General features: G+C 39.3%; 40 protein-coding genes and 1 pseudogene (1 of these 41 cut by a window edge). 11 read left to right on the forward strand and 30 right to left on the reverse strand.

Going from position 1 to position 43,116, the window contains the following annotated elements; all coding sequences use genetic code 11:
- Both ORQ98_RS17630 and ORQ98_RS17635 read right to left on the reverse strand, forming a co-directional pair.
- Positions 1–228, reverse strand: partial view of a YaiI/YqxD family protein gene (locus tag ORQ98_RS17630; RefSeq protein WP_274690163.1) — the 5' portion only. Its footprint begins 219 nt before the window's first position; only the first 228 of its 447 coding nucleotides appear in the window; it begins with the start codon at positions 226–228; its stop codon lies off the left edge, out of view.
- Positions 229–613: 385 nt separating this feature from the next.
- Positions 614–2,020, reverse strand: a complete 1,407-nt coding sequence (locus ORQ98_RS17635) for a sodium-dependent transporter (RefSeq protein WP_274690120.1) — start codon at positions 2,018–2,020, stop codon at positions 614–616.
- A gap of 342 nt (positions 2,021–2,362) precedes the next feature.
- On the opposite strand from ORQ98_RS17635, the gene ORQ98_RS17640 reads away from it, so the two are divergent.
- A complete protein-coding gene (locus ORQ98_RS17640; RefSeq protein ID WP_274690121.1) occupies positions 2,363–3,220 on the forward strand; it encodes a hypothetical protein in 858 nt (285 codons plus the stop codon).
- A 61-nt stretch (positions 3,221–3,281) separates the two neighbouring features.
- On the opposite strand, the pseudogene ORQ98_RS17645 reads toward ORQ98_RS17640, so the two are convergent.
- From ORQ98_RS17645 to ORQ98_RS17655, 3 genes and pseudogenes are all read right to left on the reverse strand, one after another.
- A pseudogene (locus ORQ98_RS17645) lies at positions 3,282–3,510 on the reverse strand (molybdopterin-dependent oxidoreductase).
- Between the two features lie 50 nt (positions 3,511–3,560).
- Positions 3,561–3,698, reverse strand: a complete 138-nt coding sequence (locus ORQ98_RS17650) for a hypothetical protein (RefSeq protein WP_274690122.1) — start codon at positions 3,696–3,698, stop codon at positions 3,561–3,563.
- 46 nt (positions 3,699–3,744) lie between these two features.
- A complete protein-coding gene (locus ORQ98_RS17655) occupies positions 3,745–4,062 on the reverse strand; it encodes a tetratricopeptide repeat protein (RefSeq protein WP_274690123.1) in 318 nt (105 codons plus the stop codon).
- 249 nt (positions 4,063–4,311) lie between these two features.
- Here ORQ98_RS17655 and ORQ98_RS17660 point away from each other — a divergent pair, with 249 nt between their 5' ends.
- A complete protein-coding gene (locus ORQ98_RS17660) occupies positions 4,312–5,790 on the forward strand; it encodes a YopT-type cysteine protease domain-containing protein (protein WP_274690124.1) in 1,479 nt (492 codons plus the stop codon).
- A 64-nt stretch (positions 5,791–5,854) separates the two neighbouring features.
- Here the strand turns inward: ORQ98_RS17660 and ORQ98_RS17665 are convergent, their stop codons facing one another.
- The gene (locus ORQ98_RS17665) at positions 5,855–6,745 is read right to left on the reverse strand and encodes a LysR family transcriptional regulator (RefSeq protein WP_274690125.1); all 891 of its coding nucleotides are present in this window, start codon (positions 6,743–6,745) and stop codon (positions 5,855–5,857) included.
- A gap of 158 nt (positions 6,746–6,903) precedes the next feature.
- Between ORQ98_RS17665 and ORQ98_RS17670 the strand changes: the two genes are divergently transcribed.
- Positions 6,904–8,001, forward strand: coding sequence for an alkene reductase (locus tag ORQ98_RS17670; protein WP_274690126.1), 1,098 nt, complete (start codon positions 6,904–6,906; stop codon positions 7,999–8,001).
- Between the two features lie 100 nt (positions 8,002–8,101).
- Here ORQ98_RS17670 and ORQ98_RS17675 read toward each other — a convergent pair whose 3' ends face one another.
- From ORQ98_RS17675 to ORQ98_RS17690, 4 genes are read right to left on the reverse strand one after another with little or no spacing between them, the layout of a single operon-like run.
- Entirely contained in the window at positions 8,102–9,586 is a 1,485-nt protein-coding gene (locus ORQ98_RS17675) for a glucosamine inositolphosphorylceramide transferase family protein (RefSeq protein ID WP_274690127.1), read from the reverse strand.
- Positions 9,587–9,642: 56 nt separating this feature from the next.
- Complete coding sequence (locus ORQ98_RS17680; RefSeq protein ID WP_274690128.1) at positions 9,643–11,031, reverse strand: TRAP transporter large permease; 1,389 nt, start codon at positions 11,029–11,031, stop codon at positions 9,643–9,645.
- Positions 11,031–11,561: a TRAP transporter small permease subunit gene (locus tag ORQ98_RS17685; RefSeq protein ID WP_274690129.1), complete on the reverse strand. Its 531-nt coding sequence runs from the start codon at positions 11,559–11,561 to the stop codon at positions 11,031–11,033. Before ORQ98_RS17685 ends, ORQ98_RS17680 begins: the two co-directional genes overlap by 1 nt.
- A gap of 42 nt (positions 11,562–11,603) precedes the next feature.
- Positions 11,604–12,671, reverse strand: coding sequence for a TRAP transporter substrate-binding protein (locus tag ORQ98_RS17690; protein WP_274690130.1), 1,068 nt, complete (start codon positions 12,669–12,671; stop codon positions 11,604–11,606).
- 110 nt (positions 12,672–12,781) lie between these two features.
- Here ORQ98_RS17690 and ORQ98_RS17695 point away from each other — a divergent pair, with 110 nt between their 5' ends.
- On the forward strand, positions 12,782–14,404 hold the full coding sequence (locus tag ORQ98_RS17695; RefSeq protein WP_274690131.1) for a long-chain fatty acid--CoA ligase: 1,623 nt from the start codon (positions 12,782–12,784) through the stop codon (positions 14,402–14,404).
- A gap of 199 nt (positions 14,405–14,603) precedes the next feature.
- On the opposite strand, the gene ORQ98_RS17700 is transcribed toward ORQ98_RS17695, so the two are convergent.
- The 6 genes from ORQ98_RS17700 to ORQ98_RS17725 form a co-directional block, all read right to left on the reverse strand.
- On the reverse strand, positions 14,604–15,365 hold the full coding sequence (locus tag ORQ98_RS17700; protein WP_274690132.1) for a substrate-binding periplasmic protein: 762 nt from the start codon (positions 15,363–15,365) through the stop codon (positions 14,604–14,606).
- Positions 15,366–15,560: 195 nt separating this feature from the next.
- Positions 15,561–16,619 (reverse strand): lipin/Ned1/Smp2 family protein, encoded by a 1,059-nt coding sequence (locus ORQ98_RS17705; protein WP_274690133.1) that lies wholly within the window; start codon positions 16,617–16,619, stop codon positions 15,561–15,563.
- A gap of 204 nt (positions 16,620–16,823) precedes the next feature.
- Positions 16,824–17,690, reverse strand: a complete 867-nt coding sequence (locus ORQ98_RS17710; protein WP_274690134.1) for a type 2 periplasmic-binding domain-containing protein — start codon at positions 17,688–17,690, stop codon at positions 16,824–16,826.
- Positions 17,691–17,835: 145 nt separating this feature from the next.
- Positions 17,836–19,050 (reverse strand): acyltransferase family protein, encoded by a 1,215-nt coding sequence (locus tag ORQ98_RS17715; RefSeq protein ID WP_274690135.1) that lies wholly within the window; start codon positions 19,048–19,050, stop codon positions 17,836–17,838.
- 39 nt (positions 19,051–19,089) lie between these two features.
- Positions 19,090–20,169 carry a hypothetical protein gene (locus ORQ98_RS17720; RefSeq protein WP_274690136.1) on the reverse strand — a complete coding sequence of 360 codons (1,080 nt, stop codon included), beginning with the start codon at positions 20,167–20,169 and terminating at the stop codon, positions 19,090–19,092.
- A gap of 14 nt (positions 20,170–20,183) precedes the next feature.
- Positions 20,184–22,859 (reverse strand): DEAD/DEAH box helicase, encoded by a 2,676-nt coding sequence (locus tag ORQ98_RS17725; protein ID WP_274690137.1) that lies wholly within the window; start codon positions 22,857–22,859, stop codon positions 20,184–20,186.
- 98 nt (positions 22,860–22,957) lie between these two features.
- Between ORQ98_RS17725 and ORQ98_RS17730 the strand changes: the two genes are divergently transcribed.
- On the forward strand, positions 22,958–23,320 hold the full coding sequence (locus ORQ98_RS17730; RefSeq protein WP_274690138.1) for a diacylglycerol kinase: 363 nt from the start codon (positions 22,958–22,960) through the stop codon (positions 23,318–23,320).
- A gap of 161 nt (positions 23,321–23,481) precedes the next feature.
- On the opposite strand, the gene ORQ98_RS17735 is transcribed toward ORQ98_RS17730, so the two are convergent.
- The 9 genes from ORQ98_RS17735 to def all read right to left on the reverse strand — a co-directional run bounded on the left by ORQ98_RS17735 (position 23,482) and on the right by def (position 32,309).
- Entirely contained in the window at positions 23,482–23,940 is a 459-nt protein-coding gene (locus ORQ98_RS17735; protein WP_274690139.1) for a hypothetical protein, read from the reverse strand.
- Between the two features lie 2 nt (positions 23,941–23,942).
- Positions 23,943–25,232 carry a phage tail protein gene (locus tag ORQ98_RS17740; RefSeq protein ID WP_274690140.1) on the reverse strand — a complete coding sequence of 430 codons (1,290 nt, stop codon included), beginning with the start codon at positions 25,230–25,232 and terminating at the stop codon, positions 23,943–23,945.
- 42 nt (positions 25,233–25,274) lie between these two features.
- On the reverse strand, positions 25,275–25,664 hold the full coding sequence (locus ORQ98_RS17745) for a hypothetical protein (RefSeq protein ID WP_274690141.1): 390 nt from the start codon (positions 25,662–25,664) through the stop codon (positions 25,275–25,277).
- Positions 25,665–25,810: 146 nt separating this feature from the next.
- Positions 25,811–26,209, reverse strand: coding sequence for an N-acetylmuramoyl-L-alanine amidase (locus ORQ98_RS17750; RefSeq protein ID WP_274690142.1), 399 nt, complete (start codon positions 26,207–26,209; stop codon positions 25,811–25,813).
- Between the two features lie 297 nt (positions 26,210–26,506).
- Complete coding sequence (locus tag ORQ98_RS17755) at positions 26,507–27,955, reverse strand: TrkH family potassium uptake protein (protein ID WP_274690143.1); 1,449 nt, start codon at positions 27,953–27,955, stop codon at positions 26,507–26,509.
- A gap of 18 nt (positions 27,956–27,973) precedes the next feature.
- Positions 27,974–29,347: a Trk system potassium transporter TrkA gene (gene trkA / locus ORQ98_RS17760; protein WP_274690144.1), complete on the reverse strand. Its 1,374-nt coding sequence runs from the start codon at positions 29,345–29,347 to the stop codon at positions 27,974–27,976.
- Between the two features lie 48 nt (positions 29,348–29,395).
- Positions 29,396–30,703, reverse strand: a complete 1,308-nt coding sequence (gene rsmB, locus ORQ98_RS17765; RefSeq protein WP_274690145.1) for a 16S rRNA (cytosine(967)-C(5))-methyltransferase RsmB — start codon at positions 30,701–30,703, stop codon at positions 29,396–29,398.
- Positions 30,703–31,665, reverse strand: a complete 963-nt coding sequence (gene fmt / locus ORQ98_RS17770) for a methionyl-tRNA formyltransferase (RefSeq protein ID WP_274690146.1) — start codon at positions 31,663–31,665, stop codon at positions 30,703–30,705. Before fmt ends, rsmB begins: the two co-directional genes overlap by 1 nt.
- 134 nt (positions 31,666–31,799) lie before the next feature.
- A complete protein-coding gene (gene def / locus ORQ98_RS17775; protein ID WP_274690147.1) occupies positions 31,800–32,309 on the reverse strand; it encodes a peptide deformylase in 510 nt (169 codons plus the stop codon).
- Positions 32,310–32,936: 627 nt separating this feature from the next.
- Here def and ORQ98_RS17780 point away from each other — a divergent pair.
- The 6 genes from ORQ98_RS17780 (at position 32,937) to aroE (ending at position 38,412) form a co-directional block, all read left to right on the forward strand.
- On the forward strand, positions 32,937–33,965 hold the full coding sequence (locus ORQ98_RS17780; RefSeq protein WP_274690148.1) for a LysM peptidoglycan-binding domain-containing protein: 1,029 nt from the start codon (positions 32,937–32,939) through the stop codon (positions 33,963–33,965).
- Between the two features lie 84 nt (positions 33,966–34,049).
- Positions 34,050–35,228: a DNA-processing protein DprA gene (dprA, locus tag ORQ98_RS17785; protein ID WP_274690149.1), complete on the forward strand. Its 1,179-nt coding sequence runs from the start codon at positions 34,050–34,052 to the stop codon at positions 35,226–35,228.
- A 152-nt stretch (positions 35,229–35,380) separates the two neighbouring features.
- Complete coding sequence (gene purE, locus ORQ98_RS17790; protein ID WP_274690150.1) at positions 35,381–35,887, forward strand: 5-(carboxyamino)imidazole ribonucleotide mutase; 507 nt, start codon at positions 35,381–35,383, stop codon at positions 35,885–35,887.
- A 16-nt stretch (positions 35,888–35,903) separates the two neighbouring features.
- Positions 35,904–36,458: an L-threonylcarbamoyladenylate synthase type 1 TsaC gene (tsaC, locus tag ORQ98_RS17795; protein WP_274690151.1), complete on the forward strand. Its 555-nt coding sequence runs from the start codon at positions 35,904–35,906 to the stop codon at positions 36,456–36,458.
- A 200-nt stretch (positions 36,459–36,658) separates the two neighbouring features.
- Positions 36,659–37,567 carry an oxygen-dependent coproporphyrinogen oxidase gene (gene hemF / locus ORQ98_RS17800; protein ID WP_274690152.1) on the forward strand — a complete coding sequence of 303 codons (909 nt, stop codon included), beginning with the start codon at positions 36,659–36,661 and terminating at the stop codon, positions 37,565–37,567.
- 26 nt (positions 37,568–37,593) lie between these two features.
- The gene (gene aroE, locus ORQ98_RS17805) at positions 37,594–38,412 is read left to right on the forward strand and encodes a shikimate dehydrogenase (RefSeq protein ID WP_274690153.1); all 819 of its coding nucleotides are present in this window, start codon (positions 37,594–37,596) and stop codon (positions 38,410–38,412) included.
- Between the two features lie 36 nt (positions 38,413–38,448).
- Here the strand turns inward: aroE and ORQ98_RS17810 are convergent, their stop codons facing one another.
- The 5 genes from ORQ98_RS17810 to ORQ98_RS17830 form a co-directional block, all read right to left on the reverse strand.
- Complete coding sequence (locus ORQ98_RS17810; protein WP_274690154.1) at positions 38,449–40,125, reverse strand: response regulator; 1,677 nt, start codon at positions 40,123–40,125, stop codon at positions 38,449–38,451.
- A complete protein-coding gene (locus ORQ98_RS17815; protein ID WP_274690155.1) occupies positions 40,115–40,672 on the reverse strand; it encodes a heme NO-binding domain-containing protein in 558 nt (185 codons plus the stop codon). The genes ORQ98_RS17810 and ORQ98_RS17815 overlap by 11 nt, the downstream gene beginning before the upstream one ends.
- A gap of 276 nt (positions 40,673–40,948) precedes the next feature.
- Complete coding sequence (locus tag ORQ98_RS17820; RefSeq protein ID WP_274690156.1) at positions 40,949–41,380, reverse strand: tail fiber domain-containing protein; 432 nt, start codon at positions 41,378–41,380, stop codon at positions 40,949–40,951.
- A 606-nt stretch (positions 41,381–41,986) separates the two neighbouring features.
- A complete protein-coding gene (locus ORQ98_RS17825; protein WP_274690157.1) occupies positions 41,987–42,436 on the reverse strand; it encodes an SLATT domain-containing protein in 450 nt (149 codons plus the stop codon).
- Positions 42,414–43,028 (reverse strand): SMODS domain-containing nucleotidyltransferase, encoded by a 615-nt coding sequence (locus tag ORQ98_RS17830; protein WP_342455213.1) that lies wholly within the window; start codon positions 43,026–43,028, stop codon positions 42,414–42,416. The genes ORQ98_RS17825 and ORQ98_RS17830 overlap by 23 nt, the downstream gene beginning before the upstream one ends.
- Between the last annotated feature and the right edge of the window lie 88 nt (positions 43,029–43,116).

Here is a 43,116-nt window from a genome sequence, read left to right on the forward strand (position 1 = left end):
TATGTCAGAAGTTATTACTAGATCACCCGGCTCAACTCTTTTTACAATTTCATTATCAGCTACATCAAAACCACTTGAAACCTGCAAAAATGAAATAAACTTTGAAGGCGGTGTTTGCATATACTGGTTAGCCACTATGGTGACTAACACCTTCTTCCTCTCTGCTGCTCTATAGAGGATATCTTTTATTGCGACAGGACAAGCATCGCCATCTACCCATATTTTCATATACAACCCATTCCCTCTATTATTTACATTTAAAATTAATGGTTGATAAATACCATCTGACATATCTGCTACTATTGTAGACATAAAGTATTGCTGGTTGTACTAGTAAATTCTGGAAGCCCCCTATCATATAGCCTGAGTTTCATTGATAAAGTCGTTCCGAAACTAGGGCTAGTAAAAAGTTATTGTGTCGGAGTTTATTTATTATTTTAGGCTAAGCAGTAAAGACGATGTGCCCGTTTTTACTAATAGAAGCCTGCTATGGCTTTAAGAAGAAGTCTTAAAAGATGGTAAACCACAATAAAATCTACTATTTGTAATTAAAAAGTGTGAGTGGTACATACAGAAAACATGGATTTATGTTACGTATATACCACTCATACATTTAGATAATGTTTAAAGCATTAAGAAAGACGATCACAATACAAATTGGAGTGATAAAACGCATTGTAAATAGCCAGATGTTGTACATTACACCTTTGCCTAACCCTAGCTCTTCTTGAGAGACTTTCTTATTGATGATCCAGGCACTGAAAATAGCGATTGCCAATCCGCCAAGAGGCATCATTAGGTTTGCTGTTAGGTGATCAACCATATCAAAGAAGGTTTTGCCAAATAACTTTTCTTCTTTCCATAAATTGAAAGAGAGAGCAGAGCCTACACTTAGTAACCACAAACTAAAGCCAAGCAAAGTACAGGCTTTAAAGCGGGAGATTTTAAATCTTTCAACCAAACGAGCGACGCTGGGCTCTATCATTGAAATAGCAGAAGTTAATGCGGCAATTGATAACATGATAAAAAATAAAATACCTACTATTGTTCCAAACGGCATTTGGCCGAAAGCAATAGGCAGTGTAACAAAAATAAGGCCTGGTCCAGCTGAAGGTTCTAGGTTGTTAGCAAAAACGATAGGGAAGATAGCCAAACCAGCCAGTAAAGCAACTGCGGTATCCACTATACCGATATAAATAGTAGTTTTCGCAATAGACACGCTTTTAGGCAGGTAGGAACCATAGGTCATAATTGCACCACTAGCTAAGCTTAAAGTAAAAAAAGCGTGGCCTAATGCAATCAGCATGCTTTCACCAGATAGCTTACTGAAGTCTGGATTAAATAGAAAACTGACACCTTGCATAAAATGGCCTGTTGTCATGGCATAGCCCACCATAACGATAATAAGCACCAACAAGCATGGCATTAAAATATTGACGGCTTTTTCCAGGCCAGACTTAACACCTTTACCTACTATAAAGAGAGTGACAAGTATTACCAGGGTGCTCCAAGTTAGTAATCTGGTTGGGTCATTCAGCATACTCTCAAACATACTGCCTATTTCAGCTGGGCTTTTCCCTACGAAAGTAGTGTCAGCTGCTACCGAAATATAAGACACAGACCAGCCAGCAATAACTGTGTAAAAACTAAGAATAAGAAAACCGGCAATAACACCCGCCCAACCCACTATTTTCCAAAGAGAGTTGCTACCAGCTTCTTTAGCAAGTGATGCCATTGCATTTGGCGGACTTTGTTGGCCTCGGCGGCCAATCATTATCTCAGCCATCATTAGTGGTATACCGATTACTAGAATACAAGCAAGGTAAACGAGTACAAACGCTCCACCGCCATTTTCTCCTGTAATATAAGGGAACTTCCAAATGTTCCCTAGCCCTATAGCTGAACCGGTGGCAGCTAGGATAAAAGATAACCGGGTTGACCACTGTAAACGACCCGATGACGGAGTGGCAGTGGCATCTAAAGAGGCACCAGCTGTTAGGGTTGAATTACTTCCAGACATATAATTGTTCCAATGATAAGACACACCTAGGTTGACATTGTAAGAGATGCTAAGTGGCTGGAGGTGAGATTTCAATACAAGGTTAGCCTGGTTATTTAGCCAGATTTTGGCCGTTACAGTCATAATTGATTATAAAACAACCTATGAATGAGCTTATGTGGCAATTGACGAAGCAATATTATGCTTAGCGCTGCCTTGCGAAATTCACGGCTTTAGTGTTTTTGATACAATTGGACATATATCTTATTGCTGCACTATGATTTGTGGTTTCTGAATTTTGGCTTTCCAATACTAGCCTGTTGGTTGTACCAAGTAGTAGAGTAGTTAGGCAAGGGGGTAACTATGTTCAAATACATTTCAATGCTAACGTCGTGTTTTATCAGCATTGTTTACGCCGGAGCACTAAAAGCGAATATAGAAGTAATGTATCCAAATATAGATGGTATTGGGGGGGAATCTATTGGCTTTCATGTGCTAGAGCTGGCACTAGAAAAATCTGGTCAGGACTATTTATTGAAACTTCATGGTCCTTCAGTTAACCAGCGTAGTGCTAAAAAATTTGTGGAAAGAGGGATCTTGTCTGTATTTGATGCAGGATATCAAGCAGAATTGGAGCAGCGTTTTGAACCTATTTATTTACCCATCGACAGAGGTATACTTGGCTGGCGGCTATTAATTATTCATCAGCAGAATATTGATAAATTTGCAGCAGTTAAAAATTTGGCAGACTTAACCCAGTATATTGCTGGTCAAGGTGTTGGCTGGGGGGATATAGCGATTCTTGAAAACGCTGGGATTAAGGTAATCAAGGCTAATCGAGTATCACAGTTAATCAATAAAGTTGAGAAACAGCGGTTTGATATGTTTCCTTTAGGTGCCAATGAAGTATATGGTTTTTTAGATAAATATAGCAGCAACGATAATAGCTTGGTTGTAGATAAAAACTTAGTACTAGTATACCCCTTTGGTCGTTTTTTCTATGTGCGTAAAGGCAATACCACCCTAGCCAATACGATTAAGCTAGGTATGGAAACAGCATTAGTTGATGGTAGTTTACAAGCCCTACTTGAAAATCATCAACACTTTAAAGATGCCTTTAGTAAAGCTAATTTAAAACAAAGAAAGCACATTGATATCAAGACACCCAATTTGACTGAAAAGTTTAAAAATATCGATCCAAAGTGGTGGTATAGTTTATAAATCTTTAAATTGCCAATATCTGCTACCCAGTCCTTCATGCCCTCTAGTACGCTACTTTCCATTAAACTAACGGCATATCGCTTACTTCAAATCGGCGTAGCCATTTAATGTGAGTGTTACCTTCAAACCCTGGCAGCAGTAAACGTAATGAATAACCTTGTTCTGGTCTTATTGCTTCACCATTTTGTGCATAGGCTAAAATTGCATTTATCGATGGGTGCACTACGAGTCATTACTGCTGCATCACTACCTTCAACTAAAACCCATTTTGCTCCACCCTTAACACCCACTTCGCGTAAAAGAGTAGACAATAAAGCACCTGTCCACTCTGAGGTGCTGGTTAAGCCATGGTAAATTTCTTAGCCTGGTTGACCATTCCATGAACAATCAGGGTGTGTTTAGCAGGAAACAAACCTTCCTTGCACTCACAGTCTTCACTATTACGACAATTAAGAGCGCGATTTTCAGCTCCAACCATGCCTGTTATAAACTGATTTATTATCCTAATAAAATTAGACACTATATTATTTATTCAATTGTTTATTACAGCGTTTTAAAAAAACTTGCATTTCTTTTTCAGCCTGTTTATCTCCTTTTTCATTAGCGATGTTGATTCCTTGTTGGTAAATTTCTGCTGCTTTGCCCCAGTTTTTGAGTTCTACATAACATTTCCCAAGTAGCTTCCAGGCAGCTGAGTAATTTTTGTCATGTTGCAAACAAACTTGAAAATGCTCTATTGCTTCGTCGGGTTGTTTATTGTCTAGATAGGCTTTACCTAGACCAAATCGTAGCATGGAATTGTCTTGTCCTTGTTTTAACATTTGTTCAAGTTTTTCGATCATATTAAGAAACCATAAGTAGACAACAAGAGTGACTTATTATACACCTCTCTATGTTTACACCAATTGTAGTGGTATTGATACGTATTTGGATTAGTGAGTAGGAGGTCATGCAGCTGATGATTCTGACTTAGTATCTTAAGTGAATACTTACACGTTTATATAAAAAAAATGGATTAATATTAGTAAAGTTAAACGATCGTTTGAGGTTATTATTTACAAACTTCCAAGACTATTAGAATAGGAAACCTCATGGGCGGTTTATCAAGCATAGGCAATTCAACACCAGCAGCAAATCTGGCAACAAATCAACCAGCTCCAACAACCATTGACCAACAAGCCAGTTTGCAGGGCCGTTCGCTGAAGCTGCTTGAGTCGGGTAGTAATACTTTTAGCAACTCTGTATACAGACGTGGATTACATACCCAAAGTTCAGAGCTCAAGGCACTACAAAAAGAGATTAAGTTACTGCAAAAGCATCAAGGCCCAGAGCAGCTTAAAAAGGTTGAAGATGCATTGTCTTTATGGAAAGAAAGCCATCCAAAAGAGTATTCTAAGAGAAGCAAGCATGTACCTGAATTGCAAAAAGAGTTGAGCAGCTTAAAACAGCAACACACTGCTGAAGCAAGCCAAAGGCAAGCGGCAGCAAAAGAACAGCAGCAGTTGAATGATCCTCGTTATCAAGATTTTGAACTGCGTAAAAAAGTTGAACTAAGAGAAGCTCTTGCACAGTTACCAAGAGATAGGAGAAGCTATCAACAGCAGCACAGCCCTGAATATAGAAGGCATGCTAGACAACTTATTACAGATAGAAAAAAAGAGCTGAAACATATTACCAAGCAGCAAAAGCAGACTAAAGTAACTGCAGAAGTTATTAAGGATGTTTTAGAAAATCATTTAGGCCTGAAATTTAAGTCATTACCTAGATTTAATGCTGATATTCGAGCTGCAATTCATCATACTTTCTCAGAGCAAACAGTTAACTATGTACTGAATAAATGCCCAGAGCTTAAAGAAGATGGACCTGTTCAGTTTGAAAAAATCACATCTTCAGTTAGTGCCTTAGATAGCCTTGTCAACCCGGGTGTTGCTATTGCACAAAAACACAATGCAGCTCAAATTACTCCATTTCAGCAGTCACGCTTTATTGGTGAAAGAGCATTTGGGCAAGAAGGAATATGTGCAGCACTTTCAGCGAAATGGATGGCTTCTCAGCAGGTTAAGGAAAATTTCTATCAGGACATTGGTTTTATAGACGGGTTTTCAGCCTCTAAGTTAACGGATGGCCAAGAAGAAGTAATGAATTTGGCTATTCAGTACTATAGTGACAGTAACCGAACCAATACGACAGGTGAACGCTGGAATACCACAGGCAAAAATAGAGAAGATAAATTAATTGAGTACTTTAAAGAAAACTATGGCTTGGAGTTAGATGTAAGCCAGTCTGGTATTGATAATGACAAGCTGAATATTAGTCAGGTTAATCAGCCAGGATTATATTATTTTGCGATTCATGGTAATGGACAGGACTCTGGCCATGCCTTAGCTGCAAAGGTTGAGCTTGTCGACAGTGGCAGAGATTGGGGTCAAAAAGTATTTACGTTGTTTGATCCTAACTACGGAGAAGCACAGTTTAAAGATATTAATCAATTCCAGAATTATGTGCATAACTTAGTAAATGAAAGATATCCTGAATTAACGGATTCTTCATATGTATTATGTTTTAATTAAGCTTTAAACTATAGAATAACCAGTCAGGGTATAGTTACTCATGAAGAGCATATCCTGACTGGTATTACATGACGTTTTCTAAAACCTCTTTAAGGTGCTCAATCAACACTGATACCCGTTGAGGGACAAATTTTCGATTGGGAAATACAGCATAGACCGCACCACTTTCTGCTGCAAACTCATCGAGAATAGTCACTAATTGCCCATCTTTAATTTCCTGTGTTACATCCCAAATCGATTTTAGTGCGATTCCTTTGCCTGCTAATGCTAAAAGCTTTATTACTTCACCATTACTGCTTGTATGAGTAGCATTTATGTTGATAGATACTGGATTACCTTTATTACTAAAACGCCATTCTGTTTGCCTCTCTCCACTCTGGCTATAGGTAAGACAGTTATGCAGACTTAATTCATTGAGGGTATTAGGACAGTTATATTTAGCCAGGTATTTAGGCGATGCAACTAATACTCGACGATTGTCGGCAAGTTTTCTGGCAACCATGCTGGAATCTTTCAGCGGACCTAACCGAATGGCAAGGTCAATACCTTCTCTTACCAAGTCGCTTAACTGGTCGGTAAGGTGAAGGTTGATCTGTATTTTGGGGTGATTCGCAATAAAAGTATTAATAATTGGTAACAATATATTGCGGCCAAAATCTTGTGTGCATGATATGGAAATCCAGCCAGCGAGTTCATGTTGGTTTGTTAATTCATTAATTAACTCAGTTTCTTGATCAGCGACAGCCAGGCAATATTGATAGAACTTTTCTCCTTCATAAGTGAGTTGCTGGCTACGTGTAGTGCGGGACAAAAGTCTGATTTGATAACTTTTTTCTAGCCTTGCCAAAGCTGCACTAACATTGGCTGGAGATAAACCTAGCTTACGACCAGCAGCTGAGATACTGCCACAGTGAACAATCTCTAGAAAGGTCCGGTAGTCAGCTATGGCTGCCATGAGTTTCTCTTACTTTCAAAAATTATTTGAAGAAGGTTATCGCATTTGCTGGCTTTTCTCCACTTGCTTTGCTGAGACAATCATATGAAGACGCTGTAGGTGTAAGAAGTTAACAATTAATACCTCATCAGCGAAGGGTATAGAAGAGGACAGTTATAATGACTCACCAATTATTTGAGCCGGCAGTATTAAAAAATAGCCAGCTAAAAAACCGGATAGTAATGGCGCCAATGACACGATGCCGTACTGATCAACCTGGTAACATACCTAATTTATTAATGGCAGATTATTATGCCCAGAGGGCTTCTGCAGGGTTAATCATTACTGAAGCAACACAAATTTCAGATGATAGCCAAGGCTACTCCTTTACCCCAGGAGTATATACTTCAGAACAGATTCGCGGCTGGCAACAAGTGACTACTGCTGTTCATAATGCGGGAGGCGTGATTTTTAATCAGCTCTGGCATGTAGGAAGAGTGTCTCATCCTTATTTTCAAAAAGGGAGATTACCTATGGCTCCTTCTGCCATTAAACCCGTTGATACTCACGTTTGGATAGCGAAAGATGGACAAGCTGGCGAAATGGTGGAGTGTGTTAAGCCTAGAGGAATGAATGATAACGATATACAACAGGTGATTAATGATTTTGCAATAGCAGCAGAAAAAGCTGTTGAAGCAGGATTTGATGGAATAGAAATTCATGGTGGTAATGGCTACCTGATTGATCAGTTTTTACGAACGAACTCAAACCATCGTAGTGACAATTATGGCGGTAATAGGGAAAATCGACTGCGGTTTTTAATGGAGGTGGTGGATGCAGTGGCAGCTCGTATAGGGACTGAGCGCATAGGAGTACGTTTAGCGCCTTATGTTACTTTTAAAGATATGAATTGTCCTGATATTGTGCCAACCATATTACAGGGGGCCACTCAGTTAAATCAGTGTGGAATAGCTTATATTCATTTATCTGAAGCTGATTGGGATGATGCACCAGTCATTCCTACTGGCTTTAGAGAACAATTACGTGAGAGCTTTGATGGTACAATTATTGTTGCAGGACGCTATACACGAGAAAGTGCAGAACAAGTGCTTGATAAAGGTTATGCAGACTTAGTTGCATTTGGTCGGGATTTTATTGCTAACCCAGACTTGCCTTATAGATTAAAAAATAAATTACCTCTGGCTGATTTTGATCAAGCGAGTTTGTTTGGTGGTGATCATAAAGGTTATTCTGATTATACTGTGTATCAAGCTTAAATAAAAAAACAGTCCAATAGGTCACAACATCTATTGGACTATTTTTAAATACTATCAAGCTCAGCTTTTAATGTATTAAAACAAATGAAAGCTTATCAACTTACTCATCAGTCAAATGAAAAGCAACTTCTTGCAAGCCTACCCGGTCTCCTCCAACTGGCTTTATATGTAGGTTATCTTGTATTTCCATACGGATGAAGTTGGCTTTGGTTTTTGTAAAGCTTAATGTGACTGGGCTTTCTAAGGGAGTCGCTTGGGTGAAGAAATATCTAGCTTGCCCTAGGCCTGATGAGTCACCTGTATATGAGAATGAAAGTCTAAAACTACGCACTGAGTTACCTTGGGCATATTTATTCTGCCACAAGCTAATGGCATTAATATCAGAAAGGCTTTTCAATTTAAAATCTATAATGATGGGTTTAGGAGTAACTTGAAAATAGTTTCTCAAATAACCAACCGACTTAGTTGACCAGGATTGGCTGGATATGCGCCGATAGGGTGGAGCAGACTGAAAGCCTATTCCTGGTCCTTCAATTAAATTAGATAACACAGTGCCTAAGTTGGTATCTGTATTGTCATTATGCCCAGAAACATGAGTGATTTGGGCAAATTTATTAGAGATAGTTTCTTGGGAAGATTCAAGAAGCTGGCCTTTAGCTTCATACATGCCGATAGAGTAAGTTTTTCCATAGCCATCTGCTACGGCTAGCCAGCGATCTCCTGTCCACCAGGGGTCAAGATGATGCATCCCTTTTGCATTCCAGCCATAACCAGAGGGGAACAAGACAGGACTATCCTTAATTTCTCGCTCAGCATAGGTTGTAGTTGTTAAGTCGTATACTTCAAATAGTCGTACAGCTTCACCATAAAATACATCATCTTTTTGAGCTATCCGAATTATCTTACCATCTTTAATTGTAAAGCTGCGTCCACCTAGTCTAGCTGTGCTAGCGTCACCTGAAATAACAGGGCTTAATGGATGTTCTTGCCAACCATGGGTTAAGTTTTTTGATGAGTATAAGTACGTGACTGCATTTGAAGTATTAGTGACAAACATCCACCATCGGTTATTATGATAAAAAATTGAAGGATCAACAAAGTCTTTTCCGGTAGCAAGGGTGCTAATATGTTGCCAATTATAAGGAAAGTTAGTTGCTTTATATAGACGAATACTCTCTGCCTCAAAGGTTTCAGGAATCATGTAGTACTCGTTATTGTGCTTGAAAACATAAGGATAAGATAGGTGAAAAGGCTCATCTAGAACTATTCGATCATATTTCCAATCTAGTCCATTAGTACTCTTAGCTAGGCCAATTTCTCCCTGGCTGCTGTCATTACTCAGCACCTCAAAAAACATAAGCCAATTATTACTTCCTTCATCCTTAAAAAGAAATGGGTCAGCAACAAATGCAGCATTAATGTCAGTGACATCGGATGCAGTTAAGACTGGATTTTTAACGCCTTCAGGTACACTAAAATATACTGGTATTTGATTGAGATGGCTCCAGCTGGGGTAAATTGTATCTGCTGATGTCGTTATTGAAAAAGCTAATGTTGAAATTAATAATGTTGTTATTTTTTTCAAAATACTCTCCTTGTGTTTGCCTGAAATTTAATAGTCGCTCGTGAAGAGTATATCATTTAGGAGCGATAAACCAACGCTGGAAACCAGTTTACCAGTGCGGGGAATAATAAAATAATTAGCAAGCCCGTGATCTGCAAAATAATGAATGGTATGACACCTCGGTAAATAGTAGTTAAATTAATATCAGGTGGGCATACACCTTTCAAATAAAATAATGCAAACCCTACGGGTGGTGTAAGAAAAGAGGTTTGTAAAGTAACAGCTACTAGCATGACAAACCAAATAATTTCAGGGTTATCTATAACGCCATAACCTGGTATATCTAAGTTAAGTGCTGAAATAACGGGGGTAACCAAAGGTAAAATGATAAGGGTAATTTCTATCCAGTCTAATACAAAGCCAAGTAAAAAAATAATGCCTAAGATAAACAAAATAATGCCATAGTCGCTAAAAGGTAAACCGGTTAAAAATGACTCAATTAGCTCATCTCCGCCTAGTTCTCTTAATACTAAAGCAAATAAAGATGCGCCGATAAAAATCATAAAAATGTAAGCAGTAACATTCATGGTTTTATGCAGGCACTCTTTGAATACCGTAAAGCTTAATTTATTGTGAATAAGGGCAAGTAAGGTTGCTCCAAGGGCTCCAATGCCTGATGCCTCAGTGGGAGTTGCCCAGCCAGCAAAGATAGAGCCTAAGACACCAATAATCAGTAAGAGAGTAGGCACGGTTGCTTTAAGTACATTGAACCATATATAAATTGTCACCCGTTCTACATTTTTGGGAGTGGGCAAATGCTCTGCGTGTAACAGACCATAAATGAATAGATAAATAATATAAAGCAGGCCTAGTATTAATCCAGGTATAACAGCCCCCATAAATAAATCACCAACAGCAACTCCAATCTGGTCAGCCATAATGACTAGCATGATAGAGGGAGGAATCAATATACCAAGGGTGCCAGCAGAGGCAATGGTACCCAATGCAATGCTGTCTTTATACTGTTGATTGCGCATGGCAGGCAGTGAAATCATGGCTAATAAGACCACTGATGCACCAATGATACCTGTAGATGCTGCTAGGATAATGCCTATGAGTGTAACAGTGATTGCAAGCCCACCCTTAACTTTACCAAATAAAGCTTGGAGAGATTCCATTAAGGCTTCAGCAATGCCTGACTTATCCAGCATATGGCCCATAAAAACAAACATGGGTAAAGCGACCAAGATCCAGTTATCCATAATTTTATAAATTCGGTTAACTGCCAGGCCTAATGTCATGAAATTCAGGCCGGTGAATGCATCAAAATAACTATCTGCATAATAACCAATAGCTGCAAATATTACTCCTATACCTGCTAAAACATAAGCGACAGGAAAGCCGGAAAACAACAAAATTATAAAACTGCAAAACATGGCGACTACTAAAATCTCATTAACTTCCATCAAGATCTCCAGCAGGTAATGAGTAAGTATGTTTCGTGGTAAATACGGGTAACAACAGTTATTGCTAAAAGGCTAAATGCAATAGGGATAATAGATTTGATTACCCAACGAAAAGGTAATCCAGCAGGGGCAGCTGATCGCTCATTAATGCGCCAGGAGTCAGCTACAAAATCTAAGCTGTGTATAAAAATAATGCTGATAAAAGGTAATACAAAGCATAATAACCCTATAATTTCTATAATGTGCTTAGTTTTATTTGAGAAGCGACTATAAAATAAATCTACCCTGATATGGCTATTCATTACCTGTGAATAAGCCATACCAAACATAAAACCAATGGCATATAAATGCCATTGTAGTTCTTCTAATATTATCAAACCACTGGAAAAACCTTTACGCAAGATGACCTGTAAGATAATAACGACCATCAATACTGCATAAGCCCAAGAAATGACTTCGCCTGTTTTCTTTACCCAGTAATAAACTACATTGGCACCTGGTGGTGCCGGCAAACTTCCTTCTTGCCACATAAAGCGCTACTCTATATATTAAGTCAATTCGCGAAGAGTATATTAAAGACTTCTTGGTAAAAAGGCCCTACTAGCCCAATTAGCATATTTTTTTCTGAAGTTAGATAGATCTTGATAAACCTTGTTAAACATTGGATCTTTTTTGCTCTGCTCAGCTGCTACTTCTTGCCAGGCTTGTTTAAATGTAGCGAGCATTTTTTTGTCCCAATTATGCATTTTTACACCACGCTCGTTTTCATTTTTTATTATTGCATCAAACTGAATATATTCTGATTCGGCAATCGAATTAGTTACGGATGCCATACAAGTCGCTGATAACTGAGATTGTTGACTTTTACTCATAGCTTGCCATTGTTTTTTATTAACGAGTAACTCAAATATTGTGGACTGCTGATGCCAACCCGGGAAATAGTTATGTTTGGCAACTTTATAGATACCTAATTTTTCATCAATAGCAGGTTGGGAATATTCAGTTGCTTCTATAGCCCCTTTTTCCAGCGCACTGAAAATCTCCCCTCCTGGTAGCAATGAGGTGGATGCCCCTAATTTTTGTAAAACCTCACCACCTAAACCAAAAAATCGTATATTTAAACCTTTAAAGTCTTCTGGTGAGGTAATGGGTTTTTTAAACCAGCCTGATGTTTCTGGAGAAATAATTGCACAAGGCAATACTTTAACTTTGTAGCCTGCATTGTCGTACATTTCCTGATATAGCTTCAGCCCGTTACCATAGTAAAGCCAAGCCATATACTCAGGGGCTTCAGGCCCAAATGGAATGGATGAAAATAAACTGGCCGCAGCCATTTTTCCTGCCCAATAGCCAGCGGTTGTATAGCCACTATTCACTTTACCTGTAGAAACTGCATCTAGAATTTCAAAAGGAGCGACCAGTTTATTTGGCTCGTAAAGCTTCATTTTGATAGAGCCTCCCGATATGAGAGGCAACTGTTGAGAAACCCATTTAATAGGGGTACCTAATGCAGGTAAAGAAGAGCTAAAGGCAATGGGGGTTTTTAGTAAAACTTTTTTAGCCGCAAGTGTTTGTGTACTTACTATAATGCTGGCAACTATAGTAGAAGAGATTATTAGTTTTTTAGAAAATTGTTTCATTTAGTAATATCCTGTTACAAACTGGGTTGTCCATACTTACTTAAAATCATTCGCCAAGAGTATATATAATCAAAACGAATGATATAACTATAAGAATTAAAGGAGAAACTATGCAAGGGAATATAATGCAGTACCCGTTACTTACCCACGATATCATTCGTAAGGCTGTAGAGCGGAGCCCTGACCAATTAATTGTATCGAGAATGCCTACTGGTGCTATTCATCAGTATACTTATGCTGATGCATATCAGCGTATACAGCAGTTAGCAAATGGATTAATCGGTTTGGGAGTAACTTCTGGCCAGCGAATCGGTACCTTGGCTTGGAGCCATTACCAACATTTGGAATGTTATTATGCAATATCAGGTATTGGAGCTGTGGTGCATCCGATAAATGTCAGGCTGTTTCCTGAACAAATTAAATACATTATCAATCATGCTGAAGACCAGTATTTGTTTATGGATCCTGAATTTATTCCGTTAGTAGAAAAGTTTTATCAAGAACTACCAAATATAAAAGGCTTTATCATAAATTGCACCCGAGCGCAGCTTCCACAAACCAGGCTATCCAATGTGATTGCTTATGAGCAACTTCTAAGTGACCAAAAACCATATTTTGACTGGCAGCGATTTGATAGTCGGAAGGCAGCGTCTCTTTGTTATACGTCAGGTACAACTGGGCACCCCAAAGGTGTATTAGCAGACCATTATGCTTGTGTCTTGCATGCAACCGTTACTGGCAGCTCACAATTTTTAGATTTATCACCTTACACATCGGCACTACCGGCTGTGCCAATGTATCATGTGTGTGCTTGGGGATTACCATTTTCTGCTATTTTATACGGCTGTAAACTGGTGATGCCTGGTTCGCAGTTAGATGGTGCTTCTTTATATCAGTTAATTGAACAGCAACAGGTTGATAAAGCATTTGGAGTGCCTACCATTTGGCAAACGTTTTATCATTATTTACAGGAATCTGGTAATTATGTGCCCAGTTTGAAATTAATTGCCGTGGGTGGAGCCACATCACCATCGGCTTTAGTTGAAGCTTATGCAAACGAGTATGATGTTTATTGGATGGGACTCTGGGGCATGACGGAAACAGGTCCGCTTGCTACTACTGCAATCCCAACCCCCAGGGTAATGGACCTACCTTTAAAGGAGCGTATTGCTATCCAAAGCTCAGCAGGGCAACCTATCTTTGGAATAGAGATTGAAATATTTGATGATTATAACAGGCCCCTCCCGCATGATGGTGATACCTGTGGTCATTTAAAAGTGAAAGGCCCTTGGGTCATAGAACACTACTATAACAGTAATGTGAAAGTGTGTGATGATAATGGTTGGTTTGATACGGGCGATATAGCCACAATAGATGAAAGTGGTTATTTATGTATTATCGACAGAAGTAAAGACCTGGTTAAATCTGGTGGAGAATGGATTTCATCTGCCATATTAGAAAATGCTGCCCTTCATTATCCTGCAATCCAGCAAGCCTGTGTTGTTGCTGCTAAGCATCCTAAATGGGGAGAGCGGCCGATTATGCTAATTGTGCTAAAACCTGACCAACAGTTTGATAAAAACCTGCTGAGAGCAGTGCTTGCAGAGCATGTAGCCTCTTGGTGGCTACCTGATGCTATTATTCAAGTGACTGAGTTGCCTTTGACAGGGACTGGAAAACTCAGAAAGGTTGAGCTGCGAAAACAGTATCAGAACTATTTATTAACTCAATAAATAAACAATTTAATAATCAGATATTAGCCCGAATATTCTGAAAAATAGCTAGCAGAGTATCCGGGCAAGCCATTACAAAAAACACTAATGTATCATTATTTGCATAAAATACATAAAAAGTTGCTACCAAAAATTAGTGCTGCTTAATAAAAGATAGTGGAAAATAAAAGCGATTAATTATATTAGAATGGGTAATGTTTTACTTTTCATATTTATTGGCTAATAAGTCATCAAAGTAATACTGATCATACTTTCCAGCTTGTTTTAACTTTACTATTGCTTTGTCGAAAATTTCAATTATTTTTTTATTATTGTTGTTTTTCTTAGACATTAACAAATAGGCTGGTTTTTTCTTAATTGGTAATGGGTGATTGGTAAATAACTTTTTAAGACTCTCAGGGAAATGCTTGTTTATTTCATAATAACCAACGGTTAAATCATGAGGTATGATATCAACTCTTTGTTTGTAAAGCATTTTTAATAGTTGTAGGTCTGATTTGACTCGATTAACATTAATTAAATCTTCTTTCTCATAACGATTAAATTCATCGCTGTAATGGTAACCAATAGTAGCGGCTATTCTTTTTCCTCTTAAGTCTTCAAAACTACTCCATGCGAAAGGATTATCTTTAAGATGAAAAAATACATAGCTTATATTGCCAATAGGCTCCTTGCTATAAAAAAAATCTTTTTCTCGTTCCGAGGTTTTTGACCAAAGAAAAGTGCCATCTGCTTTGTCTTTTCTTACCATTTCTAGCGCTCTTGCCCAACTAGAAAACTTGTATCTGACAGTGATGTTTTCGGTAGCGAAAACTTCTGTTATTATCCTTGGAGTAATACCAAGGTATTTTAAGGACTCAGAAACATAAGGGGGCCACTCTCCCCCAGCTAGAATAATGGTGCTATTAGCTTGAGTAAAGCTTGCATAGATTATGAGCACTAAACTAAGCAGCTTTTTCATATATTACCTGTAAGAATTTTAAAGCAAAAACTCACACCACTTTATTCAGATTACTCTAACAGCTTAGTACAAACTCAACTAAGCTGATGGGGCTTTAGTGAACTAGTGTGAGTTACTCATTAAAGTTCCCATAAATCATTAGAGTTAGATAAACTTGGTTTGTGAAGTATAATAAAGCGCTAGTGGTCCATGCGACTAGGGTTTACAGTTAGCTTTTGGCGTATTAACTACAGTACTACTGTAGTGAAGCGTATAGTCATCTCCTACCGTTTGTGTATCCTTTTTCCCTGCATGGCGACCAAGGATATAGGTTTCATGTTTAGGTATATTTGCCATCTCATAAGCTTTAATATCGGTAGAAGCATTACCGTATACACGAACTATGTTAATACCTTCTTGTTGAAGCTTCTTTATATAGGCGGCTTTATATTCGGCATGCCCTTTGAAACTGGTAAAAATTTCGCCATCTATATTAGTGCGAAGATGCCAGTCAGCTTGCTGCATAGTGTTACGTAACCATACGCGGCTCCCTTTCGTTTGCCAATAAGGACGAGCAGTTAGAAATATAAGCTGATAACCTTTATCACGGTAAGCTTGGATAGTTTCTTTAGCATAGTAGAAAGGAGTTGCAGTAGATAAGCCTAAGTAGTCACCAATTTGTTCTGCATCGTTTAAAGTAAGGGTGCCATCAATATCAAATAACACAGCTTGGCGGCCAGGACTTCTTACGCTTATGTAACCATCTGCCATACTATGGTCGCCATCTACCACCATCCGAATAATGTAGTCGCCAACAGTTTGACCTGGCACTTTTACAGTGACTTTTCCATCTCGATTGGTTTTATATTGACCTAAATATTTCCATTTGGTCATGCCTGTACCAAAAATATAAGCATGAATATATTCGTCTTCTAAGTCTTTATGTAAAAACCAATCATAATCAAACTTTCCTGTTATCCTCACGGCTTCACCCGGGTTAACTAATTCATCATGAACCATATGATAGGGAGTAAACCATTTACTTAGCAGTGAACTACTATGATGGCGAAACCCTTGGGATGGTGGTGCGCTAAACTTTGGAGCACGTGACTTGATACCATAATCAGTACAACCATTAAACTTTGATTTAGAATGCTGATGTTGACTTGAAGTGGTATAAATATTCTGATTTGATGAGTTACTTTCAGCTGCTGAAAGTGATGTTATTCCACAACTTACAATTGATATAAAACACAAGTTGACCAGTGATTTCATATTTTAGTCCAATGAAAATACCCTTCGCTTGGGTTATATTGTCGAGATAACCTTTGCTTTTTAGTGAGTGACTATTTTTTAATAAATTTATTCTTATAGTGATTGTACCATTACTAATATTAAAATTTTGTTATTGAGTCGCAACTGTGTTGTGCTGATACTAGATAAAATACCACTACGCGATGGGTATAATTAAGTGAGAGATTAATTTGTTGAGAAAGGGCTATACCATAGTTTTTTGTCATTAACTGGAATATAGCTGGGGAGAAATGGATTGCTAATTTTAAGTAATTTACGCTTTTGTAAGTTTAGTGCTTGTAGTGTTGACTTATGATATTTATTAAAGTGATTATCTAAAGAGCCATTTTTAATCATTATCATTAAGCCGGCTTCTAACCGTTTAGCCAGTTCAGGTGTGTTTTTACTGGCGAAAAATATAAAAGGGTAGGGGTAAAATAATAGAATTTCTTGCTCAATGGCCATTGATGGGTATTGGTCTTTTCTTGCTTGGTACTCAGGGATTATTTCATTTAATCCTCTTGAAAAGTAATCAAATCTTTTAGCCGCCAACATCCCGAATAAACCTTCATAAGTTGAGCCTTCTACTACTTCAATACCATTATGTTGAAAGATGGGGACATCTCCCCAATTTTGGCCTTGGCCTACTGTCAGCAGCTTCAGGTCTGCCAATGTTTTTACTTGCGAAAATTTTGGCTGGTTCGCTTTGTGAATCAAAAATACCCGGTATCCAGTCAGCCCTTTAACCAGTGGAACGGGGATCGGAATCATCTGGGTATCTAACCCTTCCATTCCTGCGGGGCTCCATAACAGGTTGAGTAGTTTTCCTTCGATTGCTGTCTGGTTCCACCTGGCTGCTGTCATTTCTCCTATCAAAGGCTCTATTTTATAATCACCAAAACTACTCTTAGTTGTCTCTAGCACTATATCGATTAGTTCGTAGTAGTAGCTGTATCTGGCAGAGTCCTCTTCCTTTTTCAAGTACTTAACAACGGTTGGTTCTGCCAGTGCATTTAGGGTAAATAGCATTATAGCGAGCGCTATATATTTCATTTAAAAATAATAACCTTTTAACGGCAGTTCTTAAGGGCTCCTCTAATAATAGCTACAATGAAATGGATATCAATAAACCCATCGTTACGACTCTTTTTGTTACTTTTCTATACCTATTATTAGAGGTGTCCTTAAGTTGCCACAGTTAATTTTGTTCAGCAAGTTTGCCAGGGTGCTGTTGGGCTGACCTGGTTTTTTTACCATTAAGAATGGTTCCAATAATTGTGTAACGAACAGCAATTTGATAGGTTATCAAACTGACAATCATTGTCCCTGACACAGCGATGATAAACTCTATCCAGAGATTAATTTTCCAATTACCCATTAGCACCTGAATAAAATAAACTACTGGTAAATGAATTATGTATACCCAGTATGAGGCATCTGATAAATAGCGAAAAACTTTATGACTGCTATCTAAAAATTGTTTACCCAGCAATAGTGATAACATTACTAAATAAAAGGATAAGTATGCTTCTATGATAATTCTTATTAGATAGTCCCAGCTAAAATTAATAGTACCAATTTTTAGGTCTTGTAATAACTGCTCAAAGCTCAAAGGCTCCATTTTTAGATAAAATATTATAAAGCCTATTAGACAAAATACACTCATTAGTGGAATGTGCTTTGTTATTCTTTTCAAATAGTCAGAGTGATGAAATAGGTGCCAGCCAAATAAAAAGAATAGCCCATAATACCCCAGTGACCAAATCTCAAAATAAAAAGAGCTGGGTGCTCTTTGAGGTAAGCCAGCATAGTATAATCCAGGGATAATCAGTATGGGCAAATAAAGTAATGAAGTAGAGGAGCTAAAAACTTTACTACTTATTTTTGATATCCAAGAAAAATCAGCTCGGCAAACCAAAATAACGATAATACAAAATGCCATTAGATGATAAATAAACCATAGGTGCATAGTTCTAGGTGGTAGCTCAAAACCGCCTTTTGTTATTAGTGCTACTAATTTTGATAAGTCATGCAGATGGTCACCTGAATAATGGATAATTTCTGTCATCGCTGTAACGACAATTGGATAGAATATTATAAAAGGAATAAGTAATCGAATACCGCGATTTTTTGTGAAGCCTAGAACACCTCGTTTTTGAACAAGCATATTGGCAAAAAAGCCAGAAATAAGAAAAAACAAAGCCATCCTGAATAAGTGGATGAAAGTAAAGATAACATCCATTGTTATCGATTGAGAGTCGTTCTTAATAAACCATGTGTCATAGAATGTATAACCATAAGGTAGCGATGCATGTAGGACAATACCCAGGAACATGGCAATAGCCCTAACATTATCTAAATAATAGATTCTTTCACTAACATCATTTTTAGTTTGTAATCCTTTACTATTCATTATTAGTCCTTATTAGAGCAGATTTGCAATGGATATTGACTACTTATTTTTTCCTAAACGCTCCCAGGCTTCCTCTTTATTCATATTAAATACAATTTCTAAAGCGGTTTGGCTGGAGGCTCTCAGGTTTAAAACCCCTTTTCTTAGCTCCCAACTGCGGATGGTTTTGACCGGCTTGCCAAGTAATTTTGCAAACTCTAAATCTGTCAGGTCAAATAATTTTCTTAGTTTTTTAATATGTGATGCTCGAATACCACGAGAGATATTGATTATTGGTACTGAAGGCTTTTGTGCTGAGGTTTGAGAGGTTTTCTTAGTCGCTGGTGTTTTTTTAACAGATTTTGCTGGTGTCTTTTTAACTGGTTTTTTGGCAGCTATGCTTTTCGCAGTTTTTGGTTTAGTCACTTTTTTGACAGGTGAGGGTACTTCATCTAAATCAATACCAAAAATATCAGATAAATCTCCAGACACTTGTGGTTTTTTCCGAGTACTTTTGGGGATTTTTACCTCAGCATCAATCAAGTCCATATGATCTACCCCCCGGAGCAAAAATAGTAGCTCTGGTGAATGATCTAATCGAGCACCAATGCCGTATAATACAGCAGCTACATGTTTGCACATGGTTGCCCAGTCTGGACAATCACAATTCAACTTAATGTCATTTGGTTGCGGGAATAGTCCTGATGTTGGGTCGGTAACCGCTGTCATCACGTTATTTGACAGCTTCCCTTGCAGCAGTTCTAAAATAGAGCCCACTTCACCAGCACAAGTTCTTTTAATAGCTTGCCAACGAGTTTGTGAAAGGGGAATAATGCTAATATTAATGTCGTATATATCAGAGCCGCTTACCTTTGCGACTATTTTTCCTTTTTGAATATCTAGGTGGCAAACCGAGCCATTACGTATATAGGTGCGCCCTCTAGGAAGTCGATTGGAAAAATCGCTGAACTTTTCTAAATGGGTACACCAAGCATTACCCCAAAAGGTTTTCGCAATTTTACGCCCTTCTACTTCAATAGGCTGAATATTTTTTCCCTTCTTGCGCAGCTTGTCCATTTGCTTTTTGGCTTTTGCACGACGCTGAGCAACGGGAACATAGGGAGACCAACCATAAGCCATATTAAATAGACCTTTTAAACTTGGGTTCTTTCAAGATCAAGGCTGACAAGTTCTATCAGCTCACTATCGTTCATTTCAGTTAACATAACTTCAGAGCCACCTTCTAAAATATCATTAGCAAGTGCTGACTTTTCAGCAATGATCGCATCAATTTTTTCTTCAATGGTACCTTGGCAAACAAACTTATGTACCAATACATTATTTTTTTGACCAATACGGAAAGCACGGTCAGTGGCTTGATTTTCCACCGCAGGGTTCCACCATCGATCAAAATGAATAACATGTGACGCTTCGGTTAAGGTCAAACCTGTCCCCCCAGCTTTTATAGAAAGCACAAAGAAAGGCGGGCCATCTTCGGCCTGAAATTGTTCGACCATTTCCTGGCGCTTTTTAGCAGAAACGGCGCCATGTAAGACTAAGCCGGGCTGGCCAAAACAGTCACTTAAAAAGTTGGCTAGGGGCTCACACATTTCACGAAACTGAGTAAACACCAATACTTTTTCTTGTCTTGAGCTAATTTCTTCGCAAATTTCTGCCAGTCGTAAAAACTTACCACTTTTCTGTGCTTTATAATCACCATCAGAGATAAACTGGGCTGGATGATTGCAGATTTGTTTAAACCGTAAAATAAAAGAAAGGACTAACCCTCGACGTTTCATTCCATCGGCACTTCGAAGAGAAGCAGCTAGCTCATTAACAGATTTTTGATATAGGCTGGCTTGTGCTTTAGATAGACCACAGTAGGCGTAAACTTCGGTTTTGTCTGGTAAATCTGAAATAATACTTTTATCTGTTTTTAAACGCCTTAATATGTAAGGTTGGACTAAATTCCTTAATGGTGCATATTGCTCAGACACTCGCTTTTCTAGCGACTTGGTAAAGGATTTGAAACGGGTGGCTGTGCCGAGTAAGCCAGGGCAAATAAAGTCGAATAAAGACCACAAATCAGCAAGCCGGTTTTCTACTGGTGTACCTGTTAAAGCAATTCTGGCGTGGGCTTGTAGCTTTTTAGCTGCTTTGGTTTGTTGGGTACCTGGGTTTTTAATCGCTTGTGCTTCATCTAACACGACCATATGCCATTGAATATTTTGTAGCCAGAGTTGACGTAGCAACATACCATAAGTGGTAATAATTAAATCAACACCTGATAGCTGCTTGGCCTTTGATAGTTCATCCAGCTGTGTCTTGCTGGTTAATGATGGGTGTACAAATAGTGCTTTGAGGGAGGGAGCAAACTTTTCCAGTTCACTCTTCCAGTTACCCATCAGTGAAGTCGGCAAGACCAATAATGATGGACGATTGACTTTATTTTTCTTAAGAATTAATAATAAAGAAATAATTTGGATGGTTTTTCCTAGCCCCATATCATCAGCTAAGCAAGCACCCAGGCCCAATTGGTTTAAATGCCAGAGCCAGTTAACGCCTGTTTCTTGATAAGGGCGTAAGGTAGCTTTTAAAGCACGTTTGGGCAGTGTTGATTTTAAGGTTTCTGGTTGACGTATTTGTTGTAATATTTTTGATAACTTAGTATCTGCCTCAATAAAAGCCCATTCGGTAGCATCTTGTTCATCTTTATTAGCTGATAAATCTGATGAAGCACCTGAGAGTAGTCGCATACCTTCGATAAAAGAGATCCCTTCTTCTTCATCATGCTTTTCTAATGCTTTCATTTGGGCCATGGCTTGTTCTAGTTTTTCTTTGTCTACCTCTACCCATTGGCCTTTAATAAAAGCTAAACCATCATCAGCTGCTAACAAGGTATCCCATTCTGCTTGAGTTAGCTTGTTATCACCTAACGCTACTTGAACATTGAAGCGAAGCATCGCATCAGCATTGAAGGTATTATTTAACCCAGTACTTAAAGTGGCTTTGACTTTTGGTCTAGGCCTCTTTTTCCACCAGTCAGGCAAACGAATAATAATGCCGCTTTCTTCAAACAAAGGAACCTCTTTCAGAAATTGATAAGCTTCTTGAGGGCTCCAGGCTAAAGGATGATAGACATCACCTGAATCTACCAAGTCTTTTACTAACGCGCTGGACTTGGAAGCCAAATCGATAGGTGACAATAAGTGAATTAACCGCGCTTTGTTTTTACTGCCTGCATACTCTTCCAAGGCTCTTGCCAGAGGCAGGTGACGGCTTTTCCCTTGATCATAGGATGGTGAATAGGTTGCCATAAAGGCAAATGGATAGTCAGGATCTGATTTATTTTCGGCTAGGTGAAAGCATACTCGCCCCACTTGGTGCCAGTGAGGAGCACGTGTTTTTAGTAGTGTAGCCAAGCAATCATAGTGCTGTTCTACTTCGTATGTTAGCCAGTTGTCTAGTTCAACCCATAGTTGTTGTAATACTTCAACTGATAGATATTCAGCACCTATCATGGGCGGTGAACTCTGTAAAAAGTGCTCGGCAGTTGTTGTGTCTAATGGCTCAATTGGTGGCAGTGCTTCGCTATCAGGACTATGGCAACGAGTGCTCATATATTGGCAGGAAAACTCATACCAAAATCGAAAAGTAGGAGGTAGTGAGCTTCCACTCTTTAATGCTGCCAGGGCAAAAAGCCCTTCACTAGTACGCTTCTCTACAAAGTGCTTGGTAATGTTAGCTAATGCTGGCCCGTTTTTACCAGTATCGTCGCCTGAAAAGTAACGTATTTTTCCAGAAGGAAGTAAACCAAGAGAGTTGTTCATAAAGGGGTGATTGGCTTCTTTCGTAAAAGTCGTAAACTGTCTCCAGAGATACAGATTTTTTTGCAAACATGCAAGCAAAGACGCAAGGGTAGTACTAAATGAATAGCACTAAGCCAACTGGCATCAACCGGCTGATAAAAGCCACACTTTATTCCTGGCAAGGGCTAAAAGCAGCCTATCAAAATGAGCAGGCATTCAAGCAAGAGAGCTGGCTGTTATTAGTCCTCACCCCTATCGCCATCTGGCTTGGTGACAATGCATTAGAAGTGGCTTTGTTGATTGGTAGTATTCTACTGGTAATGATTGTTGAATTATTGAACTCAGCAATTGAGGCAGTAGTAGACCGTGTTTCAGATGAACGACACCCGTTGTCAGGTAGAGCGAAGGACATGGGGTCGGCAGCAGTGATGGTAGCCTTGATGTGTGCTGGGTTAGTGTGGTTGGGGGTGTTGCTCAGTTAGGTGAGGCAGTTGCTAATAAGCTTAGTGTATTCTTCCGCCGCTCTTGAGAAGCCATCCATGGCTCATCAAGAGCTAAAGCGACATCCCTGTCGCAGCTACACAATGCCCTATTACCCCATATCCATTGGCTTTGCAGTAGACGATAGTTAAGGGGGGAGCTACTACGCACTAGGAAACGGATAACGTGCTTTAATTTCTTGAATTTTTTCTGCCCATTGCCGTTTTTTCGCCTCAATATCAACATCATCACGCTTCATATACTGATCAAAAACACATTCAGCTCGGAGGGGATCGGCTTCAAAAAGATAAGCTTGTCGCCGATTTTCTTTAATGGCTTCTATTTTCTCTTGTAATTTCTCTTGTAATTTCTCTTGTTCGGTTTTAGTTCGCCAGCCATTTGAGTCTTTGACTAGTTCATCATTAAAATTGCAAATTAAAGGCTGCCATTCGGCCTCGTGCTGAATAATATGCTTAGTGCCATTCTTATCTATATAGAATTCATGATAATTACGGGCATCCACGACCTGTTTTCCATCAAATCGCAAATAATCAATATTGTTAGGAGCTTTACCATTGATTACGCCTGTAACTACGTCATAGCAATATACTAACTCAGTCATGTTTATACACTCACGAATAGTTCATATTTAAAATGTTCGTTTATTGCGATACGGTTTTTGTATCTTGACTCCATAACTGGGATTTTAACTTTATATCTATTTAACTTGTAAGACAAATCAGCTGTTAGAGGACTACTGCCGCTCCAGCTGTCATTTATGATTGCATCAGTTTTTATTAAAAATAAGTCATTAACAGTTGCTGTGGGATTATCCCACTTGTCGAAACCATTTCTTATTTTACTGAATAAATCTATTGCTGGTGTTCTTGACCAATTTATGTTTAATATAATACTACCCATTATATTTTCATAGTTGTCAAGATAAATATCTGAACTATTTAGTTTGCCGGAGTAAAATGTTTGCAGTTTATTTCTATTTATCAAGGAACTTATTTGGCTGCTTTTTACCAATGCACAAAGCATGTCATCATACTGAGTATCAAATATCTCATCTGTTTCAGGTAGCTGCTTAGAGTTATAGCTGCTATCTTCTAAGTCATATAAAGTAAATCCATTATCCATATTCCAGCGTAAATGATAGGTTTTATCTGGGCTAAAATGAAATGTTCTTTCTGATCTACTATAATTATTTGTATTAATTTGGTTCCAGCCACGAATAATAAATACTTGGTCTGGCTCAATAGTGAGAGTATTTTCTGTTTGGGTTATTTTGAGCTTATTGTCCTCCTGCAGTATTTCAGGAAAAATAGGCATACTTAGAAAATGATGTTCACTTTTTAAATGTAAATCATGTACAGCTTTTGCTGTAGCCAGCTTATTTGAATCATCTTCATCAATGGCATCGGTTTTTTGAGCAAACTTCTCATCCACATAGCTCCTAGACGCTAGCACGATTGAAGGATCAACCTTAAGCTCAATATTTTTCGCATTGGCTACTTCTAAAATCACCTTCAAATAAAGACTACTGCCACTACCTTCTTCAATTTTGGGTTTATAGGTTCTGGGGTATTTGCCAATACTAATTAAGTTATCTTGTTCGTCATATAAGCCAAATTCGGTGATACACCAGCCACCTTGTTTGGCTGGTATTTCAGCTTCCACCACTACCCAAAGCGGATTCTTTTCATCGACATAAAGGTGGTTGATGTTGCCTGACCAACGTTCTCTTACTAATGAGGTATTTGATTCATTTGGGAAGACTTCTTTACCTTCATCAGCACCACCGTCACCAACTTTAATAGTGGTTAATTTTAAGGTATCTCCTTGTAAAATAGCATTAGTCAGCTGCGCTTTACCAACGTCAGTTAAAATATTGTAGTATTTATTTTCCATTATTGTTTCTCATACAAACTAGAGTATTCATGAATAATTGTCTTATTTAAACTTGGTGATTAAGTAATTGGCTAGCACATTTCTTAAAATTCGCCTAAAGCCGAAAGTGTCGATATATACTAGAGCTAAGGCATACATATACCATTCAGGAACACTACTGGTTAGTGCAGAAAAGCCTTGTTTAACTGGATCATTCATCCCTGGTATAAAACACAAGATGAGAGGAATGACAGTTACCAGTAATAAAAAGTCATCTTTCCAACCTCTTGATTGAATACTCAATGAGTCCAGCTCAGTAGCACTGATATTTCCCTGTTGAATTTCATCTAATTGCCGTTGATGAATAGCTTGCTTTAATTCTTGCTTACGCTGGCTATTAACTAAAAGAGTATGAAATACCCCTGTTAAGCTGTTTATTATTGTTGACCACATAGATTTTCCATTTATGATTATATATTTCGAGAATGGCTATTTTTATAAGCAAAGCGAATGGTTTTTAGTGGCGGCCGTCGAGCGATGAGGCCCCATGAGTTTATGTATTTATAAATGATTGGGGTGAAGAGCGACGACAACAAACACTAAAGGCCATTCGAGAAGGTTATATCCCACCATTGTTGTACATTGAAGTTAGGACAGCTTTTGTTATTGTCTAAATCTCTATGTCCATAAATTTTCGCTTTAGGATATTTCTTTAACCATAGTTTTAACTGGTCGTATAAAGTTTGCATCTGTTGATTTGTGTAATGTTTTCTACCAATTAAACAAATACCTAAACTATCCAGGTTATGATCTTTTACATGGGCTCCATACCAATACTCAGGCCTGCCATTTTCAATGGTGCCATCTCGTTTAATTATTTTGTGGTAGCCAATCCCGGACCAGCCCTGTTCCAGGTGCCATCGGTGAATATCCGCTGCTGAGACATCTCTACTATCAGGTGTGTCTGAGCAGTGAACAATAAGTTTGGTGATGTTCATAAAATGCTCCTTAACTGTTAGAAGCATTTTATGAATTAAAAAGATGGAGCATCAGGTGAAAAATTTCACTCTTCTGATCTTTTACAGCAAAGTTCTTATGAGCAAGGAGAGTGAAGATCAAACCAATCAGGTTTTATCCAATGTAGGAAAAATCGCGGAATGGTATATGTTTTATCCAAAGCGAAGAGTTGCTTATGCGAGGCGTTAAGTAATAAATTTCAGGAGCTTATGTGAAATAAGTGACTGAAATTTATTATGAAAACAACAAAGCAGAAACACTATTCGAGAAGGATAAAATTAGCGGCGCCAGAATGTTGGGGTTAGTAGTACCAACAAGGTAAAAATCTCCAACCGTCCTAACAACATCGCAAAGCTTAAAATCCATTTAGAAGCATCAGGCAAATTACTGTAATTAACCGTTGCTTCACCTAAAGCAGGCCCGAGGTTGTTGATGCAAGATGCGACGGTGGAAAAGGCTGTTTTTAAATCCAAACCGGTTGCTACATTTGCTAAAAATAGGGCGATAAACAAAAACACATAAGCTGAGAAGAACCCCCAAACGGCTTCGATGACTCGTTCTGGAATGGCATTGGAGCCTAACTTGACGGGAATAATGGCATTGGGATGAAGCAGCAGTTTTATTTCTCTAAGACCCTGTTTGAAAATAAGCAGGACCCGAATCATTTTCATGCCACCTGCAGTTGAACCAGCGCAGCCACCTGCGAAGCTAAGCCAGAGTAGCATGTAAGGTAAAAATACTGGCCAAACCGAAAAGTCTGCAGTCCCAAAGCCTGTTGTAGTGGCAATCGATACAACCTCGAAAATGCCATATCTTAACGAGTGGGCAAAGTCATAGGAATTGGTGATAAATAAAATGAGAACAGTTATCAGACAAGTGCAGGCAAGCACAAGTAGATAGGTTTTTACCTCAGGGTCGGACAAGTAATGTTTAAAACTACGATGACGCCAGGCGAAAAAGTGTAGGGCAAAGTTAATGCCTGAAATAATCATAAAAATGACAATGATAAATTCAGCACCCACTAAATCGAAGTCACCAACACTGCCATCTCGGGTTGAAAACCCACCAATAGCAACTGTAGAAAAGCTATGGCAAATCGCATTAAATAGATCCATGCCAGCTAACCATAAAGCAAGGCAACAAGTGACGGTTAGGCTAAGGTAGATATACCAAAGGGCTTTTGCTGTTTCAGTGATTCGAGGAGTAAGCTTGGTGTCTTTTATAGGACCTGGAGTTTCTGCTCGATATAACTGCATACCACCAATGCCAAGCATAGGTAATATAGCGACGGCTAATACTATAATACCCATGCCGCCTAACCACTGGAGTTGTTGGCGATAAAATAAAATGGATTTGGGTAAATGATCTAGCCCAGTAATGACTGTTGCCCCGGTGGTGGTCAGCCCTGATAGTGACTCAAAAAAAGCATCTGTCACTGATAAATTAAGCTCATCTAACAGGTAAAGTGGAATTGCCCCGAAACTGGCCAGTACCGTCCAAAATAAAACAGTGACTAAAAACCCATCGCGAGTGCGTAGTTCGTTTTTTGAACGAAATACAGGTAGCCATATACAACACCCGCTGACTAATGTGATAAGAAAGGCGTCTAAAAAAACAGCAACTTCTTTTTCACCATAAATTTGCGCAACAATTGCGGGAGGTAGCTGCGTAATGCTAAACAGCATTAATAGTATGCCTAACACTTTTGAGATAGTAGAAAAGTGCATGGGTAAGAAATTCCTGATTTAGAAGAACGTTAGGCCAACCTGGAAAAGGCGCTCTACTTCTTTAATTCGGCGCTTATCAACCAAAAACATAATCACATGGTCATCAGACTCAATAACAATATGATCGTGGGCAATTATCACTTCTCCATTACGCACAATGGCACCAATGGAAGTACCTTCAGGTAATGGAACTTCACCAATTTTTTTGCCAACCACTTTCGATGACTTTTCATCACCGTGGGCAATTGCTTCAATGGCTTCTGCAGCACCACGACGTAAAGAGTGTACATTAACTACATCACCCCGTCTTACATGGGTGAGCAAGCTACCGATGGTGGCTGTTTGTGGAGAAATCGCAATATCAATTTCACCCCCTTGAACTAGATCTACATAGGCGGGGTTATTAATAAGGGCCATTACCTTTCTTGCACCCATTCTTTTGGCCAGCATCGCTGACATGATGTTGGCTTCATCATCATTGGTTAAGGAGCAAAAAATATCGGTTTCTTCAATGTTTTCATGCAGCAATAAATCTTTATCAGAGGCATGACCATTGAACACCAGGGTTTTATCCAGCCGTTGGGAAAGTTGATGACAGCGGTCGATATGTTTTTCGATAAGCTTAACGTTGTAATGATTTTCTATATTGGAGGCCAGGCGCTCTCCAATATTACCGCCCCCAGCAATAATAATGCGCTTGTAGTTTTCATCTAGCCGGCGCATTTCACTCATCACATCACGGATGTGTTTTCTTGCAGCGATAAAAAATACTTCATCATCAGCTTCAATAACCGTGGTACCTTCTGGCAAAATGGGAGTGCCGCGCCGGAAAATAGCCGCTACTCGGGTATCTACCGAAGGCATGTGCTCGCGAATATAACGTAACTCCTGACCAACTAGCGGACCACCGTAGTAAGCTTTTACTGCCACTAATTGCAGTGCACCATCGGCAAAGTCAACCACTTGCAATGCACCTGGGTGTTCAATTAATCGCTGAATATAGTTAGTAACGATGCGCTCAGGGCTGATGATGACATCCACTGGAATGACATCATTTTGAAATAACTCAGGGTGTGATAGATAAGCGTTCTGACGGATACGCGCAATTTTGGTGGGGGTGCGAAACAAAGTGTAAGCCACCTGGCAAGCAATCATATTTTCTTCGTCACTATTGGTGACGGCTACCAGCATATCAGCATCATCAGCACCAGCCTGCTTTAATACGTTCGGGAATGAGGCTCGCCCTGTAATCGAGCGAATATCTACCCGGTCCTGCAACTCGCGCAGTCGCTCGGCATTAGTATCAACAATGGTGATGTCGTTGGCTTCGCTAGCCAGGTTTTCTGCTAATGTACCGCCAACCTGGCCAGCCCCCAATATAATGATTTTCATCTGCTAAAAGCTTATTTGTTGTTATTACCGTTATTTGATAATGCAAGTCTAGGTTTTTAACAAGCAGGCGTAAAAGAAACCGTCATGACCGTTGATCTGTGGTAGCAATTGTCTGCCGGTACCCGTATCGATACCCCAGTTAGTATCAATAGGGCTGAGTGCTGCATCAGCCTGATTTTCAAGAAAATCTAACACTACTTCAGCATTTTCTTCTGGAATAACCGAACAGGTGGCATACACCAGTCGTCCCCCAGGTTTCAGTAATTGCCATAGTGCAGTGAGAATACTTTGCTGAGTAACGGCTAAATTATCGATATCATCAGGTCGTCTAAGCAGTTTAATATCTGGGTGACGTCTGATTACCCCAGTGGCAGAGCAAGGTGCATCTAATAAGATACGATCAAACTCGCGTCCATCCCACCAGCTGAGTGGTTTACTGGCATCTCCCTCTACTACTTGGCAGTTAAGATCAAGCCGGTGCAGATTTTCCTTCACTTTCCCTAGTCGCTGTCCATCAACATCCAGTGCAATCACTTCGGCTAGCTCTGGCTGCGTCTCTATAATATGGCAAGTTTTTCCACCAGGGGCCGCACAGGCATCAAGCACTCGCTGACCAGGCTGTAAATCTAATAAAGTGGCAGAAAGCTGTGCTGCTTCATCTTGTACACTCACCAGGCCTTCACTAAAGCCTGGGATTTTCAGTACAGGGACAGGCTGTTTAAGAGTGACGGCAGACTTTGCAAACTGACATGGAGTTGCTTCAATGCCAGCTTCATTACATTGGCTTAAGAAATCATCACGAGTTATTTTGCTTAGATTAACCCGCAGAGTCATGGGGGGATGGCTGTTGTTAGCTTCAATAATTTGTGGCCAATGATCAGGCCAGTGATGAATAAGTAACTCGCGGAGCCAATCAGGGTGCGAAGTTAATGTTTCTGGGGTTTGATCAGCTTGTTCCAGCAGTTGCTGTTGTTGGCGCTGAAACTGCCTTAATACACCATTAACCAAACCCTTTGCCCAGTTTTTTTTCAGTAGCTGACAGGCGCCTACTGTTTCACCAATGGCTGCATGGGCTGGAATGCGGGTATAAACCAGTTGGTATAAGCCAAGTAATATCAATGCAAATATATCAGCATCTTTACTTTTTAGCGGCTTTGACAGTAACTGCTTGCTACACGATGAGAGTCGAAAATACCAACGTAGCGTTCCGTAGCACAGCTCTTGCAATAGGCTGCGGTCTCTGGGTGCTACCTGTTGGCTAAATTGGGGTAGTATCTGGCTAAGTGACTGGCCTTGATTAATAACTTCTTTAATGGCTTTAGCTGCAACCATTCGCACCGGCTGATGGTCTGACATTAGCTTAACTTAACCCCCGGTTGAAACTTCTCTTTGCGACTATTCAAAAGTTCTTGAACACTCATTGATTTACTATTGGGAAGCTGTAGCTTAGTTATACATAACGAACCCTTACCACAAGCAATATTTAACCCTTCTTTATTGGCAGAGATAATAGTGCCGGGTGCCTGATCAGAGCTATTTACTGAAGAAGTGGCTAAGGGCTTGGCTTCCCAAATTCGAATACGTTGGCCATCAAGTTCAGTAAAAGCAACTGGCCAAGGATTGAAAGCCCGAACTAAGCAGTCAAGCTCAGCTGCTGATTGTTGCCAGTCAATATGGGCTTCTTGCTTGGAAAGCTTATGTGCATAGCTAGCATTATCATGGTCCTGTACTTGTGGTTGTAATTGACCATCAGCTATCTGTTGTAATGTATTGAGTAGTGCAGGTGAGCCGATTTCAGCCAATTTGTCGTGTAGTGAACCACCTGTTTCTTGATCAGATATGTCACATTCACTGATCATGAGCATGTCACCAGTATCAAGCCCAACATCCATTTGCATAATGGTGACGCCGGTGGTGTTGTCACCTGCTGCAATTGCTCGTTGAATGGGGGCAGCACCTCGCCATTTAGGTAATAGAGAAGCATGGACATTAATACAACCAAAGCGGGGTGTTTCTAGAATGGCTTTTGGCAGTAATAAACCATAAGCAACCACTACCATCACATCAGGGTTAAGACTGGCGAGCTCTTCTTGAGCTTCTTCTGATTTTAAACTGGTAGGTTGAAATACAGGTATTTGATGGGCTTCTGTTAACACTTTCACAGGGCTTGGGGTTAGCTTTCTGCCACGGCCTGATGGGCGATCTGGCTGAGTGTAAGCGGCGATAACTTGATGCTGGCTATCCAGTAAAGTCTGTAAATGGATAGCTGCAAACTCTGGGGTACCGGCGAAAACGATGCGTAGTGGCTTTGTGCTCATGGAATCTTGGTTATAGTTAAATAAAAAAGGGTTGTCGCTTGGCAACAACCCTAAATCGATAAATCTATATCAAGACAGCTTCATATGGCAACTAGTTAGTGTAATAGCATTTTAAGACACTGAGCCTTTGACTATTAGGCTGTTTGTAAACGGTGCTGTTTTTCTAGCTTCTTCTTAATTCGGTTACGTTTTAATGGCGATATATAATCAACAAACAGTTTGCCATTAAGATGGTCAATTTCGTGTTGAACACATACTGCTAACAAACCTTCACACTCCATGGTGAATTGCTCGCCATCCAGGTTTAGTGCGGTGAGCTTAATTCTTTCTGGACGGGTGACATCCTCGTAAAAGCCAGGCACTGATAAGCAGCCTTCCTGCATGTGGTCAAGCTTGTCAGTTAATACTTCAAACTCAGGGTTGATGAGTACATAAGGTTGGCTTTTGTCTTCAGAAACGTCAATAACGACTAATCGTTTATGCACATTTACCTGAGTAGCTGCCAGGCCAATCCCTGGTGCTTGGTACATGGTTTCTAGCATGTCATCGGCTAGCTTACGAATAGAGTCGTCTACTTTTTCTACCGGTGTTGCTTTGATTCTTAGACGTGAATCAGGAAACTCTAAAATATCTAAAACGGCCATTCTGCTTGATATCCTCGAAAATCGTTATAGCTAATTTTATTGTTGATAAGCTAGCTTGGCAATGACTGAAAAGCGAACACTTAACCCATCATAAAGAGATCACTCTAGGGTCTTAAATAGAAAATCTAAAGTTTAGAGTACTATTCACTATATCAGTTGCTAATATGTAATTATGCCAGCTTATAAGAGTGGCTTATTTCACAAAATTTGGTGTTGATACCCTGTATTCCTTTAATGAGTGCGCTATATTGCGCATAGAGAGTGTGAACAGTTTCTAATGCTATAAGAGACTTGTTATAGATAGTTGGCATATTGTCTGACTATTTTCTTTAATAAAATAGCTTAAGTGACTGTTTGTAGCTGAATCTGGGTGCTGTGCAAGACAAGCGTTTTACTTGTTAGCTGACTGTTGTGATTAACCAGCGCAGTGAACAGTTTGGAGAGGGGGAGTCTTTGCTCCAATCGTTAGTTGTTTACAGCAGTAGTCTGAATATTTCTGTGGTTTGGTGAAATCTTCGGACTAGTATATTTGAAATGAAATAATCAATGCTGCTTGTTTTCCCTTTTTTACAGGGTTTAAACGGGTAGTGAATGCCAACATGATAAGTAATAATAAAGGATAACACCATGAGGAAATCGCTTCTTGGGGTTGTTTTTTCCTGCCTGGTCAGCTTTTCAACCGTGGCTGCTGAAAATCCCATCCGAGCTGATCATCCTAACTCTTACACCGTAAAAAAAGGTGATACGTTGTGGGATATAGCTAACCGTTTTCTAACAAAGCCCTGGATGTGGCCTGCAATTTGGCACGTAAATCCAATTATTAAAAACCCCCACCTTATTTATCCAGGAGACCAGATAAACTTGGTTTATATTGATGGTAAACCTTATCTGACTATTGGTAAACGAGGGGCTGGGGGAGTGATTAAGCTGAGCCCGAAAATTCGTAAAACTCCAATTAAATCGGCGATCCCTGCTATTCCATTGAATGCTATTAATAGCTTCATGGACAGAAGCCGTATAATTGATGATGAAGAAGTTATTGAAAAAGCTCCGTATGTCATTTCTAGTCGACAAGAGAGGATTATTAACGGCGTCAATGACCTCATTTATGCTCGTGGCGAATTTAAAGACGATGCATCAGCTTATGGTATCTTCCGTCGTGCAGAGCGATTTACTGACCCAAAAACTAATGAGTTTTTAGGCGTGATGGTGATGGACATTGGTGTTGGAGAGATTAAAGACGTTGCTAATGATATTGCCACTATCAATATTACTGAGAGTAATAGTGAAATCAGAGTTGGCGACCGGATGCTGGAAACGGAAGAGCGTCGTCTGCAACCAGTTTTTCACCCCAGCTCACCTAAAAAAGATGTGGAGGGAGAAATTCTAGCTGTGGTTGGCGGGGTTAACCAAATTGGTCAGTTTGATAATGTGGTTATTAACCGGGGTACGCGTGATGGTTTAGAGACTGGTAATATCATGACTATTACCACAAAGTTAACCATTAAAGACCATGTGACTAAACAATATGTTGAAATGCCACCTGATGAAGTGGGCTTATTGATGATATATCGCCCGTTTGAGAAAGTAAGTTATGCAGTGGTATTAAAGGCGACACAACCTATTAAAACGGGAGATGGTGTCATTAACCCTTAAATAGACCCTACGCTTTGGGTATAGCCATTTCATAAATTCTGGGGCATATTTTGCCCCATCCCTCCCTGCTAAAGAACAGAAAACGTGTCTAAACAAATAACATGGCAAAAGCTGTCAGATTGGGTGTTGCTGCACTCTGTAAGCGGTGTTGGTGCCAACCGTTTTAGCCAGTTAGTAGCACGGTTTGGTAGCCCCACACAGGCATTACAGCAACCTGCTAGTAAATTGTCTGATTATTTACCCGCTAAAAGTATCGAAATAATACGAGAGATTCAGCAAGGTGCGGGTAAAGAATATGACCAGCTGCAGTCATTGCTGGTAAAAACGGAGCAGTGGCTAGAACACCCCAACCACCATCTTATTGCCTGTATTGATGAGTGCTATCCGAGAGCTTTTAACCATCTCACTGACCCGCCTCCTTTATTATTTGCTGTTGGTAATCCTGATTTATTAGAGCTGCCACAGCTATCCATTGTGGGTAGTCGACATCCATCCAAAAGTGGAGAGGAAAATAGCTATCACTTTGCTAACACTATGGCGAAAGGGGGCTTTACTATTACCAGTGGCTTGGCAGATGGCGTTGATGCCGCTGCCCATAAAGGTGCTTTAGATGCAGAAGGGCATACTATAGCCGTCGTTGGTACTGGTTTAGACTTGGTTTATCCTGCTAAAAATAAAGCACTAGCTGAACGAATTAGCCAAGATGGCTTATTAATTTCTGAATTTCCTTTAGGCACCAAACCACAGGCAAGTAATTTTCCTCGTCGTAACCGTCTGATCAGCTGTCTAGGGCTGGGGGTGCTAGTAGTTGAAGCGGCATTACAGAGTGGATCGCTAATTACGGCACGTTTGGCTGCAGAGCAAGGGCGAGAGGTGTTTGCTATTCCTGGCTCTATTCATAATCCACTTAGTAAAGGGTGTCATCAATTAATTCGGCAAGGTGCTAAGCTGGTTGATAGTGTCGAACATATCTGGGAAGAGCTAAAACATAGCTTAAATACTTACTCTGCTGTTAGAGAGCTGAGCATAGCTGTAGCTGGTCAAGAACCAGAAGAGCAGCCAGTTATTCAGTCATTAGAGCTGGAAGACCCTAATCAACAGCAGGTTTTAGATGCTATTGGTGATGAAACCACTTCTATGGATATGATTATGGCGCGTACAGGGCTAGCTGCCAATGATGTCAATAACCTGGTGCTAGAACTGGAAATGCAGGGTTTTATTGCTGCTGTGCCAGGTGGAGTGGTACGAAACCCTACTCAGTAATTTTAAACGCTGGTGAGTTTTTATAAAATGCCCACCAGAAAAATATAAAATGAGATTACTAATAAAACCTAACCAACTGGTTAGTCTTGCATCCCTGATTGGAGTGGGGTAATTTGCGTTTTTTTCGCTGACTAGCTAATGAGGTGCTAATTATGGCTAAGCCTTTTGTGGCCATTTTAATGGGGTCTGATTCAGACTTTCCAAAAGTTGAAGCAGCAATTGGAGTTTTGAAAAAACTATCAATTCCTTATGAAGTGCGAGTCCACTCAGCTCATCGTACTCCAGATGCAACTCATCAATATGTTACAGGTGCTGATCAGCGTGGCTGTGCTGCTTTTATCGCTTGTGCAGGTATGGCTGCCCACTTAGCAGGTGTAGTTGCCTCTTTAACTGTTAAGCCAGTTATTGGTGTGCCAATTGATGCAGGCCCACTAGATGGCTTAGATGCATTGATGTCTACAGTACAAATGCCAGGTGGTATTCCGGTTGCGACAGTAGCAATTGGTAAAGCGGGTGCTAAAAATGCTGGCTACCTTGCTGCACAAATTATTGCCGTATCTGACGTTGATTTAGCTGAGCGCTTAAAAGCTGATCGTGCAGAAAATGCTAAAGAAGTGTTAGCAAAAAACGAAGCTTTGCAAAAGCAGCTAAACGGCTAACATCTTCTTATTCATTATGACAGCTGATGTATTTCAGATCGCCGTGAGTGCTATGCACGGCGGCGGTGTCGTGGCTTATCCTACTGAAGCAGTTTGGGGACTTGGTTGTGACCCCTGGCAGCAGCCAGCAGTAGAGGAAATCCTTAAGCTGAAACAGCGCCCTATGGAAAAAGGGTTGATTATGGTTGCAGCTGATATAAGTCAGATTGAGCCATTAATTAAGGCTGTGACAGCCGAACAATTGACACAGCTTAAAACAAGTTGGCCTGGCCCTGTCACCTGGCTAATGCCTGATCCAGAGAACTGGGTGCCCCAATGGGTTAAAGGGGAACACAGCGCTGTTGCAATACGGGTAAGTGATCACCCTATTGTAACGAAGCTTTGTCGATTGATAGGAAAGCCAATTATCTCCACTTCAGCTAATTTAGCTGGTGAGCCAGAACTAAAGACTGAGCAGGCAGTTAGGCAACAGTTTGGTGATAAGCTGGATGCAGTTGTTTCTGGAGAGCTGGGTAATCAGACTAAGCCATCGCAGATTAGGGATCTGATGACTAACCAAATATTACGATAATACCCTTCGCGAATGAATCTTAGGCTTTGTTATCGTCGCTCTTCACCCCAGTCATTTATTACACATAAACTCCTGGGGCTTTATCGCTTGATGGCCTCGCCTAAAATGTCCTTCGCTGTGGGTAACTTTATTCTTGATGGTCATCTCTCCTTCCGATTAAATATACTTCTTGTAAGAATTCCTCAATATTGGATGCGATTGTGACTCAGCCAGATATTCAAGCCGTTAAAAATTACCTTCTTAACTTACAAGACAATATTTGTCGTGTATTAGAGCAGGAAGATGGTGAAGCGAAATTTCAGCAGGATGAATGGCAAAGAGAAGGAGGAGGCGGTGGCCGTACTCGGGTGATTAGCAATGGCGCTGTCATCGAAAAGGGGGGCGTTAACTTTTCTCATGTATTTGGTGCAGGCCTGCCTGCATCAGCAACTGCTGCAAGGCCAGAATTAGCGGGACGTAGCTTTCAGGCATTGGGGGTGTCGTTAGTTATTCATCCTCATAACCCTTTTGTGCCGACTTCTCATGCTAATGTTCGCTTCTTTATGGCGGAAAAACCTGGTGCCGATCCGGTGTGGTGGTTTGGTGGGGGGTATGATTTAACGCCATACTATGGTTTTGAAGAAGACTGTAAACATTGGCATCAAACGGCCAAAGAAGCCTGTGAGCCTTTTGGCAATGATGTTTATCCTCACTATAAAAAATGGTGTGATGACTACTTTTTCTTAAAACATCGTAATGAACCAAGAGGTGTTGGTGGGTTATTTTTCGATGATTTAAATGAGTGGGGGTTTGCAAAAAGCTTTCAGTTCATGCAAAGCGTAGGTGATAGCTATATTAAGGCTTATCAGCCAATTGTAACAAAGCGTAAAAATCAGCCTTACAACGAACAACAAAAAGCTTTTCAGGAGTACCGTCGTGGTCGATATGTAGAATTTAATTTGGTATACGACAGAGGAACGCTATTTGGTTTGCAGTCTGGTGGTAGAACAGAGTCGATTTTAATGTCGTTGCCACCGAAGGTTCGTTGGGAGTATAACTGGCAACCACAGCAAGAAAGCTTGGAAGCTGAGCTTTATGAGAAATTTTTAATTCATAAAGAGTGGGTATAGAGCGGCTATAGAGAGGAGAGTAAACCATGACAGATCAATATGCAGTTGTTGGTAATCCTATTGCCCATAGCAAATCTCCCGCTATTCACCAACGGTTTGCAGCACAAACCAACCAGGATTTAACTTATAATACGCTATTAGCACCACTAGACGCTTTTGAACAAACAGTAAAAGACTTTTTTGCTCAAGGTGGTAAAGGCCTTAATGTAACAGTGCCATTTAAACAAAATGCTTGGCACTATGCTCAACAGTTAACTGATGCAGCTAAGCGGGCTGGGGCAGTCAACACTCTTTGGCTTGATCAAGAAAATCAATTGTGTGGTGATAATACAGATGGCGTGGGCCTGGTAACTGATTTAGAAATTAACCAGCAAGTAGTACTGAAAAATAAAAAAATACTGATTTTAGGTGCGGGTGGTGCAGTTAGAGGAGTATTAGAGCCAATCATTTCTAAACAACCCGCCAAAATTACTATTGCTAATCGAACCGTAGCAAAAGCAGATAAGCTGGCTGACGATTTTGCTGACTTAATGGCAATGGAAGCTGCTAATTTTAGCGCATTGAGTGAAACCTTTGATATTATTATTAACGGTACCTCTGCTAGTTTGCATGGTGATATTCCGCCATTACCAGATGTGGTTATTGGTCCGCAGACTATATGTTATGACATGATGTATAGTGCTGAAGCAACAGCATTTAACCAGTGGGCTAAGCAAAAAGGATCACAAAAGCAAATTGATGGTTTAGGTATGCTGTTGGAACAGGCTGCTGCTGCGTTTTACATTTGGCGTGGTGTTAATCCAACGACAAAAAATGTTATAGAAAAAATTAGACATGAATTGTAGGGGGGATGCCCCTACATTTGTATACTGAAGTGTGCTCTATAATAACCAGCGCTTCAATACTTGTTGGAGTTGTTCTAGTTTAACAGGCTTGGTTAAATAGTCATTCATTCCAGCAGCTAAATATTCTTCCTGATCACCTTCCATGGCATTGGCTGTTAAGGCAATAATAGGTAGCTTGGACAAGTTTTTACGACGAATTACTTTAGTTGCCTCTATACCATTCATAACAGGCATTTGAATATCCATGAGTATTAAAGATAATTCTTCAGAGTTAATGATATCAATGGCTTGCTGGCCATTCTCAGCTTTTAAGCAGGTAAAGCCGAGCTTATTAAGCATTTTAGTTGTGATCATTAAATTAGTTGTATTGTCATCTACAACTAAAACAGGTGCAAGTGAGGGTAATTGCTCAAGTATGGATGAAGAGCTTTGCTCTTGTTCATCTCGTTCGTAAATATAGGGTTTTCCTAGTAGTAAATTAATGAAAGTATTAGGTCTGAGTGGTTTCAGTAAATTATATTGAGCTAGAGGAAATAATTTATCTTTGCTTCTATGTGGCCATTTTATAGTAATCACTGAGTATTGCTGTAACTGTTCAGCAGAAGATAAACTTTCTAAATCCTGTTCACTGATAATATCTAAGTCTAGCCAAATTTGTGCGATCTTTATTTTTTTTAGTTTACTTAATAACATAGTTATATTTTGAATGAATATAACTTGCCTGTTGCATGCCTTACATTGAACTGTGAACATCCTTTGTAAAATATTATCTGTTACCCAAACAATCACAGGGACTTTGGTATATTGAACCATGTGCCAGCCTTCAACAACAGGAGGTAAACTGACTGAAAACCAAAATGTACTGCCTTTACCCTCTGTAGAGGTAAAACCAATATTACCCTGCATTAGCTGTACTAAGCCCTTAGAAATAGCTAGGCCAAGCCCTGTTCCTTCAATGGGTTTATATTTAGCATCATGAGCTTGTTCGAATTCAGTAAATAACTTTTTCTGATTGTCTTTGGTTATACCTCTGCCTGTATCTTCTATTGAAAAAAGTAAAGTTGATGTGTTTGAGTTTTTTTTTAGCTCTTTGATGTGAATATAAATACCGCCTGTTTCTGTGAATTTTATTGCATTAGTTAACAGGTTTAAAATAACTTGGCGTAAGCGACCTTCATCACCTGTTAATTTCAGTGGAACCTCTTTTTCTATAGCACAACCAATAGAAATAGATTTCGTTTCTACAATTGGTGCAACTGTAGAAATGATTTGACTCATTAAATCAAATAAGTTGAAATTGGTGTCTATAAGGCTATATTTGCCTGAGTTGATTTTTGAATAGTCTAGAATATCATTTAGTATATTAAGCAGCGCTTCAGTTGACCTTCTAATTACTTCTATTTGTTCTCGTTGTTCTGAAGACAACTGGCCTAGTGACAGTAACTGAGCCATACCTAAAATACCGTTCATAGGTGTACGTATTTCGTGGCTCATTTGAGCTAAAAAAATGCTTTTTGATTCAGAAGCGGTTATTGCCTTGTCTTTTGCTTCAGCAAGCTTAAAAGCTTTTTCTTTTAACTCTAGTTGTTGAGTTTTTAATTTCTCATTTATTATATAAAGCTGACGACTTTTCTCTTCAAGTAGTCTTTCTGCTTCTTGGCGAGCAGCCTTTTCACGGCTTAAACGTCGTAACCAAACGTCATCATTTGTCATAACCGTTTACATCATTTATACAAAATAAAGCCTCGTAGGGAGGGTATTCGCTTATATTATGCCTTGTTAGTTGCAACTTTTCGTTATAATGGTCGATACACCCTTTAATTAATCCTTCTGCAAAGTCTGCTAGCGGGCGTGATGACTGATATCTTATCTTTAACTCATTTGTGTCAAGATGTATTACCTCAAATTTTGGTGTGTCAGCATCGGGATACAACTTTTTAACTTCTACATGAATATGATCATCTAATTTTTCTAACATTTGAAAAGTACCGGTAATATCTGCCAGTAGCTCTTTGTAAACACTGGCTAAACGGCCAAAGAGGTGAAACCCAAAAAACTGTAGTAATTCTTTAACTGTCTTACCAGAATATTTGCTTAACACGTCTAGTAAGGCTAACAATTCGCAAATATCGTAATTGCCGATAGATGTATAAACGCCTTTAGATGGCAAGTTTGTTTCACTTAGTAAAGTATCTACCATTTCTGGGGAAAACTGCTTTTCCACTATATCTATAAACTCGGTAAAGATAATACCTTTCATTTCGTTTTTCCGCTGTATAATAACGAAGCCAGCTAAGTTTTTAATCTACTAACATATATTGTATTTTAGCTTGAAATTGTTGTAATGCTAAAGGTCTGGATGATAATCAGTCTTAAAAGTGAGTGGTAAAGTGAAAGAGTAATGAATTAATTGTTACAGAAGAGAATATTTAGTTATTTGTCGCCGGTTGTGTTGGTTGTAAATTATATTTTTTGAAGCTATTTTTAGTTTAAATGAATAATTAAATGGAGTGTTTTATCCACCCCATTAGTAGTTTTATAGTCCCAGCTCCTCTCTTAAGGTTTCATTATCACGTTTTAACTCTTTCATGGCTTCTATTAAGATACTTACAAGACCAGCATAGTTAACTTGCTTGAAGCCTGTTTTTGGTGAAGTACTTACAAGCTCAGGAAATACTTGCTCTACATCTTGTGCTATAACGCCAATATCTTTTTGGTTATCGCTACGCCATTCAAAGCTTACTCCGTTTAGTTGTACAGCTTTATCAAGAGCATTATCAATGGGAATAATATTTTGTTTTAGGTGTTGGTCGCTAAAGCGTGGTCTGGGTAGAGAATCAATATAATCCATTGCGCATTCAAGTTGCTCTTTCCATGTTGATAGCTGGTTGCATTCATCTGGATAATCAGCTGCATGAGATGTAAGAGTGAGTGAAGTTAAACAGAGAGTTGCTATAATTTTTTTCATGTATGACGTCCGTACTTGATTTGTATCATTGTTTCCTATTTATTATCAATCTATACAGCGTTGGTTTTATATGTAAATTATGAAACAGATTGTAACTATACTTTAATGATTATGAGCTATGTAACCACTATTGGCTTTCTTCGTTTCTAGCTTGAGATAAAGCTGATGCTAATGAGTCGATGATTCCATAAAAGCTGAAAATATAGTTTAGTCTTCGCTCTGAATAATATAGTCTGCATAAGTATTCAACTGTAAAAAAGCTCATCTAAAAACAACAGGAGTAAAAATACTCGTCGTAAAAAACTACGTACATCAAATCCTAGTTGCAGTCTTGATACCAATAAAAGGGGGGGAGTTATGAAGCAAAAATTCAAGAACTAGAAGATGAAGAACTAAAACAGTTTGTTTGCAGCTTGTATGAGATTACCGGAAAAATTATATCTAAATGGAATTGATTCTTTAGCGTTCCAACAATAATTATAAACACTATTTTAAATCTCTATCTACCCGGATAGTTCTTATTATGCTTTATTTTGGATGTAGGCTACTATCATGGCTGAAGTAGCCACGTTTAACTCTACCTGATACGCAAAAACCAAATCTGAATCAGTACCAGCATACCCAAGTAGTGTTGTCTAGACTACTTATTAGAAGACAGTTAGTAGTGGTGCAGTTTAGAAGGTCTGTAATTAGCGATAAGTATTTTTCACGTATTAGCCAAATATCGTTAGCTGCCTGTTTATGCTTTTGTGCTAATTCACCCAAGTCATAGTTTTTCGTATAGGCATTAAGAACTAGAAGGATCGTGGAAACAATAACACCTATCCCAGCACCCACGTCACCTGCACCGAAAAATATAGAGATAATTCCGCCAGTAATTATTGCAGATAGTACAATTTGCCACAATTTAATTGATGACAAACGTTCCAGCAATATATCCGCACACTTCTCGTGCGTCTTGTGAGAGTAAACCACTCTACCGAATGATTCTCTGAGCTGACCCTCAAGTATTTTTCTTGATTCAGGGGTATCGTTAGTCTGGGAATGTTGTTCCAAAGATTTCTCTCCACTTTTGTTTTGCTGACCACTCGCGCTTTGGGTTTGCTGTTTCGTGTGATATTGCTTCTAATGATTTGTTGTAGCATCTAGTTGCTTTATATTGAAATAGACCTTTTCCATAAACATATTGATCACTTCCTGGGGCTCTCCAGTACATCTGTTCAGAACTCTGATCAGCCATCCATCTGAAAAAGTCACGACATATGTAATCATAATATACATATGATTTGTCTCTGTGCTCATAATTTTCAATAAATTGATATGCGAGTGTATCTATTAATAATCCACCTATAGGCACATCCCATTTACGCTTCCACGCGCGCATCATTCTACATAACGGAATTAAATTATTATTACAAATAGCATTCCGATCTTTAATGGCTTTAATTTCTGGCCTTGGGTTAGTGGTTTTCCATGAGCCGCCATTATTAGAGTCAGGGTATGTGTAACTGCCAGATTGGTTTGTAAAAACAGGCACCACTTCAAACCTAACTCCATCATCAAAATTTATAACGATAACTGCCCAATTTCCGATATATTTGTCATATTGAAAATATACCAGTCGCGAATCATTTCTAGGTTCAATAATACAGCATCATATGTATAATCCACTGTTATGAGAGGATTTGAACTATCACCAACAGCACTCGCAGAGCTTCGAGTCGCCCACAAGTGTT

This window comes from Spartinivicinus poritis, from assembly GCF_028858535.1.
Lineage (GTDB): Bacteria > Pseudomonadota > Gammaproteobacteria > Pseudomonadales > Zooshikellaceae > Spartinivicinus > Spartinivicinus poritis.

What these genes read in the sequence shown, in the direction of transcription:
- aroE (WP_274690153.1), top strand. Translation starts at nt 37,594, where the DNA reads ATGACAGATCAATATGCAGTTGTTGGTAATCCTATTGCCCATAGCAAA.
- ORQ98_RS17810 (WP_274690154.1), bottom strand. Translation starts at nt 40,125, where the DNA reads ATGACAAATGATGACGTTTGGTTACGACGTTTAAGCCGTGAAAAGGCT.
- ORQ98_RS17745 (WP_274690141.1), bottom strand. Translation starts at nt 25,664, where the DNA reads ATGTGGTCAACAATAATAAACAGCTTAACAGGGGTATTTCATACTCTT.
- tsaC (WP_274690151.1), top strand. Translation starts at nt 35,904, where the DNA reads ATGACAGCTGATGTATTTCAGATCGCCGTGAGTGCTATGCACGGCGGC.
- ORQ98_RS17660 (WP_274690124.1), top strand. Translation starts at nt 4,312, where the DNA reads ATGGGCGGTTTATCAAGCATAGGCAATTCAACACCAGCAGCAAATCTG.
- ORQ98_RS17705 (WP_274690133.1), bottom strand. Translation starts at nt 16,619, where the DNA reads ATGAAATCACTGGTCAACTTGTGTTTTATATCAATTGTAAGTTGTGGA.
- ORQ98_RS17680 (WP_274690128.1), bottom strand. Translation starts at nt 11,031, where the DNA reads ATGGAAGTTAATGAGATTTTAGTAGTCGCCATGTTTTGCAGTTTTATA.
- ORQ98_RS17690 (WP_274690130.1), bottom strand. Translation starts at nt 12,671, where the DNA reads ATGAAACAATTTTCTAAAAAACTAATAATCTCTTCTACTATAGTTGCC.
- ORQ98_RS17725 (WP_274690137.1), bottom strand. Translation starts at nt 22,859, where the DNA reads ATGAACAACTCTCTTGGTTTACTTCCTTCTGGAAAAATACGTTACTTT.
- rsmB (WP_274690145.1), bottom strand. Translation starts at nt 30,703, where the DNA reads ATGTCAGACCATCAGCCGGTGCGAATGGTTGCAGCTAAAGCCATTAAA.
- ORQ98_RS17730 (WP_274690138.1), top strand. Translation starts at nt 22,958, where the DNA reads ATGAATAGCACTAAGCCAACTGGCATCAACCGGCTGATAAAAGCCACA.
- def (WP_274690147.1), bottom strand. Translation starts at nt 32,309, where the DNA reads ATGGCCGTTTTAGATATTTTAGAGTTTCCTGATTCACGTCTAAGAATC.
- ORQ98_RS17820 (WP_274690156.1), bottom strand. Translation starts at nt 41,380, where the DNA reads ATGAAAAAAATTATAGCAACTCTCTGTTTAACTTCACTCACTCTTACA.
- ORQ98_RS17750 (WP_274690142.1), bottom strand. Translation starts at nt 26,209, where the DNA reads ATGAACATCACCAAACTTATTGTTCACTGCTCAGACACACCTGATAGT.
- ORQ98_RS17665 (WP_274690125.1), bottom strand. Translation starts at nt 6,745, where the DNA reads ATGGCAGCCATAGCTGACTACCGGACCTTTCTAGAGATTGTTCACTGT.
- ORQ98_RS17740 (WP_274690140.1), bottom strand. Translation starts at nt 25,232, where the DNA reads ATGGAAAATAAATACTACAATATTTTAACTGACGTTGGTAAAGCGCAG.
- ORQ98_RS17700 (WP_274690132.1), bottom strand. Translation starts at nt 15,365, where the DNA reads ATGAAAAAGCTGCTTAGTTTAGTGCTCATAATCTATGCAAGCTTTACT.
- ORQ98_RS17640 (WP_274690121.1), top strand. Translation starts at nt 2,363, where the DNA reads ATGTTCAAATACATTTCAATGCTAACGTCGTGTTTTATCAGCATTGTT.
- ORQ98_RS17710 (WP_274690134.1), bottom strand. Translation starts at nt 17,690, where the DNA reads ATGAAATATATAGCGCTCGCTATAATGCTATTTACCCTAAATGCACTG.
- ORQ98_RS17715 (WP_274690135.1), bottom strand. Translation starts at nt 19,050, where the DNA reads ATGAATAGTAAAGGATTACAAACTAAAAATGATGTTAGTGAAAGAATC.
- ORQ98_RS17655 (WP_274690123.1), bottom strand. Translation starts at nt 4,062, where the DNA reads ATGATCGAAAAACTTGAACAAATGTTAAAACAAGGACAAGACAATTCC.
- ORQ98_RS17670 (WP_274690126.1), top strand. Translation starts at nt 6,904, where the DNA reads ATGACTCACCAATTATTTGAGCCGGCAGTATTAAAAAATAGCCAGCTA.
- ORQ98_RS17780 (WP_274690148.1), top strand. Translation starts at nt 32,937, where the DNA reads ATGAGGAAATCGCTTCTTGGGGTTGTTTTTTCCTGCCTGGTCAGCTTT.
- purE (WP_274690150.1), top strand. Translation starts at nt 35,381, where the DNA reads ATGGCTAAGCCTTTTGTGGCCATTTTAATGGGGTCTGATTCAGACTTT.
- ORQ98_RS17650 (WP_274690122.1), bottom strand. Translation starts at nt 3,698, where the DNA reads ATGGTTGGAGCTGAAAATCGCGCTCTTAATTGTCGTAATAGTGAAGAC.
- ORQ98_RS17735 (WP_274690139.1), bottom strand. Translation starts at nt 23,940, where the DNA reads ATGACTGAGTTAGTATATTGCTATGACGTAGTTACAGGCGTAATCAAT.
- ORQ98_RS17755 (WP_274690143.1), bottom strand. Translation starts at nt 27,955, where the DNA reads ATGCACTTTTCTACTATCTCAAAAGTGTTAGGCATACTATTAATGCTG.
- ORQ98_RS17815 (WP_274690155.1), bottom strand. Translation starts at nt 40,672, where the DNA reads ATGAAAGGTATTATCTTTACCGAGTTTATAGATATAGTGGAAAAGCAG.
- ORQ98_RS17720 (WP_274690136.1), bottom strand. Translation starts at nt 20,169, where the DNA reads ATGGCTTATGGTTGGTCTCCCTATGTTCCCGTTGCTCAGCGTCGTGCA.
- trkA (WP_274690144.1), bottom strand. Translation starts at nt 29,347, where the DNA reads ATGAAAATCATTATATTGGGGGCTGGCCAGGTTGGCGGTACATTAGCA.
- ORQ98_RS17685 (WP_274690129.1), bottom strand. Translation starts at nt 11,561, where the DNA reads ATGTGGCAAGAAGGAAGTTTGCCGGCACCACCAGGTGCCAATGTAGTT.
- ORQ98_RS17635 (WP_274690120.1), bottom strand. Translation starts at nt 2,020, where the DNA reads ATGTCTGGAAGTAATTCAACCCTAACAGCTGGTGCCTCTTTAGATGCC.
- fmt (WP_274690146.1), bottom strand. Translation starts at nt 31,665, where the DNA reads ATGAGCACAAAGCCACTACGCATCGTTTTCGCCGGTACCCCAGAGTTT.
- ORQ98_RS17695 (WP_274690131.1), top strand. Translation starts at nt 12,782, where the DNA reads ATGCAAGGGAATATAATGCAGTACCCGTTACTTACCCACGATATCATT.